The 57,671-nt window shown below is 43.5% G+C and carries 57 protein-coding genes and 3 tRNA genes (1 of these 60 running past the window's edge); 23 read left to right on the top strand and 37 right to left on the bottom strand.

Features of this window, described 5'->3' with window-relative positions; translation table 11 throughout:
• Nucleotides 1–593: 593 nt before the first annotated feature.
• Complete coding sequence (locus tag BB781_RS08535; RefSeq protein ID WP_094228080.1) at nucleotides 594–3,641, bottom strand: FAD-binding and (Fe-S)-binding domain-containing protein; 3,048 nt, start codon at nucleotides 3,639–3,641, stop codon at nucleotides 594–596.
• A gap of 196 nt (nucleotides 3,642–3,837) precedes the next feature.
• Here BB781_RS08535 and pyk point away from each other — a divergent pair, with 196 nt between their 5' ends.
• Complete coding sequence (pyk, locus tag BB781_RS08540; protein ID WP_094228081.1) at nucleotides 3,838–5,277, top strand: pyruvate kinase; 1,440 nt, start codon at nucleotides 3,838–3,840, stop codon at nucleotides 5,275–5,277.
• A 95-nt stretch (nucleotides 5,278–5,372) separates the two neighbouring features.
• On the top strand, nucleotides 5,373–7,097 hold the full coding sequence (locus BB781_RS08545; protein WP_129582670.1) for a sensor histidine kinase: 1,725 nt from the start codon (nucleotides 5,373–5,375) through the stop codon (nucleotides 7,095–7,097).
• 2 nt (nucleotides 7,098–7,099) lie between these two features.
• On the opposite strand, the gene BB781_RS08550 is transcribed toward BB781_RS08545, so the two are convergent.
• Genes BB781_RS08550 through BB781_RS08565 form a run of 4 tightly spaced genes read right to left on the bottom strand, consistent with a single transcriptional unit; the run spans nucleotide 7,100 to nucleotide 9,549 of the window.
• Nucleotides 7,100–8,080: a formylmethanofuran dehydrogenase gene (locus BB781_RS08550; protein ID WP_094228083.1), complete on the bottom strand. Its 981-nt coding sequence runs from the start codon at nucleotides 8,078–8,080 to the stop codon at nucleotides 7,100–7,102.
• 4 nt (nucleotides 8,081–8,084) lie between these two features.
• Nucleotides 8,085–8,453 carry an ATP-binding protein gene (locus tag BB781_RS08555; RefSeq protein WP_094228084.1) on the bottom strand — a complete coding sequence of 123 codons (369 nt, stop codon included), beginning with the start codon at nucleotides 8,451–8,453 and terminating at the stop codon, nucleotides 8,085–8,087.
• Between the two features lie 17 nt (nucleotides 8,454–8,470).
• A complete protein-coding gene (locus tag BB781_RS08560) occupies nucleotides 8,471–8,836 on the bottom strand; it encodes a CGGC domain-containing protein (protein WP_340637515.1) in 366 nt (121 codons plus the stop codon).
• A 53-nt stretch (nucleotides 8,837–8,889) separates the two neighbouring features.
• On the bottom strand, nucleotides 8,890–9,549 hold the full coding sequence (locus tag BB781_RS08565) for an NAD(P)/FAD-dependent oxidoreductase (RefSeq protein ID WP_094228142.1): 660 nt from the start codon (nucleotides 9,547–9,549) through the stop codon (nucleotides 8,890–8,892).
• A 91-nt stretch (nucleotides 9,550–9,640) separates the two neighbouring features.
• Here BB781_RS08565 and BB781_RS08570 point away from each other — a divergent pair, with 91 nt between their 5' ends.
• The 4 genes from BB781_RS08570 to BB781_RS08585 all read left to right on the top strand — a co-directional run bounded on the left by BB781_RS08570 (nucleotide 9,641) and on the right by BB781_RS08585 (nucleotide 12,375).
• A complete protein-coding gene (locus tag BB781_RS08570; protein ID WP_094228086.1) occupies nucleotides 9,641–9,997 on the top strand; it encodes a winged helix-turn-helix transcriptional regulator in 357 nt (118 codons plus the stop codon).
• Nucleotides 9,998–10,055: 58 nt separating this feature from the next.
• Nucleotides 10,056–10,238, top strand: a complete 183-nt coding sequence (locus tag BB781_RS08575) for a PspC domain-containing protein (RefSeq protein WP_094228087.1) — start codon at nucleotides 10,056–10,058, stop codon at nucleotides 10,236–10,238.
• A gap of 105 nt (nucleotides 10,239–10,343) precedes the next feature.
• A complete protein-coding gene (locus BB781_RS08580) occupies nucleotides 10,344–11,009 on the top strand; it encodes a YbhB/YbcL family Raf kinase inhibitor-like protein (RefSeq protein WP_242492590.1) in 666 nt (221 codons plus the stop codon).
• Nucleotides 11,010–11,049: 40 nt separating this feature from the next.
• Nucleotides 11,050–12,375, top strand: a complete 1,326-nt coding sequence (locus tag BB781_RS08585; protein WP_094228088.1) for a glycerate kinase type-2 family protein — start codon at nucleotides 11,050–11,052, stop codon at nucleotides 12,373–12,375.
• Here the strand turns inward: BB781_RS08585 and BB781_RS08590 are convergent.
• Nucleotides 12,372–13,214, bottom strand: a complete 843-nt coding sequence (locus BB781_RS08590; RefSeq protein ID WP_094228089.1) for a TatD family hydrolase — start codon at nucleotides 13,212–13,214, stop codon at nucleotides 12,372–12,374. The genes BB781_RS08585 and BB781_RS08590 overlap by 4 nt on opposite strands.
• A gap of 108 nt (nucleotides 13,215–13,322) precedes the next feature.
• Here BB781_RS08590 and BB781_RS08595 point away from each other — a divergent pair, with 108 nt between their 5' ends.
• Both BB781_RS08595 and BB781_RS08600 read left to right on the top strand, forming a co-directional pair.
• Nucleotides 13,323–13,553, top strand: coding sequence for a hypothetical protein (locus BB781_RS08595; protein ID WP_129582671.1), 231 nt, complete (start codon nucleotides 13,323–13,325; stop codon nucleotides 13,551–13,553).
• 117 nt (nucleotides 13,554–13,670) lie between these two features.
• Nucleotides 13,671–14,699, top strand: coding sequence for an isocitrate/isopropylmalate dehydrogenase family protein (locus BB781_RS08600; RefSeq protein ID WP_094228091.1), 1,029 nt, complete (start codon nucleotides 13,671–13,673; stop codon nucleotides 14,697–14,699).
• A gap of 336 nt (nucleotides 14,700–15,035) precedes the next feature.
• Here the strand turns inward: BB781_RS08600 and BB781_RS08605 are convergent, their stop codons facing one another.
• On the bottom strand, nucleotides 15,036–16,391 hold the full coding sequence (locus BB781_RS08605; protein WP_094228092.1) for a homocitrate synthase/isopropylmalate synthase family protein: 1,356 nt from the start codon (nucleotides 16,389–16,391) through the stop codon (nucleotides 15,036–15,038).
• 261 nt (nucleotides 16,392–16,652) lie between these two features.
• Between BB781_RS08605 and BB781_RS08610 the strand changes: the two genes are divergently transcribed.
• Nucleotides 16,653–17,156 carry an amino acid-binding protein gene (locus BB781_RS08610; RefSeq protein ID WP_094228093.1) on the top strand — a complete coding sequence of 168 codons (504 nt, stop codon included), beginning with the start codon at nucleotides 16,653–16,655 and terminating at the stop codon, nucleotides 17,154–17,156.
• Between the two features lie 30 nt (nucleotides 17,157–17,186).
• Here BB781_RS08610 and BB781_RS08615 read toward each other — a convergent pair whose 3' ends face one another.
• On the bottom strand, nucleotides 17,187–18,407 hold the full coding sequence (locus tag BB781_RS08615) for an NAD(P)/FAD-dependent oxidoreductase (protein ID WP_094228094.1): 1,221 nt from the start codon (nucleotides 18,405–18,407) through the stop codon (nucleotides 17,187–17,189).
• Nucleotides 18,394–19,083 carry an HAD family hydrolase gene (locus tag BB781_RS08620; RefSeq protein WP_094228095.1) on the bottom strand — a complete coding sequence of 230 codons (690 nt, stop codon included), beginning with the start codon at nucleotides 19,081–19,083 and terminating at the stop codon, nucleotides 18,394–18,396. The genes BB781_RS08615 and BB781_RS08620 overlap by 14 nt, the downstream gene beginning before the upstream one ends.
• A 179-nt stretch (nucleotides 19,084–19,262) precedes the next feature.
• Between BB781_RS08620 and BB781_RS15715 the strand changes: the two genes are divergently transcribed.
• On the top strand, nucleotides 19,263–19,415 hold the full coding sequence (locus BB781_RS15715) for a hypothetical protein (RefSeq protein WP_164997829.1): 153 nt from the start codon (nucleotides 19,263–19,265) through the stop codon (nucleotides 19,413–19,415).
• A gap of 91 nt (nucleotides 19,416–19,506) precedes the next feature.
• Here BB781_RS15715 and BB781_RS08625 read toward each other — a convergent pair.
• Nucleotides 19,507–19,581: transfer RNA gene (locus BB781_RS08625), tRNA-Arg, on the bottom strand.
• A gap of 236 nt (nucleotides 19,582–19,817) precedes the next feature.
• Between BB781_RS08625 and BB781_RS08630 the strand changes: the two genes are divergently transcribed.
• A tRNA-Cys gene (locus BB781_RS08630) sits at nucleotides 19,818–19,889 on the top strand.
• A 120-nt stretch (nucleotides 19,890–20,009) separates the two neighbouring features.
• Complete coding sequence (locus BB781_RS08635; RefSeq protein ID WP_094228096.1) at nucleotides 20,010–20,204, top strand: MoaD/ThiS family protein; 195 nt, start codon at nucleotides 20,010–20,012, stop codon at nucleotides 20,202–20,204.
• Between the two features lie 34 nt (nucleotides 20,205–20,238).
• On the opposite strand, the gene fdhD is transcribed toward BB781_RS08635, so the two are convergent.
• From fdhD to BB781_RS08650, 3 genes are read right to left on the bottom strand one after another with little or no spacing between them, the layout of a single operon-like run.
• Nucleotides 20,239–21,030, bottom strand: coding sequence for a formate dehydrogenase accessory sulfurtransferase FdhD (fdhD, locus tag BB781_RS08640; RefSeq protein WP_094228097.1), 792 nt, complete (start codon nucleotides 21,028–21,030; stop codon nucleotides 20,239–20,241).
• Nucleotides 21,031–22,215 carry an aminotransferase class V-fold PLP-dependent enzyme gene (locus BB781_RS08645; RefSeq protein WP_094228098.1) on the bottom strand — a complete coding sequence of 395 codons (1,185 nt, stop codon included), beginning with the start codon at nucleotides 22,213–22,215 and terminating at the stop codon, nucleotides 21,031–21,033.
• A gap of 45 nt (nucleotides 22,216–22,260) precedes the next feature.
• Complete coding sequence (locus tag BB781_RS08650) at nucleotides 22,261–22,584, bottom strand: transcriptional regulator (protein ID WP_094228099.1); 324 nt, start codon at nucleotides 22,582–22,584, stop codon at nucleotides 22,261–22,263.
• Between the two features lie 258 nt (nucleotides 22,585–22,842).
• Here BB781_RS08650 and pscS point away from each other — a divergent pair, with 258 nt between their 5' ends.
• The 3 genes from pscS to BB781_RS08665 are packed head-to-tail and all read left to right on the top strand — an operon-like array spanning nucleotide 22,843 to nucleotide 25,411.
• Nucleotides 22,843–24,216, top strand: coding sequence for an O-phospho-L-seryl-tRNA:Cys-tRNA synthase (gene pscS, locus BB781_RS08655; protein ID WP_094228100.1), 1,374 nt, complete (start codon nucleotides 22,843–22,845; stop codon nucleotides 24,214–24,216).
• A 42-nt stretch (nucleotides 24,217–24,258) separates the two neighbouring features.
• Nucleotides 24,259–25,023 (top strand): HesA/MoeB/ThiF family protein, encoded by a 765-nt coding sequence (locus BB781_RS08660; protein ID WP_094228101.1) that lies wholly within the window; start codon nucleotides 24,259–24,261, stop codon nucleotides 25,021–25,023.
• On the top strand, nucleotides 25,004–25,411 hold the full coding sequence (locus BB781_RS08665; RefSeq protein WP_094228102.1) for a molybdenum cofactor biosynthesis protein MoaE: 408 nt from the start codon (nucleotides 25,004–25,006) through the stop codon (nucleotides 25,409–25,411). The genes BB781_RS08660 and BB781_RS08665 overlap by 20 nt, the downstream gene beginning before the upstream one ends.
• 48 nt (nucleotides 25,412–25,459) lie before the next feature.
• Here BB781_RS08665 and nadA read toward each other — a convergent pair whose 3' ends face one another.
• Nucleotides 25,460–26,449: a quinolinate synthase NadA gene (nadA, locus tag BB781_RS08670; protein WP_277985492.1), complete on the bottom strand. Its 990-nt coding sequence runs from the start codon at nucleotides 26,447–26,449 to the stop codon at nucleotides 25,460–25,462.
• A 124-nt stretch (nucleotides 26,450–26,573) separates the two neighbouring features.
• On the opposite strand from nadA, the gene BB781_RS08675 reads away from it, so the two are divergent.
• The 5 genes from BB781_RS08675 (at nucleotide 26,574) to BB781_RS08690 (ending at nucleotide 31,732) form a co-directional block, all read left to right on the top strand.
• Entirely contained in the window at nucleotides 26,574–27,221 is a 648-nt protein-coding gene (locus BB781_RS08675; protein ID WP_094228104.1) for a cobalamin B12-binding domain-containing protein, read from the top strand.
• A complete protein-coding gene (locus BB781_RS08680) occupies nucleotides 27,211–28,248 on the top strand; it encodes a uroporphyrinogen decarboxylase family protein (RefSeq protein WP_094228105.1) in 1,038 nt (345 codons plus the stop codon). The genes BB781_RS08675 and BB781_RS08680 overlap by 11 nt, the downstream gene beginning before the upstream one ends.
• Before the next feature lie 5 nt (nucleotides 28,249–28,253).
• Nucleotides 28,254–29,927, top strand: a complete 1,674-nt coding sequence (locus tag BB781_RS08685; protein WP_164997830.1) for an ATP-binding protein — start codon at nucleotides 28,254–28,256, stop codon at nucleotides 29,925–29,927.
• Nucleotides 29,928–30,104: 177 nt separating this feature from the next.
• The gene (locus tag BB781_RS16455; RefSeq protein ID WP_394335335.1) at nucleotides 30,105–30,245 is read left to right on the top strand and encodes an MASE3 domain-containing protein; all 141 of its coding nucleotides are present in this window, start codon (nucleotides 30,105–30,107) and stop codon (nucleotides 30,243–30,245) included.
• A gap of 182 nt (nucleotides 30,246–30,427) precedes the next feature.
• Nucleotides 30,428–31,732: an MASE3 domain-containing protein gene (locus BB781_RS08690; RefSeq protein WP_277985493.1), complete on the top strand. Its 1,305-nt coding sequence runs from the start codon at nucleotides 30,428–30,430 to the stop codon at nucleotides 31,730–31,732.
• A 42-nt stretch (nucleotides 31,733–31,774) separates the two neighbouring features.
• On the opposite strand, the gene BB781_RS08695 is transcribed toward BB781_RS08690, so the two are convergent.
• From BB781_RS08695 to coaBC, 22 genes are all read right to left on the bottom strand, one after another.
• Nucleotides 31,775–32,140, bottom strand: coding sequence for a DUF1641 domain-containing protein (locus tag BB781_RS08695; RefSeq protein ID WP_242492591.1), 366 nt, complete (start codon nucleotides 32,138–32,140; stop codon nucleotides 31,775–31,777).
• Nucleotides 32,141–32,153: 13 nt separating this feature from the next.
• Nucleotides 32,154–33,344: an NAD(P)/FAD-dependent oxidoreductase gene (locus BB781_RS08700; protein ID WP_094228108.1), complete on the bottom strand. Its 1,191-nt coding sequence runs from the start codon at nucleotides 33,342–33,344 to the stop codon at nucleotides 32,154–32,156.
• Nucleotides 33,345–33,580: 236 nt separating this feature from the next.
• The gene (gene rpsJ, locus BB781_RS08705; protein WP_015052947.1) at nucleotides 33,581–33,892 is read right to left on the bottom strand and encodes a 30S ribosomal protein S10; all 312 of its coding nucleotides are present in this window, start codon (nucleotides 33,890–33,892) and stop codon (nucleotides 33,581–33,583) included.
• A gap of 34 nt (nucleotides 33,893–33,926) precedes the next feature.
• On the bottom strand, nucleotides 33,927–35,195 hold the full coding sequence (tuf, locus tag BB781_RS08710; RefSeq protein ID WP_094228109.1) for a translation elongation factor EF-1 subunit alpha: 1,269 nt from the start codon (nucleotides 35,193–35,195) through the stop codon (nucleotides 33,927–33,929).
• Nucleotides 35,196–35,312: 117 nt separating this feature from the next.
• Nucleotides 35,313–37,505: an elongation factor EF-2 gene (locus tag BB781_RS08715; protein WP_094228110.1), complete on the bottom strand. Its 2,193-nt coding sequence runs from the start codon at nucleotides 37,503–37,505 to the stop codon at nucleotides 35,313–35,315.
• A 42-nt stretch (nucleotides 37,506–37,547) separates the two neighbouring features.
• Entirely contained in the window at nucleotides 37,548–38,108 is a 561-nt protein-coding gene (locus tag BB781_RS08720) for a 30S ribosomal protein S7 (RefSeq protein WP_094228111.1), read from the bottom strand.
• 6 nt (nucleotides 38,109–38,114) lie between these two features.
• Nucleotides 38,115–38,543, bottom strand: a complete 429-nt coding sequence (locus BB781_RS08725; RefSeq protein ID WP_094228112.1) for a 30S ribosomal protein S12 — start codon at nucleotides 38,541–38,543, stop codon at nucleotides 38,115–38,117.
• Between the two features lie 50 nt (nucleotides 38,544–38,593).
• Nucleotides 38,594–39,019, bottom strand: coding sequence for a NusA-like transcription termination signal-binding factor (locus tag BB781_RS08730; protein ID WP_094228113.1), 426 nt, complete (start codon nucleotides 39,017–39,019; stop codon nucleotides 38,594–38,596).
• A gap of 14 nt (nucleotides 39,020–39,033) precedes the next feature.
• Entirely contained in the window at nucleotides 39,034–39,321 is a 288-nt protein-coding gene (locus BB781_RS08735; RefSeq protein ID WP_094228114.1) for a 50S ribosomal protein L30e, read from the bottom strand.
• 101 nt (nucleotides 39,322–39,422) lie between these two features.
• Nucleotides 39,423–40,565, bottom strand: a complete 1,143-nt coding sequence (rpoA2, locus tag BB781_RS08740; RefSeq protein ID WP_094228115.1) for a DNA-directed RNA polymerase subunit A'' — start codon at nucleotides 40,563–40,565, stop codon at nucleotides 39,423–39,425.
• A complete protein-coding gene (locus tag BB781_RS08745; protein WP_094228116.1) occupies nucleotides 40,566–43,208 on the bottom strand; it encodes a DNA-directed RNA polymerase subunit A' in 2,643 nt (880 codons plus the stop codon). It lies immediately after the preceding gene.
• Between the two features lie 14 nt (nucleotides 43,209–43,222).
• Entirely contained in the window at nucleotides 43,223–45,037 is a 1,815-nt protein-coding gene (rpoB, locus tag BB781_RS08750; RefSeq protein ID WP_094228117.1) for a DNA-directed RNA polymerase subunit B, read from the bottom strand.
• Nucleotides 45,030–46,652 (bottom strand): DNA-directed RNA polymerase subunit B'', encoded by a 1,623-nt coding sequence (locus tag BB781_RS08755; protein WP_094228118.1) that lies wholly within the window; start codon nucleotides 46,650–46,652, stop codon nucleotides 45,030–45,032. Before BB781_RS08755 ends, rpoB begins: the two co-directional genes overlap by 8 nt.
• A gap of 104 nt (nucleotides 46,653–46,756) precedes the next feature.
• Nucleotides 46,757–46,993: a DNA-directed RNA polymerase subunit H gene (locus BB781_RS08760; protein WP_094228119.1), complete on the bottom strand. Its 237-nt coding sequence runs from the start codon at nucleotides 46,991–46,993 to the stop codon at nucleotides 46,757–46,759.
• A gap of 52 nt (nucleotides 46,994–47,045) precedes the next feature.
• Nucleotides 47,046–47,122 (bottom strand) — tRNA-Lys (locus tag BB781_RS08765).
• A 322-nt stretch (nucleotides 47,123–47,444) separates the two neighbouring features.
• Nucleotides 47,445–48,680: an adenosylhomocysteinase gene (locus tag BB781_RS08770; RefSeq protein WP_094228120.1), complete on the bottom strand. Its 1,236-nt coding sequence runs from the start codon at nucleotides 48,678–48,680 to the stop codon at nucleotides 47,445–47,447.
• Nucleotides 48,681–48,727: 47 nt separating this feature from the next.
• Nucleotides 48,728–50,026, bottom strand: coding sequence for an amidohydrolase family protein (locus BB781_RS08775; protein ID WP_094228121.1), 1,299 nt, complete (start codon nucleotides 50,024–50,026; stop codon nucleotides 48,728–48,730).
• Entirely contained in the window at nucleotides 50,019–50,669 is a 651-nt protein-coding gene (locus BB781_RS08780) for an HD domain-containing protein (protein ID WP_094228122.1), read from the bottom strand. The genes BB781_RS08775 and BB781_RS08780 overlap by 8 nt, the downstream gene beginning before the upstream one ends.
• The gene (locus BB781_RS08785) at nucleotides 50,660–51,430 is read right to left on the bottom strand and encodes a 4-phosphopantoate--beta-alanine ligase (protein ID WP_094228123.1); all 771 of its coding nucleotides are present in this window, start codon (nucleotides 51,428–51,430) and stop codon (nucleotides 50,660–50,662) included. Before BB781_RS08785 ends, BB781_RS08780 begins: the two co-directional genes overlap by 10 nt.
• Before the next feature lie 22 nt (nucleotides 51,431–51,452).
• Nucleotides 51,453–52,397, bottom strand: coding sequence for a prohibitin family protein (locus tag BB781_RS08790; protein WP_094228124.1), 945 nt, complete (start codon nucleotides 52,395–52,397; stop codon nucleotides 51,453–51,455).
• Nucleotides 52,398–52,472: 75 nt separating this feature from the next.
• A complete protein-coding gene (locus tag BB781_RS08795; RefSeq protein WP_094228125.1) occupies nucleotides 52,473–53,366 on the bottom strand; it encodes a pantoate kinase in 894 nt (297 codons plus the stop codon).
• Nucleotides 53,367–54,611 (bottom strand): bifunctional phosphopantothenoylcysteine decarboxylase/phosphopantothenate--cysteine ligase CoaBC, encoded by a 1,245-nt coding sequence (gene coaBC, locus BB781_RS08800; RefSeq protein WP_094228126.1) that lies wholly within the window; start codon nucleotides 54,609–54,611, stop codon nucleotides 53,367–53,369.
• A gap of 256 nt (nucleotides 54,612–54,867) precedes the next feature.
• Here coaBC and BB781_RS08805 point away from each other — a divergent pair, with 256 nt between their 5' ends.
• Both BB781_RS08805 and BB781_RS08810 read left to right on the top strand, forming a co-directional pair.
• Nucleotides 54,868–55,407: a GNAT family N-acetyltransferase gene (locus BB781_RS08805; RefSeq protein WP_094228127.1), complete on the top strand. Its 540-nt coding sequence runs from the start codon at nucleotides 54,868–54,870 to the stop codon at nucleotides 55,405–55,407.
• A 32-nt stretch (nucleotides 55,408–55,439) separates the two neighbouring features.
• Nucleotides 55,440–56,498 carry an endo alpha-1,4 polygalactosaminidase gene (locus BB781_RS08810; RefSeq protein WP_164997832.1) on the top strand — a complete coding sequence of 353 codons (1,059 nt, stop codon included), beginning with the start codon at nucleotides 55,440–55,442 and terminating at the stop codon, nucleotides 56,496–56,498.
• 176 nt (nucleotides 56,499–56,674) lie between these two features.
• Here the strand turns inward: BB781_RS08810 and BB781_RS15720 are convergent, their stop codons facing one another.
• On the bottom strand, nucleotides 56,675–56,827 hold the full coding sequence (locus tag BB781_RS15720) for a hypothetical protein (protein WP_164997833.1): 153 nt from the start codon (nucleotides 56,825–56,827) through the stop codon (nucleotides 56,675–56,677).
• 158 nt (nucleotides 56,828–56,985) lie between these two features.
• Between BB781_RS15720 and BB781_RS08815 the strand changes: the two genes are divergently transcribed.
• Nucleotides 56,986–57,671: the 5' portion of a formylglycine-generating enzyme family protein gene (locus tag BB781_RS08815; protein ID WP_094228128.1), read on the top strand. 148 nt of this gene lie beyond the right edge of the window; the window shows 686 of its 834 coding nt (coding positions 1–686); it begins with the start codon at nucleotides 56,986–56,988; its stop codon lies off the right edge, out of view.

Here is a 57,671-nt window from a genome sequence, read left to right on the forward strand (position 1 = left end):
GTTTACCATTTACGTTCCTTCCAAGGTATTTGGAGCGGTGTCGGATCTGTTTCTTTTCTTTGTCATAGTATGGGATATCTTCATACCAGTATTCAATTCCATTTATTTTCTTGATACGTAGTGTGGATTTCATATGTGCTTATAATATAAGCGCACAATAATATTTAAAGATTATGAAACACAATTCCGTAGAAGATGTAATTCATGCGCAGGGCGCATGAATTGGTAAGTAGTAAAAAGGCAAAAAAGAATATGCGCTTAAATTTTGGGAACTAAGGTTATAATTGTAGTTAGGATGAATGGGATATTGCTAGTTCTAAACATTAAATATTCTACATATTTTTCTGCTCCAAGGGTTCTTGCTGCAAATATCGTAAGAAAGAAATTAGCAATATTTGGTAGACTTAAACCAACTATCAAAATAGTAAAACTGTATAGTTTTTCTTTTGTCGGCTTTAACAAACATTGTAAATTCATGCATCATATCAATGCAATCCATATTTAAAAATATTGTTATGGCCACGTAGAGTAACATATTGAGATTAAATAATAATTTGACATTGCTCTAAAGCAATATCAAACATTTCTTTTCTTCAGTTCGCCTTAATATATGCTATCATCTTCGGTGTCAACAAAGGTATGATCTGCGGAAGCATGTTAGGCAAAAGATTACCCATGGCAGCCGGCATAAGGTCGGGCATCTGCTCGATCATGTAATCCGGCATCGGGACTCTCTTCTCAACAGCTTTTAGCATCTTAGGCATGACCTTTGGCATCAAAGACGGCATGAGCATAGGCATCATTATTGGCATCATTGGCTTCATGAGTATATCCATGCCGGGTACGTACTTCACTGTCTTCATCATGGCTTGCATGTATGATGGCATGGCACCGATCATGTCAGGCAGGAGTTCTACCATCATCTCGGTCATGTTCTCCGGCTCCATCAGTTCTATCATCTTTTCAAAGGTGGCCCATGCAACAAGAGCATCGTTTGTCGTATCAGGCAGGTCATAACCAAGACTGCGTGCTGCAAGTGCTCCAAGATCCTGTATCTCCATGTTGACATTGTTCTGCTTTGCAGCGACCCTGAACTGCACAAGACAGCACGGACATAGTGCAGCCATGATATCAGCATCCTGGTCAACAGCTTCCTGCAAACGGACATTTCCTATTTTACTGGCCACTTTCGGCTCGTCGATAAGCGTTACAACGGAACCACAGCAGAGTGCCTTCTCACGGTTATGTTCCATCTCTTTGAACTTCACTCCCGGGATGGCTTTCAGCAATTCCCTTGGTGGCTCATACACACCAGCGCCTGCTCTTCCAAGATGACATGAATCATGCCAGGCAATGGTCTTGTTCAGGGGTATCTTGAATTTTGGTTTCAATACATCAAGCTTATCCACAAGCACTTCAGAATAGTGCTTTGCCTCTATATTGAATTCCATTCCAAGTTTCTCAGCCCACTGCGGATAGATAGTCCTCCACATAAGCAGGCAGGCAGGACATGATGTGACAACTGTCTTAGCACCATGCTTCTGCATGTTGGCGATGTTCATTTTCAGGATCCTCTCAAACACATCCCACTTTCCGGCAACGAGCATTGGTATTCCACAGCAGGATTCTTTGTCTCCAAGGTATGTGAATTCTATCCCTGCCTCATCCAGCAGCCTGACAGTTCCCACAGCAACGTCCTTCTCAACAAAGGATGCAGTACATCCGGCGAAGTAGGCAATATCTGCTTTTTCCTTGATCTTCGGCCGGATGTCATCAGGTATCCACTTGTCCCTGTCGACCCTGTAATTCGCCCATATGTTCCTTTCCTTGTCCAGACTTTGAGCCATGATCTCAAACGGAGGAATAGTCATCATGCCTCTCTTCTGGACAAAGTTCTCCCTGAGTGTCATCCAGGAACGTTCGATGGGCAGGTCAAGCTGGCAGTAATAATCACACATCTCACAGGTGGTACATGCAAGGAAAGTGTCAACCTGTTCCTGGTCAAGGGGCAGCTTTCCGGCAAGATATTCCTTAATAAAGAACCACTTGCCGCGAGGGGATTGTGATTCCCAGCCGCGTCCATAGTACTGGTCACATTCGTTGACACAATACCCGCACTGTGCGCATGTGAAAGCATGGGAAATAATATCCCCCGGCAATCCTTTCTCATCTTTGAATTCCTGATTGCCGACTCCGGACATATTTCCAACCATGCGTGCCATAGGCTCGAATACCTTTGCAAAGGAAAGCCCTGTATTGATCATGGACTTACCTTTCATTGTTTCAGGGTTCATTATGTCATCAGGATCAACCTGTTTTTTGAAATCCTGGATAACTTTAAAACGATCTTTGTATACTTTTGCAGCCTGGCTTGCAAAATAAAGACCGGATGCATAAATTCTTCCACCGTTCTGCTCAGCTATCTTAATAATACTCAGGGCAAGTGGGAAAGCGAGGTTATATTTGAAGGATCTTTCCGAGTGGGGCATGAAACAAAGCATAATGGCTTCTTCTCCCTTTGTCACCATTCCTTCTATAAGTACAGGGAGGCTGATTTTCTTATCGATCTCATTGAAGATCGCGTCGATCTTATCAACGGGTACAACCACTTCGGCAGGAATAAATGAAGGACCAAGTCTTTTAACCTTCATTGACCTGAACCATTCCTGTGTTTCATGTTCGGAGATCTCTTCCGGCAGGATATCTCCACCAGCTTGATTTATTATGCCTTTGAGGGCACTTACATCCCTTGACTGGGGATAGGCAAAGTTGCATATGTAGGAAAGCGGCAGTTCTGGTCTGTGCTCATCAACTGTTTCTCCGTAGTGTGTCTTATACGGAGCTTTGTTCTTCATATCAGCCCATTCTGGATTCAGGAATGAGATTGCCCACACCGGGACTTTTTTCTCTCCTACTTTTTTGATTGCTTCCTTCATGCTGGAAGCATCGGGGAATTTTGCAGAGATTGCTGCGGTCTTTTCATATTTCCTTATTTTCAGGGTTACGTGTGTGATTATTCCAGTAGTGCCCATGGTTCCGATAATCTTTCCAAGTTCATCGCCGGAGAAATCTTTTACCTCACCGTTTGGCAGGACAACTCTTGCGGAATCCATAGTGTCCTGCGACCAGCCGTACTCATAACTTCCGTAACCCACACCATTTTGTGCAAGCCATCCTCCTACGGTCGCCGAAAGTGCACTTGATGGTACTGCCTGTACTGCCAGTCCTTCTTCGTTAAGTTTCTCCTCAAGATCATACCAAATGGCACCTGCGCCCACGGTTACTCTGAGATTCTCTTTATCAATGTCAATAATTTCCTTCATAGGGGTTACATCGGCAATGATTCCTCCTTTTGTGGGAATAATACCTCCATATCCAGATGATGCTCCTGCTCTAGGTACGACGGGAATCTTATATTTACGTGCAAAATTGATAAGCTCGATGGCTTTTTCTTCATTCTTGACCTTAACAATTGCAGCAGGCTTTGTCTTACCAACCATCATTTTGACAAGAGATGGCAATGCTCCCACATCATGTGTGTAAAAGTGTCTCTCCTTGTCCTTGAAATTGACACCTCTTCCAAAGATTGCAGAGAGTTCTTTCTTTTGTTGCTCGGTAAGTTCAAACTTTGAATTTGTCATGATAAACCCCATATTATATTGGATTCTATTAGTTTAAATAATTTTGAATGATGTATTATGTATTATATAGTAACTTGAATACTTCTGAGTATCCTATATATAGTAACTTGAATACTTCTGAATAAGTCTTAATTTAATCAGTTCCATAAAGGGATACAAGATTAATTTCTGGTTATTTTAAAAGGTGGGATAAAGTATGGATTTACCCGATAATAAAACAAAAATCGTATGTACTATTGGCCCGGCCTCTTCTTCTGAAGAGGTACTCAGGGAACTTATTATGCAGGGCATGAATGTTGCCCGGCTGAATTTTTCTCATGGTGATCTGGATGACCACCGCATTATCATCAAAAGAATACGGGGAATATCTCGGGAACTAAACCGGGTGGTGGCTATAATGGCAGATCTTCCCGGGCCAAAGATAAGAGTAGGAACAATTCAGGATGAACCAATGATGCTGGAAAAAGGGGCGCAGGTAATCCTTACTTCCAGGAATGTTCCAGGAAAGGACTTAATAATCCCTGTTCAATATAGCCAGATAACAGAAAGCGTCGTTCCAGGAAGTCCTATTTACCTGAACGATGGTTTTATCCAGCTTGATTGTACACGCATCGAAGAAGAGGACATTCATTGTGAAGTTGTTGTCGGTGGCCCCCTTTTCTCCAAAAAAGGCATCAATCTGCCCGGTTCCAGGCTTTTCATCAATCCCATAACAGGAAGGGATCTGGAGATTGTTGATTTCGGACTTGAGGAGGGCTTAAGTATATTCTGCCTTTCCTTCATAGAATCAAAAGAAGATATTATCCAGGTCCGGAACTATGCTGCAAGCCAGGGTAAAGAGATATTCATCATTTCAAAGATCGAGAGAGAACAGGCTGTCAGGAACATAGATCAGATCCTCAAAGAGACGGATGGTGTTATGATCGCACGTGGTGATCTTGGTGTGGAGATCCCGATACAGGATGTTCCGATCGTGCAAAAGGAGATCATACACAAGGCTAACCTTCTGAGCAAACCAGTAATAACCGCAACGCAGATGCTTGAATCCATGACTGCCAACATTCGTCCTACCCGGGCTGAAGCTACAGATGTGGCAAATGCTATAATTGATGGTACGGACGCAGTTATGCTTTCTGCTGAGACTGCAGTAGGGATCTATCCGGTTGAAACTGTAAAGATGATGGTAAAGATCGCCAGGTCAACTGAAAAATGGAGAGACCAGAGTACAATAGGTCTTGAAATGATGAAAAAAGCTATCCATAAAATGCATCCCGGTGTAGAGGATATGATATCCATACAGGTGAATGATGCTCTTCGCAATCTGCCTGTACTCTATGTTATCACTCCGACGGTTTCAGGAAAGACTCCTCGCCATATTTCCAGGTTCAGGCCGGATGTCTGGATACTTGCCTTTAGTCGCTATCCTCTGACATGCGAGCAACTTGCAATGCAGTATGCAGTTTATCCCGTTCTTGTTCTTCAGAAGGTATATGATTGGGAGGAAACTTCCATGGAGGCACTTAAAAAAGCAAGTATCGTAGAAGCAGGAGATCTGATAATTCTTACCCAGGGTCAGGTGTCAGGACACGGAAAGCCAGGTGGAACGAATCTTCTAAAGTTCATCGAAGTAAAATAATTGTTGGTTGCTGCCACTAATATTACTATGTAACAGTGTTCCATAATCCATAAATATCTTTGGCATTATAGACGCATTTGCACATTTTAGGAGGAGTGTCAATAAATAAGGAAATGCTGGGTTTGTTTGCCAGAGCAATACTACTTATAAGCATCTTCAATTTAATTTTCCTCCCATTGGTGAGTTGTGAATCCAATGTTTACAGAATTGGTGTTCTCTCTGTTTATGGGGAACGTGAAAATTCTATGGAGTCATGGATACCAACTGCAGATTATCTTTCAGATAGTATCCAAAATTCCACTTTTGAAGTACTTCCTCTTGATTATGATGAATTCATTTCTGTTGTAAATAATGATAATATTGATTTCTTCTATACAAATCCCATGCTTTATGTGGAAATGGCGCACAAAAACGGAGCTAGCAGAATAGCAACCTTTCAACCATCGTGGAACAACTCTTCATATTCTGGATTTGGTGGTGTTATTCTCACAAGAGCTGATAGGGATGACATAAAATCTCTGAAAGATCTGAAAGGCAAATCCTTTATGGCTGTCAGTGAAAGATCACTTGGTGGATTTCTGGCTGCTGCAGGGGAGCTTCAGCTTAATGGTATAGATTACAGCGATTATTTTGACGAACTAACATTTGGCCATACGCATGATAATGTAGTTCTTGCGATTGTTTCCGGGGATGTGGATGCAGGCACGGTCAGGACCGGTACCCTGGAGAAAATGGTTCTTGAAGGCAAGATCAACATTGAAGACATTAAAGTTCTCAATCAGAAGGAATATGATGGCTATCCTCTTCTTGTGAGCACAGACCTTTATCCTGACTGGGCTTTTGCAAAGACTGGTTCAACACCGGGTGACATTTCAAAAGAGGTCTCTATCGCCCTTTTGAGCATGCCTCCAAATAGTAATGCTGCCATGGCGATTGGTTCAAGTGGCTGGGCTGTTCCGGCAGACTACATTTCTGTAGATAATCTGATGAGAGAACTCAGGATAGGCTTATACATACATTATGGGCAGGTTTCCCTCACGGACTTTTTCATACAGCACTGGTATGTTTTAACTCTCCTCTTTATGTTCTTCATTATTATGGAGGTAAATTCACGCTGGATGCTGGACAAAGCGAAGAAAGCAAAACTTGAGGACTCTAACAATCTTAAGGATCTCTTTACAGATATCATGAGACACGACCTGTTAAATCCGGCAGGTATTGTCAAAGGATTCAGTGAAATACTGTACATAAAAGAAACAGATGAAGAGAAAAAAGAAACACTTAAGATGATAAATGAACAGACCGATCATCTTATATCAATGATAGGTTCTGCTGCAAAGCTTGCAAAACTTGAATCATATGAAGAGATGGAATTTGAAACAAAGGATATTGGTTTCATATTGTGGAAAGTTGTTGACAGTTTTGCTCCTGTATTCGCAAAAAAGGACATTATACTTGATTTTAATCAAAAAGGTGAATATCCTTCCAGAATAAATGATGTAATTGAAGATGTTTTTTCCAATCTGATATCCAATGCTCTTAAATATAGTCCCTCAGGCACAACGATCAGGGTGGATATTGCCGATATGGATAAGAACTGGAATATAATGGTGGCAGATGAAGGAGATGGAATCCCCGATGAATACAAACCGTATGTTTTTGAAAGATTCAAAAGGATTGATAAAACAGGTGTAAAAGGGACCGGTCTTGGTCTTGCTATTGTCAAAAGGATAGTTGATATTCATAAAGGCACAGTTGGTGTAGAGGATAATCCAAGGGGCAAAGGATCAGTTTTCTGGGTAATGCTGAACAAGGCATAAGATCAGTCGATCTTACGCATAGCAATAGACCCGTCACGCATGTGGACTTCTACATACTTCTGTTTATCCTTATCCGGTTCGTACTTATTGTAGAGCATGGATTCAATCCTTCCGGCATCAGTTAGTTCCCTGATAAGTGCACTGTCTTCTCCTGTCATTCTAGACTTTGCAGCAGGGGGATTTGTCCTGGCTTTACTCTTTGAGTAGATAGCTCCACCTTCCATTCCTGCGCCAATGAAACCCCTTGCACTCTTGAACAGGAGTTTTCCATCTTTCATGTAGGCACCGGCAAATTCTCCCACATCCCCGTGGACTATAACAGTTCCTCCATTAAGGTGCGAACCTGTGTTCATGCCTGCGTTTCCGTGTACAACGACAGTGGCATTCTTAGATAGCATGCCAGTTCCGTTGTAGGCATCACCTTCTATGATGACAGTTGCAGCGCATGGGCATCTTGCAGCAACAGTACCCCTTGGTATATTGTCTTTAAGAATCAGTATCTTTTGTTCTTCGTTGTAGCTGTTATCAATGAGCTTATCTTCTCCGATGCCATTGCAGAGGAGATCTGTGATTGAGCGGAACTTCCGATAACCCTTGACATCGGATTCAAGTTCCACTATATTCCCAAGGGGATAATTTATGCCACCTTTGATATAAAGGATTCCGGCAACCATTCCAATTCCGGTTTCAGGTCCTACATTCCCCTGGACAAATATTCTTCCTGTTTCTTCAGCCTCGCCGCTTCCGCCGAAGTGCTTCAGATCTGCTCCCATATTATAGGCAAAGTTCTTTCCGGGATTGCCTTTTATATGGATCTCCCCGCATGATCTTAGTTCATTGACAAGGTCCCTGTAAGTTATTTTAGTACCATTCTGGGTTGGTATCAATGAGTCCGGTTCAAGACTCTTATTATGCCAGTAGAAATTGAAAGTATAGTCACAGAGGTAATCTGCCACTTTACTAAGTTCAATCTCAATTGTCATTATCTCATCCGTGGATAAGCTGTGGGAGGCATCTTGTACAAACCCAGAGGTTTTCCATATTATGCCTTACGGGCATCAGGTAATTATTTCCTTCACCACGGCCACAACTGAAACACTTAATCGAGACATCAGTCTTTTTTAGCTGTGATTCAGCTTTCTTCAGGTCAAAGGGAATAGCTTCTCTTTCCTCGATGGTAATTGCGCCTTCAGGGCAAACGCCTATGCAGAATCCCATGCCGTCACAAAGTTCTTCCGAAACGACCTTTGCCTTTCCGTCAATTATCTGTATAGCTCCCTCGGCACAGGGGGATACACATTTGCCGCATCCGGTACATTTGTCTTCATCTATTTTTACTATTAGTCTTTTGCCCATGTTGCACTCTCCAGATATTAATGATGTGTTCCTTCCACAAGTTTTATTCCTTCATTTTCAACAGTTCTCTTAATTTCGTCAATGTGTGGGCATTTAGGATAATTCTCCATTTGCATGCAGGAACTCAGATGGATAACATCCACTCCACGCTTCTTTAATGATTTCAGCAGACGGTATACTCTACGACCGGAACATCCTCCACATGTGAAAAAGGCAACCATCTCTGCGTTTTCATCGTAATCTTTGAAACGCATGCTTCTTTTATTGAAAGCCATAAAGCATCCGACGCCCGGGCAAGCTTGCGAGACTATATCACACCTTATAACTGCTATTCTTGTGACCGGTTTAACATCTTCGATATTACCAGCTCCGTTTTTAATGATTTTATAAAATAAAGAAAAGCAGGGGATTATCCCCTGATAAAAATATATCCCAGTTATAATCCGATCTCTGCCTTGAATTTGTCAAGTCCTATTTCATCGATCACTCTGCCAAGACGGTGCTTTGAACCGTTGGTTTTGCAGAAGCTGACAATCTTTTCAACAAGTGCAAGTACTTCATCTTCTGTTAATTCATCTGCTATGATATCAGCAAGTCTTGGTTTTATTGCTGCATTTCCTCCAACCATAACGGTGAATCCCTTTGGAGTACCCATGACACCGATATCTTTAATAGCAGGCTCTGAGCATGAGTTTGCACATCCGGAAACAGCCATTTTGAATTTAGAGGGTAGTGGCATTCCATGGTACTTCTCATCAAGCTTCAGGCCAAGACTTACAGCATCCTGTTGTCCTCGCTTACAGAATGTCGTACCCGGGCAGATTTTTATACTCCTTACACAAAGTCCAATGGCAGCACCTGGTTTTACTCCAAGGTCTTCCCATGCTTTGTCCAGATCATCTTCTTTTAATCCCACGATAGCAACTCTCTGGGATGAAGTTACTTTTAATGTTGCAGCTCCATACTTTTCCGCAACATCTGCAATTTTACGAAGTATATCTGCAGAAACAATTCCGCCTGGCAGATGTGGTGCGATAGCGTATGTTTCCTGGTCTCTCTGTAGGATTGCTCCCTTTTCAAGTAAATCTTTTGCCATATTGGTCACTCCTTCTTCCAAAATTCTCTTCTGGATTACTGATATATTATGGATACTCTCTTATATATTGGGTGGTTTCTTATTAGATACTATGAAGGATTGTACAATCTATAAAACGGTTGATATCGTCGGCAAAAAATGGTCTTTATGTATTATGCATGAGCTATACAAGGGTGAAAATAAGCAGAAGCGGTTCAACGAGCTCAAGAACAAATTACAGGATGTTACTCCTAAAACCCTTTCTACAAGATTAAAGGAACTGGAAGTACATGGTCTTGTGGATAAAAATGTTGATGACTCAGTATTCCCGATAAAATGCGAATACTCGCTTACCGAAAGTGGTGAGGAATTCCTGAACATATTGCAGAACATCAAGACATGGGGTCTTAAGTGGCAGTTTGAGAATCCGGAATGTGGTGGAACCAATTGTAAGACATGTGAACTGTGATTATGAATATGGTATCTGCTCTAAACCCTTTATTCAAAACCAGTTGCTGAGGTAAAATATGGAAAAGAAATTAAGACGCTCCAGGAGTGATAGGATTATTGCAGGCGTATGTGGTGGTCTTGGTAAGTACCTTGGGATTGATCCTGTGCTTATAAGGCTCTTATGGGCTGGTGCTATATTCATTTACGGAACAGGACTTTTTGCCTATATTCTCGCATGGATCATAATTCCAGAGGAATGAATCCTGAAAGTTTCCCTGTAACTGGTGTTTTGTGCATTTAACAATTTGTCTTTGCAACCCAAAAATAATAAATAGGCTGTAATTAGTGTATAACTGGTGGGAAATATGTCCGGGGTTAATAGTTCGGTTCAACATTCAAATGAAAATACTGTATGCTACCGGTTTGCTGCAGTACTTGCGATGATATTTCTATTGTTAGTTATTTTATCTCTTTCCGGATGTCTGGAATCGGCTGATGAAGGGCCGGATCTTCTTCCGGAACCTTATGAATTGAACGAGTCTCTGGAAAATTCAGGTATTGAGGAAGATGTTGTTTCTAATCATGCAGGCATAGGAAAATTAACTGTAACCAGCTCCTCTTTTGAAAATGATAGTATGATCCCTCAAAAGTATACTTGTGATGGGGAGAACATTAATCCATCACTGGATGTGGGAAATATTCCGGTGGATTGTGTATCGCTTTTACTGATAATGGAAGATCCGGATGCACCTTCCGGGACTTTCACACACTGGGTGGTCTGGAATATCGATCCCAATATTTCAATTGCTGAAGACAGTATTATGGGTATTGAGGGAGTAAATAGTGCAGGCAGGATATCTTACACTGGCCCTTGTCCTCCTTCGCTTAGTCACAGGTATTTCTTTAATTTTTATGCACTTGATACGAAGCTGGATATTGAAAGTGGTTCTGCCCGGAGTCTTGTTGAGAATGCTATGGATGGCCATGTCATCGCCTATGGGGAACTGGTTGGAAAGTATAGTCGCTCATGAACAATCAAATCCCTGTTATAATAAAATATAGTGATGTCATATGGATGAAAAAATGAGAAATGATGCTTATTCAATTATGTCAGGAGCTATTTCTGCAGTAGAGCCTTCTGCATGTATTTACAGGGCTGTTAAGAAGGAAGGCAGGAGTATTATCATCAATACCCGTTCCTATGATCTTTCACTTTACTGTAACATTTATGCCATTGCTTTTGGTAAAGCTGCAATACCGATGTCAAAAGCCATTGAAGATATCCTGGGCGATTCCCTTGCAGGTGGCATCGCCGTTACAAAGCATGGATTTGGCGGACCGCTTACAAAAATGAAGGTATATGAATCAGGTCATCCGATGCCTGATGAAAATAGTGTTGCCGCCGGAAAAACAGTTCATGATTTTCTAGAGAGGACTGACGAAAAAGACCTTATATTATTCCTTATATCCGGTGGTGGTTCAGCTTTGATCACGCTTCCGCGTAAAGGGGTATCCATCACAGACATCGTAAAACTGACTGATAGTCTGATGCGTGCAGGTGCTACAATTGATGAGCTTAATACTGTCAGAAAACATATTTGTTCCATAAAGGGTGGAGGGCTTGCCAAAATGGCTTATCCGTCAGAATCCGTAAGCTTTATACTTTCTGATGTTGTGGGAGATCCGCTGGATGTTATTGCATCCGGTCCTACGGTGCCCGACACGTCTACATTCAGTGAGTTCAATGAACTAGTTGAAAGGTATAATCTAAAATTATCTCCTGCTGTGAGTGGATTACTTGAGGATGGTCTTGAGGGCGTGATTGAGGAAACTCCCAAGTCAGGTGCCCTAGTTTTTGAAAAAACATCTAATTATCTGGTTGGCAATAATGCCCTTGCTCTCCATGAAGCCGAAAAAAGAGCATCTGAACTTGGATATAATACCATGGTACTTACTTCATCAATTGTTGGTGAGGCAAGGGAGGTTGCCAAGGTATTTGCCGCAATTGCAAGGGAGGAGAGGTTAAGGTCTACTCCTCTGCCGCTTCCTGTATGTATCCTTGCAGGAGGTGAGACCACAGTGACAATGAAAGGAAAAGGGACAGGTGGGAGATGTCAGGAATTGGCTCTTTCTTTTGGTATAGAGGTTCCGGATCTTAAAGGTGTTCTTTTGCTTGCCGCCGGTACTGATGGTAATGATGGTACGACTGATAGTGCAGGTGCATTTGCAGACGGTGGCACCGTCCAGCGGGGAAAAGATGTGCAATTGGATGCACGACGCTATCTGCAAGACAACGATTCATATGCTTATTTAAAGGAAACAGGCGACCTTATTGTCACAGGTCCAACAGGTACCAATGTAATGGATATCTACATAATCATTGTTGGCAGGCTCTAAAGCTCAATGTCGACGTCATAGACCTTTTCCGGGTTTTCCTTGTGGATCTTCCAGAAAGGTTCTTCCCCAAATTCACCTGCAAGTTTTAAAGTTCTTTTCGGTATGGTTTTTGGTCCAAGTACGGTTCCGGGTCTTTGTGGATCATCGATATAATCAGTTTCCATCATGAATCTAGTTCCTTGCTGGAGTGCTTCTTCGATAGCACCTTTACCTGCAAGCACTCCGGGAAATATGCCAAGTCTCTCACAAACATCGACAAGTGGCGGGGCATAGTGTTTGACAACCCTGTGGAGTTTGATACCTGTCTTTTTGGCACGTTCTGTTATGTCAACAAGTTCCGGCTCGCCTACACTTTCAGTATGAAGCTGGACAGCACAGTCAAGGTCAGCGGCCAGTGTGAATGCATATTCCATTACCTTATTAGAAGCATCCCATACTTCAGGACTTACGGGGTAGTGTGGCCTTCCACTTTTAAGTCCCACGGCAAGCCCTCTTTTAACATAATCTGCTGCAATGTCCAGGCCGCCTTTCATTGTTTCTACAGCTTTTGAGAGTTCCATGTATTCGGTGAGTTTTGTTATTTCTGCCGGATGAACTCCAAGCACTGGAAAAGAAGTGACTCCAGTCTCATTGATCTGGCGTGAGATGTCAACTGTTTCCTCAAAGACTGCTATCTGGTCTTCAGGTTTTGTCACCTTTATGCCAAGGGTCCAGCTTGGCTTCATTACAAGGAATATATGGGTGCCTCCTGCCTCCTGGAATTCTTTGACAGCTTTCAGTCCCTTTGCCCGGGGGTCGATGTGCATGTGTTCGTCTGTGATGGGGAAATTGTGTGTCATAATTACCTATATGAGCTTATTTTATCTATAACGGTATGGTATGCTTATGTATGCGTAAAGGTAAGCAAGGTAATTATCTATAAATGCTTATTATGTCAATATAATCATATGAATGCCCGGCTCTTTTTAAGACACAGGGAAGTCAGGTTGAGCCTGATGTCCATATTAGGTCAGTTGATATTGATTACTTTCACTTCCGTTAAACTGGTGGCCGGGGGTGTATCCACAGAACAAGATCTGGTTCTGGTACTTGTTCTTATTGGTTTCGCTTTTATCTTTGCTGTGACGATACTGAGACTGCGTAATTTAGCAAAGATCACTGATTATCCGGAGATTTGATCTTTTATTCCTGTATTTTTTAGCGCCTATTTCTTTTCTAGGTATGACATATATATGATGTAGTCGTCAATAAAGCAATTTGCGCATTATATTCATTAATCAGTGGAAGGTTGAAATATGACAAAATCAGCAGCAGTTATAAAAGGCGATGGAGTTGGCCCGGATCTTGTAGAAGCAATGCTTAAGGTCGCAGGCGCTGCAAACAGCAATGTCGAGTTCATTACATGTGATGCAGGAGCAACCTGGTGGGAAGAGAACGGTGGCAACTCACTCATTCCTGATGAGACATGGGACCTCCTAGACTCTTCAGATGCATGTTACAAGGGTCCTACAACAACTCCTGGAATAGTAGGTGCACCAAGAAGTGTGGCAGTATCTATCAGGCAGAAGTACAACCTGTATGCAAATGTAAGGCCAATAAAGACTTTCCCGAACACTCCAAGACCACTTGGTGATGTGGACTTTGTCTGTGTCAGGGAAGGAACAGAGGGCCTGTACATCGGTGAGGAAGTAAAACTGACAGAAGATGTATCAATCGCTATCAGGAAAATAACACGTACATCCAGTGCAAAGGTTTCAAAGTATGCTTTCGAGGAAGCAAAGAGAAGGAACTGCGATGCGGTTGTAGCAATTCACAAGAGCAATATACTGAGAAGGACCTGCGGTCTTTTCCTTGAAGAGGTTGAGAAAGCTGGTAAGAACTACGATGGTATCGAAGTATGGGAATACCACATTGACAACATTGCCCAGCAGCTTATCAAGAATCCTCAGCTGTTCAACAACAAGGTGCTCCTTTCAACAAACCTGTTCATGGATGTAATCAGTGAGGAATGTTCCGCACTTGTAGGAAGTATCGGACTTATCTACTCCGCAAACATCGGTGACGACTTCGCTATGTTCGAACCTGCCCACGGTTCAGCACCAAAGTACGCAGGCATGGACAAGGTCAACCCTGTTGCAACCATCCTTGCAGGCGCATGGATGCTTGATTACCTTGGTGAGAAAGAAGAGTCAAAAGCAATCTTCGCAGCTACCGAGAAGGTCATCACAGAAGGCAAATACCTCACCTATGACCTTGGCGGCAATGCAAAGATGAGCGAAATGACAGATGCTATTGTAAAGTATGTCGAAGCTGAGATGAAGTGATTTCATCTCATGTGTCATCGGTTAAGAAGATAATTACACATATCATCTTAATTTCTTTAACGGTTTGCAAGAATTCGAAACAATTGTATGCTGGAGAATGGCGTTGATTTCATGAAAATTGACCATAATCTACTCAATTGACCATAATCTACTCCAGACATTTGGTATAAAATCGATAGCAAACAGGCAAAAAAATCTCCTTAACCGATGACCAATGGATTTCATCTCGTCTTTTTTCTTTTAAAATCATCAGGTCAATAAAAAAGTAACAATGGTGAATATCTTCACCTTATATTATTTTTAGCTGCCATCCTCAGACAGCAGCCGAATAAAATATCAGTCTACTTCATCGTGCATGCGGGCTTTACGCACCTTGGTCTTATTCTCAGACTCAGGCTCGCATTCATTGTGTTCTTCATCCTCTTTGCGGTGCATATCCTTGCTTACTATAGAGTTAAACATGAAGTACTTCTTCACGTAGGCAGTGATCTCCTCGTCGGATATGCAGGAAACCCTCTTCTCGTCATTATAGAGTTTCTGGATGTCTGCCTGGATAGCCCGCAGACGCTTGTCATCTTTTCCAATCTCTATCTGTACATCCATCAGTTCGTTCATTGTTTCCTGGACCTTGTACCTGAGAACCTCGATACCGGATGAATCTCCTATGAGGAATATCCTCTTTCCGCCAACTATCTCGGGTGGATAGGGTTCGTATGTGAACGGGTTCTTGATGACACCGGCAGAGTGAATGCCGGATTCATGGGCGAATACATTGATCCCGACAACTGACTTGTTCCTTGGTACGCGAATACCGATTTCCCTTTCCATGAACTTTGCAAACTCGACCAGGGATTCAAGGTTGTACTTGTCAAATCCTTCAATGCGCCTTGCGAGGAACAGCAGGAGCTTTTCCATTTCTGCGTTTCCTGCTCTTTCTCCGATTCCCAGGAAAGTAACATTTGACCAGTTGGCACCGTGCCAGTATCCCGCAATAGAGTTAGCAACGGCAAGACCGAAGTCATCATGGCAGTGAGTTTCGATGTTCTTGACATTCAGTTCATCTTTCAGGTATCTGATGATAGTCGGCATTCCGTATGGTTCATCGACACCAACAAATGGTATGCCAAATCCTATAGTGTCACATATGCGTATGGTACACTCAGGATCGATGTCCATAATCTTCTTAACAAGAGGGAATGTGAAATTATAGTTGTCAGCACGGGTCATGTCCTCGATATGAGCCCTGGTACGAAGACCATGGTCCACTGCATACTGAAGTGCCTTGAGGTATTTTTCCTCGGCTGCCTCGCGGGTTGGCAGTCCCATCTTATCGAAGATATGCGGGTCAGAAACTGACATGAGGATGCCTGTCTCTTCTATGCCGTCAATATTCAGGACCATGTCGATGTCAGCAGGGTTTGCACGTGCCCATCCGGTAATTTCAGGGAATTCATAGCCCTGGTCCATCATGAGTTTGATAGCCTTTCGGTCCCTGTCATTATAGACAAAGGACTCGAGTTTCTCAATTCCTATTTCATGAAGGTAATTGTATATCTGGAATTTCTGCTGGCTCTTCATTACGATACCAGGCATTTGTGCCCCGTCCCTGATCGTGCTGTCGCTGATACAAACCTCCTGTCCGTGAGGCAACTTTATCTTTGGAAGGTCGTCATAATCCTTGTATATTTTCATTCCATACCTCCTTTGGTGTAAATCATCAAAATTCCGGAGTACATATTCCTGTTGTAGAAATGAGCGATGTTAAATTCCGATGTCCTATTGGAAAGTGTTTTAACTCCGGCTGATTATCTTTGTTGAAAGGTGAATTTCAATCTATTATAGATGAACTCATACTTAAAATGTCCTTTCTTTGTGGGTGACTGGGTATTTTATTTACTAGTGTCCTGTAAAATAACCTTAAATCTTTATAATTTAAACGATTATATGGCTCATATGTGGAGCGCATTACTCAGTAAGTTCGAAAAATATCCGGCCCAGCAAAAAGTATTAAAGCTTCTTTTTGAACGTGGTTTTCAGGTCAATAATGAGGGCAAGGTAACCTCTGGGACTATCGAGATAGCCCACACACAGCTTGCCAGGGAGGCAGGTGTGGACAGGCGTGTTGTAGATTCCACAACAGAGGTAATACTCTCCGATGATGTGCTCAGAAAAATCTTCCAGAATGTCCGATCAATACCTTTCCTTCGTGATGTAGCGCCCCTGATGGGGCAGGGTGTTATTATAATAACACCGGATGATGCATCTCACAAAGGTATCATCTCTGAGGTATCCACAGTTATAGCACAGCACAATATAAGTATCCGGCAAGCTGTATCTGATGATCCTTTCTTCACCAATGAACCGAAACTCACAATAATCACAGATACCAAGGTTCCAGGCAGTATCGTAGAAGAATTGCTTCGGCTGGACTCGGTCAAAGGAGTAAGCATCTATTAAAACAGATGTAAAGCACATATAATGCAGAATTCAAATAACAGCTTTTGCAAACGCGCGGAAGACTTTGAGCATGTGCATCGATCTGGAAGGGTGCAACATTTTCTTTATTAGTATTGAAGGATGGTCCATATCCCCATAACGTGTGATGGTGTCAAGGATAGTGAGATTGTTCATTGAACCTATCAGTTCGTTAAGTTCATTGTCCCCAAGCCCGCTGACAAACCGGTGTATCCTCATCCCCATTGCAAGCTCCTTTCCTATTTTTGCCCGCCATCTTCGGTCATATTCCGATAGGAAATTCGCAGAATTGTCTCCGTTGGCAACTGCCCTGGCAGCCACTTCCCCTGCTATTTTTGCACATACGGCACCTGTATATATCCCGCCTCCGGAAGTTGGTTTAACCTGACCGGCGGCATCACCTGCTATAAGTATTCCCTCAGAATATGTTTTTTCAAGTGGTCCTAAAGGTATTCCGCCCATTACAAGGTCAAGTTTCCCTCCACCGTATCTTGAAGCAATGTGGGAATTCTTTGTAAGCAGATTTTCGAGTACATGATATGCTGTAACATCTTTTTGTGATTTAGGCACGGATACAGGGTCAATTGCTATTCCTATTCGGGAAATATTTTCATTCACCGGGACTGCCCATGCAAAGAAGCCAGGTGCCTGAGAGCCTACGAACAATTCCACGAAATCAGCATTATCAGAACGATAAGGTACTTCTGCCTGTATTCCTGACAATACCTTACTAACCTTTCCAAGGCCTGCCATTTTTGCCACCTTGCTGCGAACGCCGTCTGCACCGATAACAACCTTTGCTTCCAAGGTTTCAGGCATTCCTTTTCTGATGACTGATACTCTTTGTTTCCCGTCTGCTCTTTCGATGCCATTTACCCTTGCGTTCAGCCACAGGTCAACATCTTCTTCAAGTGCCATAGCAGCAAGCCTACGGTCAAACAACTTCCTTGATACGACATAGGCTTTTGTCTTTCTCCCGTCGATCGGGAGGCATTCTCCGTTCATAGGATGCACAAAAGCGCCTCTAACAGAATTTAAAACAAAATCTTCAGAGGGTTCAACATCACACTCGCCGACTGCCCGGGTACTCAGCAGTCCGGTGCATCCCACCGGACTTCCTATGAATGCGTGGTCTTCAAGCATCAGCGTCCGTGCGCCGTGCATGGCGGCATATCTTGCAGCTGTAGAGCCTATAGGTCCTGCTCCTACAACAATAACGTCATATTCTGTCATTTTTAGTTAGTTCCAGAACCAGTTCCAGTACTTCATGGAAACTATTGATTATATGGTCAGGTCCTTCTATTCCTGTAATCCTGTCGGCTGCACCATTGCGGTCCCCGTAAGCCGCATATGCAGTCATCATTCCGAGTTGTTTTGAAGGCGCAATGTCCCTACGCAGGCTATCTCCTACAAAAAGAGTTTCATGTGCTGAAAGTCCCATGGTATTAAGGGCATGTTTGAATGGCTCATGGGCTGGCTTTTTTGTACCTGTCATGTCATAAGCTGTGAGCGAATGCAGAAGTTTCCCGATACCGACTTTTTCAAGCCTTATCATGGCGTTTCGGCTGTTCGCATCAGTGACTATCCCAATCAACAGCCCCATTTCGTTTAATTCCACAAGCGTTTCACTGACATGTGGATAAAGTCTGATATGCTTCACTTTTTCAGTCTCGTATATCATGACACATGTTTCATATTTTCCAAGGGGCTGTATCTCGTTGTCTATCATGTAGTCTTTTATATTCTCCGGGTTCTCAAAGCCGTGTTTTTCCCTGCGGAAGTACTCAAACAGTTCATCAGGATCCCCTGCACCTAAAAAAGTGATAATTTCGGTGCATGCTGTCATCTTTGCTTCGACAAAGTCAAAGAGTGTGTTGTCCATATCAAAGATAATGCCCTTTATGTTCATGTGTATCAGTTTATTTATTTTACAGATTTGGTACTACTTTCTAAATCTAAATGTCAGTTTTCTATTTATATATTCGGTGATGAGACTACTATATATTCTTATATTATATATTTAATTATATATATATATGTATAATTAAATATTAATGGAAATACGCGTTTCCATTGGAGGTATTTACTTTGCCGGAATCATTAAAAATAGGTATGCACGAAAGAACCATTTCACGAATGAGCCCGGAGCCTTCTTCTGAACTTAAGGATGAAAGGTCTGCCAGATCTGAAAAAGAAGGATTCTATTCTTCCCGCGGACAGGCATTCATACGTGTAAGATGAAACTAAATTTCCCATTTCCATTTTTAAGTAGATTGATTTCTTTTTCCTTTTGTGGAATGCTTCTGATTTATAAGGTTCACTAAAATATTTTTGGCGGACCTGCCGGGACTCGAACCCGGGTTCTAAGCTCCGGAGGCTTAAGTGATATCCGCTACACTACAGGTCCATCTTTGAATGTTTAACTCGTTCTGCATGTTTCTCATTGAAGATAAATATAATGTTGTTTCAACGTTGCTTCAATGTTGATTTGATGCCTGTCTAATATTGGTTGAAGTACTATTAAGAATGTCTGCCACAGTTTGAATGGAATTTCAGGGTATTTTCCATATATAAGTGCGAACAAAAATGTTATATATCACAGTTGTGTATTAGATGTGTTCACAATTGTGATGAAAAACGTTTGCCAAGGTGGCGGAGCGGCTACGCAATCGCCTGCAGAGCGATTCCATCCCGGTTCGAATCCGGGCCTTGGCTTGAGGTATTTAACCTCTGTCCTTAAGATGTGCGGGAGTTTTCTATGGCTCCTGCTAAAAAACGTATAACTCCAACCAAAACCCCTTATTTTATTTTTTATCATCGATTGCATGTAGGACTATGAAAGTAAAATTGCCATCGGGTAAAACAGAGGAAATGAACCTAGGATCGCTTACAGTTGAAGAACTGCTGCGCATTCTTGATATCATTCAGGGTGAGGTCCTTGTATCAAGGGATGGTAATATAATTCCTGAAGACACGGTACTCAACACTGATGACAATGTCCGCATAATGCAGGTAGTCTTCGGCGGCTGAGTCAAAAATAAGTTTATTGCATCTGATCCTGTTGTTATTCTTCATTGACTTGCAAAGCTTCAGATACAGAATCTGGTATGTCAGTGATCCTGTTTCCCCATGAGTAGACGTTCATCTTTTTGCTCCTGACAAAACCGACTATGGTCAGTCCGCGGGATTTTGCGATATCAGTCGCAAGCGTTGTTGTTGCCCCTCTTGAAACAACAACAGGGATATTTGCGGTCAGGCATTTCCTCACCATTTCTGATGAAATCCTGCCGGAACAGATCACATATGTGTCGGAAAGGTCTATATCTTTTTCAAGTGCATAGCCTATTAGCTTGTCCAGTGCATTGTGCCTGCCGATGTCCTCTACAACACATACCTTTCCTTTAGAATTGTACAGTGCGACCACATGGATGCCACCTGTCAGCACATGAAGCTGTGAATCAAGGGCTTCTTTCACAGAATTCCGTATAGTTTCAGAATTCACGGTAAAACCAGAATTAATTTCAGGGAGCTTAGCGATGTCAAGGTATGACATTGAACCGCCACAACCGCTAAGGACTGTTTTCTTTGAGACAAGTATCTTAAAAGGATTCTCTGTCAGCACACATGCATTGCTGCCTTCTATTTTTATGGACTCGAGCTCATCTATGTCTTTGATGATGCCTTCTGTATAAAGAAAACCAATGACGAATTCCCGGAGCATATCATTACTTATCATTGCAGTGAGGGCATGTCTGCCGTTCACGGTAACTGCAAGCGGCATTTCCTCAATGACCGGGTGCTTTTCCAGTTCAAAGGAATCGCCATCTACTTTTATGCAGTCTACTTCCCTGTACATTCATAATCTCCTTGCCAGTTCTTCCATTGTATCTATAAGGAGGTCAACTTCCTCTTCGGTGTTGTACAGATAAAGACTTGCCCGCACAGTGCCGTTATCCAATCCAAGGTGGCTCATTAGCGGCTGACAACAATGTTCTCCTGACCTGACCATAATACCTGCCCCTTCATCAAGGATATGTGCAATTTCATGCGGGTGCATGCCTTCAACGTTAAAGGATACTACTCCTATGCTCTCGGAGTTGTCTCCATGTCCGTAAACAGTTACACTTTTAATGTCCCGAAGTCCTTCAATCAGTCTTTTTGTGAGGTACTCTTCGTGTTGTTTTATAGCCTTCATGCCGGTGTCTTCAAGATACTCAACAGCCCTGCCAAGTCCTATCATTCCGGAAATATTCGGGGTTCCTGCCTCGTACTGCTGATAACCTTCGGCAAGAGTGTAATCATCAACAGATACTTTTCCTATCATGCCGCCGCCAAGCATCAAAGGTTTAATGTCAGCCTTTTTCATCCACAAAACCCCCGTTCCGGTGGGTCCGAGCATCTTATGTCCTGAAAAGCAAAGGTAGTCGCAGCCAAGTTCTTTTACATCAACCGGGAAATGAGGGACTGACTGCGCCCCGTCAATAAGCAGCTTCGCTCCATTCTCATGGCAGATGGCAGCTATCTCTTTAACAGGCAGCAGATTCCCGAGGACATTTGAAGCGTGGGTAACTGCAACTATCTTTGTATTCTCATTTATTGCAGTTTCAAGATCCTCCACGTCAAAAGAACCATGGGCATCTGCTCTTATTATTGATACATCCACGCCTCTTTGGCGCAGGCGTATCCATGGAAGAAGATCAGAATGATGCTCAAGTATGGTGGTGACTACATTGTCGCCTTTGTTCCATTTTGTCCCACAGGCAACCATGTTGATGGCTTCCGTGGTATTCTTTGTCAGGACAGTTGTGCCGTTTTCCCCTCCAATGAAGCGGGACACCTTCTGGTGTGCGTGCCAGTATCTCTGTGAAGCTATGTTCGTAAGGCGATGAATACCCCGTCCTACGTTGGCACGATAGTAATGCTCAAAATCGTTCATGGAGCTGACTACCTGCTCTGGGGAAAGGCTGGTTGCTGCATTATCCATATAAGATATATCTGCAAGGATTGGAAAATCATTTCTTATTCTCTTCACATTCAGCATGCTGGACCATCCTGATAAGCACTATAACGAACAGAATGCCTTGTATTATTTCTTATTTTCGTCATTAATACATTGGAGGCCATCTTCGCGCAATTGCCTGCAAATGCCACATATCCTTCCCGCAAGGTCATCGACCTGATTATCTTTCATATCTTCTGCAAGGATATGTATGGACTTTTTAACCTCTTCATCAAATACTATGCGATATCCTCTTTTCTTGGATAGGTATTGTGAAACAGCCGAAGGCGCCATATCAAGTTCCCTGGCGATTTCCTGCTGTGAAAGCCCACAGTTTACAAGTTCTTCTGCAATTGCTGCCCGTATGGCAGGCAATACGTCCCAGACAATCATCTGACAGGGTAATTTCATGATAATATATTCCTCTTAATTGTCGATATGCTGATTTCCAGCTTTTTTAAACTCACAATTGTGAATATAGTTTTAATCTTAAAAGTCTTTTCTCTCTATTTTGTCAGTTATTTCATATCTGCAATAGTTTTATATATTCACAATTGTTAATTTACAGTTCACAATCGTGAATCAGTGAAAAATACACGATATTAATGTCGCATTCAGTCCGTATATGTCATTTTTCACTACCGGCTAGATGTGACAAGAGGTATTCCTATGGATATCAGAGCACAGAAAACATTTGAAGCGCTATTTGCCCTTGAAGACATCCGTGAGATGCTGCGCCAGTCACTACCAGGTTCGACTGGTCCGGCAGATATGGATGGGTTTAACGGGCAGATACGGCATATCAGGTCGATAATAGACGACCTGGAAGCTGGGGCTGGTGTTCCTGAGGTCACTAAGATCGGCGGGACACTGGGTATTCGAAGCCATGAGGAAGAATACATCAACATCCAGCCAATGCAGGCAGCAGGAAGACTAACCCCCGAGGCCCGCAAGGCACTCATCGCATACGGGGACGGATACTCCACCTGTGACAGTTGCCGCAAGCCATTCAGACTTGATAAGATATCCAAACCACCAATTGCTGATTTCCACCAGGAGCTCGCTGCTTTCCTGAAAATGGAGACAGCACGCGTAGTTCCGGGGGCGAGAAGAGGATTCCAGGCCGTTACGTCAAGCCTTGTAAAACCTGGAGATTCAGTGATCGTTTCATCACTGGCACATTACACCGAATTCCTTGCTGTGGAAGGTGCAGGTGGTGTTGTGAAGGAAGTTCCTCTTAACGAGAACAAGATCATTACAGCTGATGCAGTTGCAGACCGGATCGAGGATGTTACTGCTGAAACCGGCAAAGCACCTGCACTTATTATGATCGATCATTTCGACTATCAGCTTGCTAATGAACATGATGTGAGCGGGATCGGGAAAGTTGCCCACCAGTATGATATCCCGTTCCTCTACAATGGAGCATATACCGTAGGTGTGATGCCTGTAGATGGAAAAAAGATTGGTGCAGACTTTATCGTCGGTTCCGGTCACAAAAGTATGGCTTCTCCCGCTCCGTCAGGTGTACTCGCAACAACCGATGAATGGGCTGATGTGGTATTCAGGACTACTCAGATGACAGGTGACCTTACAAAGCGCAAATTTGGGGTCAAAGAAGTTGAGATGCTTGGATGTACCCTCATGGGTTCTACCCTCATGGCAATGATAGCTTCTTTCCCAACGGTGAAACAGCGTACGATGAACTGGGACGTGGAAGTGAAGAAATCTAATTTCCTCGTCGATAAACTGCTTGCAATAGAGGGAAGTGAGGTATTGTCAGAGTATCCAAGGAAGCACGCACTTTCAAAGGTGGACACCACCGGAAGCTTTGATGTGGTTGCAGGAACCCATAAAAGAAAAGGTTTCTTCCTCTCTGATGAACTCACAAAGAGGGGGATTGTAGGAGAGTTTGCCGGAGCAACACGTTCATGGAAACTCAGTACCTATGGTCTTTCATGGGAAAAGATACATTATCTTGCAGATTCTCTTCAGGAAATTGCGGAAAAGTACGAAATAAAGGTTAACAGGGATAATCTCTAATATCCCTCTACTTTTTATTACTAATTGTTGAGGAATTGTGCAATGCTAAGTAAAGAAGAGCTTGAACGTTATAGCAGGCAGATTATGCTCTTTGGCGAGGAAGGGCAGGAGCGTTTAAAGGATGCCAGGGTTTTCATTGCAGGTGCCGGGGGGCTTGGATGTCCTATAGCACTTTATCTTGCAGCTGCCGGTGTAGGACACCTGAGGATAGCAGATCGCGACTGTGTGGAACTGACCAACCTCAACCGCCAGATACTGCACTGGGAAGCGGACATCGGCAGGGAAAAAGTACTGTCTGTTGAAGCTAAGATCCGGGCAGTCAACCCGCATATTGGTATCGAGACATTTCATGTAACAATCGATGAATCCAATGTCATGGAGCTAATAGGTGACGCAGACCTAATAGTCGATGCCATGGATAATTATCCTGTCCGCTATCTTCTCAATCAGGTTGCCCACGAAAAAAATATACCATTAATTCATGGAGCTATCCGTGGGTTTGATGGGCAGGCAATGACAATCATCCCAGGGAAAAGTGCATGTTTTAACTGTGTTTTTCCTTCTCCCCCTCCATCGGAAGTATTTCCGGTCGTAGGTGTGACTCCGGGCATCATCGCCATGATACAGGCTAATGAGGTTATCAAATACCTGCTTGGAATTGGCGAGCTTTTGATGAACAGGCTGCTTATATGGAATGGGCTTTGCTCTGAAATGGAATACATGAAGGTATCTGCAAGACATGATTGCAAAGTATGCGGCAAAAGTGTCACTTCGCAGGAGTGTTCTCATGATAAAAATCACACATGATGATTTTGATATAAATGCAATTATCTCACAGGCAAAGACAAATAAAATGGGCGCAATGGTCACTTTTCTTGGAACTGTAAGAGATGACGGTATAGACCTGCTTCATTTTGAAGCTTATGAAGATGTGGCTATCGGGGAACTTAAAACCATCTGTAACGAAGCATTCGGTAAGTTTGACATTGAAAGCATGGATGTCATTCACCGTATAGGGGAATTGCTCGTGGGCGAGAATATTTTGCTTATACTCGTGGGTGCAGGGCATCGTAAGGAAGCATTCGCTGCTTGCGAGTATGTACTTGAGCGCATAAAAGAAAGTGTCCCTATCTGGAAAAAGGAAATAAGTGAATCTGGGGATCGCTGGATTCCGGGAGAAGCTTATAACTCCTGATCCTTTGTTTTTTAAAAAGAAAATTTTAAAATAAAACCGATAAATAATCTAAATGTCAAGCATTCTCTGGATTGCCATCCGGGCCCTATCTGCGACATCTTCAGGTACTGTTACCCTGGGTGTGAGACTCACAAGTGAGTTATACACTTTCTGGAGGTCTGTTTTTTTCATATTGGTACATATGGCTTTCTGGGACAATGGATAGCACAATTTATCCGGGCAGTCTTTTTTCATCCGGTGGAGTATTCCGACTTCCGTACCGATAATGAACTCCTTTTTACTGCTTTTGCATACATGTTCTATCATGCCGGATGTTGAATACACGTAGTCTGCCAGGTCAATGACCTCTGCCCTGCATTCAGGGTGCACCAGAACTTCTGCATCAGGATGGAGTTCACGTGCTTTCTTCACATCTTCGGGTGTTATCCTGTCATGCACAAAACAGAATCCTTCCCAGGGAAGTATCTGTTTGTCGGTGAAACGGGCCACATAACTTCCAAGGTTCCTGTCAGGTACGAAGATCACCCGGTCAGCATCAAGGGATTGGACCACTCTGACAGCATTTGATGATGTACAGCATATGTCGCTCTCTGCCTTCACTTGCGCTGAGGTGTTTACATAGCATACTACTGCTGCATCAGGGAACCTTTCCTTAAGGACCCTGAGTTCTCCTGCTGTGATCATCTCAGCCATGGGGCAGTTTGCATCTGCAGCAGGCAAAATAACTGTCTTTTCAGGTGAAAGGATGGCTGCCGTCTCTGCCATAAAGTCAACTCCGCAAAAAACAATTACATCTGCACCCTGGTTCGCTGCTTTCCTGGCAAGTTCCAGGGAGTCTCCTGTGAAGTCAGCTATGTCCTGAACTTCATCTATCTGATAGTTGTGGGCAAGTATCACTGCATTATGTTCTTTTTTGAACTGAAGTATCTTATCTTTCAGTGCTTCCATGTCAAGTTTCGTTTTTTTGATATCGGTCATGAATGGTACCTTTAGTTGTTCTGTGTTTTTATCATGGAACTGCCATTTGCAGCCATAAATTCACAATTGTTACTTGTTTTTTTGCTATATCCTTTTTTCTCTTTTAAATAATCATATATTTTGTTAATGGTATCTTTATATAATTATAGATCATAATTAAATTGTCATCACAGGTGGTAAGTCTATGGGTAGGGATAAGTTTCAGGTACGGGAATTTAAAGAATTACTTCTCTCTCTTAATAGGGTTGCTGCGAAGAACCTGATAACCAGTAAATTCACAGGTGATAATGCTTTTGAACTTATCAACGAGATCATCGCTCCTGCTCTTGAGAGTATTGGTGATATGTGGTCCCTTGGGCAAATAGCACTGTCACAGGAATACATGGCGAGTAAAATATGCGAAGAGATTGTGGAAATGATTTTGCCTGCTGAGAGTCCTTACCGAAAGAATATGCCTGCTATAGGTATAACGACCCTTGGGGATGAGCATATGCTTGGTAAACGTATAGTCACATCTTACCTGAAAGCTAATGGGTTTAATGTCTATGATTATGGTGATATGGGACCTGATAAAATTGGTATGAAAGTTAAAGATGATGGCATTGAGGTTCTCATGGCTTCTACGCTCATGCTCAATCTTGCCTTTGAGGTCAAAAAACTCAGGTTGATTTTTGATCGCGAAGGTATCAAGACTAAGATAATAGTTGGTGGGGCACCATTTTTATTTGACCGTGATCTATGGAAAGAAGTTGGTGCTGATGCTATGGCAGTTGATGCCATGGAATCTGTTAATAAAATATATGATGTACTGAGGTATCCCAATGAGCAGTGACGAAATAACTCCTATGGAAAGAGTTCTGACCGCCCTAAGTCACAAGGAACCTGACAGGGTTCCTTTTTTCCTGTTGCTGACAACACAGGGGTCAAAAGAATTTAATATTTCTATAGAAGAATATTTCTCAAATCCTGAAATGGTTGCTAAGGCTCAGATAAGGATGCAGCAGAGATATGGTCATGATTGTTACTATCCTTTTTATTATGCTTCACTTGAACTTGAAGCGTGGGGTGGCAATTCAGTCTTCTACCCGGATGCAGCTCCTAATTCCGGCAGACCGATAATCCGTGATCCAGGGGATATAACTTCTCTGGAATCTCCGGATGTATTTGGATCACCACAACTGCAGAAGCTCCTGAAGACAACGTCACTCATAAAAGAATATACAGGTGAGGATATCCCTATAATAGGGGTAGTTATGTCTCCTTTTGCATTGCCGACCATGCAGATGGGTTTTGATCATTACTTTGATCTGATCTATGAAGAACCAGATAAATTTGAAGAATTGATGCGAGTTAATGAAAAGTTCTGTGTCCAGTGGGCTAATGCGCAGCTTGAGTCTGGTGCAACTGCAATTTGTTACTTTGATCCTGTGTCCTCATCAACCATTATTCCACCGGAACTTTACAGGAAAACAGGTTTTAAGGTTGCTAAAAGAACTATTTCCAAGATAAAAGGTCCAACTGCAACTCACATGGCATCAGGAAGATGCCTGCCCATAATTGAAGATATTGCAGAAACAGGGACTTCAATAATTTGCACAAGCGTGTTGGAAGACCTTGCAGAAGTGAAAGATGCATGTAAAGGAAAGCTATCTGTCATGGGCAATCTGAATGGTATAGAAATGAGGCATTGGTCGCCACAGGAAACTGGAGATAAAGTCAAGGAAGCAATTCAGAAGGCAGCCAGTGGCGGAGGCTATATCCTGTCCGATAATCATGGGGAGATACCCTATACTGTTCCTTCAGATGTGCTCCTGAACATCTCCGAGTCTTTAAGAAAATGGGGTCAATATCCTGGGTAGGCACTATGCTTTACGACCACTATCTCATTGCACCGGAATTCATTAAGCAGGAAATTGAACATGCAGTTTCCGTTGATACTCAGTATAAAGGAATAAAGCTGGCATATTTTACGCTATCTCCGGATATTAGTGCTCCAGAAATTATTCTCCGAACTATCAGGAAACTGAAATGCGATAATGATATATTGCTTCTGTGTGACAGATTTTGCCCGGAAGTTGCGGTCCCGGAAGAATATTACGGCTCTCTTAGGATCAATAAGATGGAACATATCTATGATCTCTTTGCACAGAGGGCTATATTGCAGAGACATGAGGAAGAAGGCACTTTTGTAATAGTTTCCGGCTGGCTTGAAATGTGGCAAAATAATCTGAAGTCCATGAATTTGTTCAATGAAGGCCCAGGCAAATTATTCCACGATTCATATTCATCCATTCTCATTCTGGACACAGGCATTCATCATGATGTGATTGCAAGGGCAGAAGAGTTTTTCAGGTATACAGGTGTTCCTTTTAAGATCCTGAATGTCGGATTTGAGCATTTCAAAATGGTTTTTGATAACATGATGCTTCGATGGGTTATCGAAAAGAAACAAGGTCAATTGAAGGTATGTAATAAGAAAGTAGCTTCATATGCAATGTCACTTGATTTTATAAAAACAATCGCTGATATTACTGATGAATCTACGGCTATTGACTCAGTTTGTAAGCTGTTCAGTACAATGTTCGCTCCGAAGAACGTTGTTTACTATTCTTTTCATGAAGATGATATGGAACTTATATATTGTAAGTGTGAAGAATCTAAAAAAGATACGGTCCTAAAATTGAAAGGATCTGATGCAGATTATGTTGTTTTTGATAAGGAAGATGGTTTTGCCATCAAAATCTCAACTACAGACGATATCCTTGGTATTATAGAGGTACATGGGATTGCTTTTCCTAAATATCTGGATGAGTATCTAAGTGTTGCCCATGATCTTGCAAAGGCTTCAGGACTTGCGATATCAAATATAAGGCGCTATCATGAAGTATCCAGGTCCAGGGAAGAGCATGTGAAACTTACTGAAATGCTTCGTACTACAAATCGTATTCTGAGGCATGATATCGCCAATGATCTCCAGATCGTTCTCGGAGCACTGGACTTGCTTGAAGAGAAAAATGATAAGCAATTCATTTTAATGATCCGAAAAGCAGCAAATAAGAGTGTTTCATTGATACGGAATGTCCAGGAGCTTGATCAGTTTTCAGTTGGTGTTGATAATTTAGAGCTTTTGAATCTAAGAAATCTGGTTGACAGTGTTATAAGTAAACATGTAGCTGAATTCAATGTGACAGGGAACTGCATTGCAATGGCAGATAAAGCTTTATCTTCTGTCCTTGATAATATCATAAGCAATGCTATTATTCACGGTAGCGCCAGCAAAATTGAAATTGGAATAGTAAATAAGAATGATACCTGTGAGGTATCTATTGCTGATAATGGTACAGGTATTCCTGATGATATTAAACCCCTGATCTTCGATGAGGGATACAAACACGGGAAAACCGGTAACACTGGTTTTGGACTTTATATCGCCAAAAAGACAATTGAGCGTTATAATGGCTTCATAAGTGTTGAGGATAATTTTCCAAAAGGTACGAAGTTCATTATAAGATTAGCTGCTGCACAAGTATTAAAATAGGTCCAAAGATGTTTATTTCTCTTTGATCTTCGTAAAGTATTACTATATATATAGGGTCATTATTATATATTGATGTGTATCATATAATTTACTAATGAAGGTTTCAATAGAATCCGGGGTTGAAATTTGGGTTTAAAATATTCATATAAGAAGTACTCCGAAATTTTATCTATATTTTTGGTTTTAGTATGCCTGTACTTTATTAGTCTAAAGAGTTTTCTTCTTTTCCACAGTGTTGTTGAAGTAGCAAGTGTTGTAGTTATCTCTTCAGTCTTTCTAATTGCCTGGAACTCCAGGCATTATCTGAAAAATTCGTAACTATTCAGCCTGCCATAATCGGCCTAATGATGCTGATTTCGTTGAAACAGAGATGTTTGTTCGCTCATAGTTCAAAAATAGAAAAAGCAATCGGTTACAACAATCAAAATTCGTGACTCAAAAGAAATTTACTCTTAGGAAATTTAGGAATATGGCGGATGAGCATGTTTTCACCGGGCTGAATAGTTACCAAAAATTCTTATCTTCTTTTTCTTGGAATCAACTTTCTTTTCGTGGCAGGAATTGATTTTTTACATATAATCAGCTATAAAGGAATGGGTGTTTTTTCTGGCAATGATGCTGATCTGCCTACTCAGCTATGGATAGCTGCACGGTACCTGCAAAGTATTTCGTTTTTGATAGCCCCTTTTATGCTGAGGAGAACACTGAATGTACATAAAGTATTTTCAATCTATTTTGCGGTGACCTCTTTCCTTCTTGCATTGATATTTGGGGGCTACTTTCCGACGTGCTTTATTAAAGGCAGTGGACTCACACAGTTCAAAATAATAAGCGAGTACATGATTTCTCTTATCCTGTTAGCTTCACTTTTTATGCTCAGAATACATAGAGCAGACTTCGATTACAATGTATACAGATTGCTTTCAGGTTCTATTATTCTGACCATATTCGCAGAATTATCTTTCACTTTTTACATAGACGTGTACGGTTTTTCCAACCTGCTGGGTCATTACTTCAAACTGCTTTCATTCTATTTTGTATATAAGGCTATAGTAGTTACAAGTCTTATGAAGCCGTATGATCTTCTCTACAGGGAACTGAAGATGAGGGAATATGATCTTGTGAAGAAAAAGGAATCGCATGAACATTTGCTGGAAACACTGGGTCTTGTCAATAAGATACTCAGGCATGATATCCTCAATGATCTGAACATTATTTCTCTGTCAGTCGATAATCTCAAGGAGAGGATGGATGAAAGAGAACTTGATATGTCGCAAAAGGCTGTCCAGCATAGTCTTAAATTAATTAGTGAAATGAAAGATTTCGAGTCACTTATGTATGTCAGAGAAGTGAAGACGATAGATCTTCGTTTGCTTGTGATGGAGGTATCGCAGGAGTTCCCAATACATTTGAATATACATGGTAAATGTTCTGTAAAAGCAGACAGTGGCCTTCATTCTGTCATTGGCAACATTATCCAGAATTCAATAGTTCATGGTAAGGCTGATATGATAGATATTTCCATGCAAGAAAAAGATGGTTTTTGTGAGTTGAGAATCTCAGATAATGGCAGTGGCATTCCTGACAGGGTAAAAGGACGTGTGTTTGAGGAAGGTTTCAAGTATGGTGAATCAGGACATACGGGCATTGGTCTTTACATTGCGAAAAGGATAGTTGAAAGATATGGTGAGATTTCCCTGGAAGATAATGTTCCATCCGGTACGACCTTTATATTGAAGTTCTATTTTGATGATAAGGCGGACAAGGAAACAGAAGAAAAAAATGATGATGAAAATGGAAAATGAAATAAAAAATGAAATGTCCACTTGTCAGTGGATCTTCTTATTCTAATCTTCTGTAGCTCTTCCTATAGCCTTTAGGAGCTCGATCATGATTCCCAGGCCTTTCTGAAAATCCTCATTCTGCATCTGTTTCATCATTCCACCAATACCTATCTTTGGGGGGTTGAGAAGAGCTTTATCAAGCTCAGGGTCCTGGACACCTCTTTCCATTATTTCTACAAGATCAGTACACATGATCGCATTTGTGAGCTTTAATACCGTTGCCCCCAGTTCTGCAATTCCATGGGCTGTCTGGTCATTTATGTAGTTCTGCAAAATTCTCATTGTTCGCACAAGGTCCAGAACAGCTTCAATATCAGCTGGTGTGATCTCAATTCCTGATATCTGATCTGCAATATTCTCATTTGTCATATTCACTTCCTCCTCAGAACAATCCTTTTACGCTGATATCCCAGTGTATGTGATAATACATGCGATAAAGGAACCAGCCCATTTTTGTGGTTGTGAAGGGGGCCGGAGGTACTCCGTATTTCCAAGTGGCAATGTAACCTCTTCCTTGTGTGGATGGGGTTTCCAGTTCAGTAACGATCGGACATCCCGTTTCGCCTTCGTATGGAGTTTTAATATTGTTTCCATAAATATCATTTATAAGGTTCTGGCTAACTGCGATAGCCTGGTAGTGGGCACCAATTCCTGTCTTCAGAATATCGACAGGTCCAAGGTCCCCAATGGCATATACATTATCATAGTTGCCAGCAGGTCCACGGTATTGAAGTGTGGCTTTATCCGCAGATATCCAGCCTTTCTCGTCTGTAAGGCCAGATTTTATCAACACTTCCGGAGCTTTATGGGGCGGGACAGTGATCAGCAGATCATAATTTACTTTTTCCCCATTCTTTGATATCACTTCTTTTTTGTCTGCATCGACGCTGGCCAGCTGGAAATTCCTTATGATCTCAATGTTCTTTTCTTTGAGCTCTCCTGTCACAAGCTTGTTAAACTCAGATGGTCCTATGGGTTCCTGAGGCCATAAAAGGGTCAATTGTACATCGTCCATGACCTTCTTAACGTTTCGCAGGTAGCTTTCTAGCATAAATGTGAACTTTACAGGTGCACCCGGACATGGGATAGGCATTGATGCAACTGAAACGACTACTTTTCCACCTTTGATGTTCTTTATCAGGTCCCTTACTTTGAATGCATCTTCTATCGATGTGTAGAAAGTGTTGAGGTCATTTGCAAGTCCCGGGATAGAACTTATATCTGCTTTGCACCCAAGTGCAATAACAAGGTAGTCATAACCGTATTTTTTATTGCTTTTTACAGTTATCTCCTTATTCCTCAGGTCTAATGCAGTTACTTCCCCGTCATCCCCGTAAAAGGCTTTTACTCTGGGGCTCATAAGTTTATTTCGAGGTCTTGTGATATCTTCGGGCGTATAGAGTTCAAAGGGAATAAAAGTAAAACCACCCTGGTTAATATTAATGTCATTTTTGTCAAGAACGGTGACCTCTAATTCATCTCTGGCAATTTTGTTCCTGAACGTTCTGGCTAGTATATTAGCTACAACCGATCCGGCATAGCCTGCTCCTAATATCAGTATCCTTTCTTTCATATTATACCCTATATTTTTTATGAGTTACTGGTTTAGATATATTTTGCGGTACTGACTGTAATCCTCAGTAATACTTAAGGAAATGGGAGAACTTATAAAAAAAGAGGCTTCACAGCAGTTCTATCCTAAAATCTTTCATAGCAGACACTCGATGGTGCTGCTGAAAGATAAGAAGTAGATGTTACAGATATGATCTGTAACTTAAAAGTTATAGTTATTGTTGTCAATAACTATAGTTAATTCTGAAGTACGATCTCAATGTTAATGTCTTTTGGAACCTGGATGCGCATAAGTTGCCTGAGTGCACGTTCATCTGCTGCGATGTCGATGAGTCTCTTGTGTACACGCATTTCCCAGTGATCCCACGTGGCTGTTCCATCGCCACTAGGACTCTTGCGGACAGGCACTACCATTTTTTTGGTAGGTAGTGGAACTGGTCCTGAGATACTTACTCCTGTTCGGTCTGCAATGGCTTTGACCTGATCGCAAACACCATCAAGGTTTACAGGACTAATTCCTGATAATCTTATTCTTGCTTTCTGTGACATGTTCTTCTCCTAAAAAAAGGAAAGTAAGAGTGTCTTACTTCTGTTTGACACTAATGCACATGCCGGCAGCAATGGTCATACCCATATCACGGATAGCGAACCTACCGAGCTGTGGGATTTCCTTTACTGGTTCGATTACCATTGGCCTTGTTGGTCTTATGGTTACGATTGCTGCATCTCCAGCCTTTATGAAGGTTGGGTTCTCTTCTTTTGTCTGGCCTGTCTTTGGATCAAGCTTCTTGTCAATGGACATGAGGGTACATGCAGTCTGGGTTGTGTGGCAGTGGAATACAGGTGTGTATCCGACTGTGATGGCGGATGGGTGCTGCAGTACTACAATCTGTCCAGTGAACTCTTCTGCTACCGATGGTGGTTTGTCAGATGGGCCACAGACATCTCCTCTGCGGACATCGTTCTTTCCTACACCACGTACGTTCCATCCAATGTTGTCACCAGGGACTGCCTGAAGGATTTCTTCATGGTGCATTTCGATTGACTTTACTTCGCCGCTAACGCCGCTTGGGTTAAAGGTTACACTCTGACCCTTCTTCATGACGCCTGTCTCAACCCTGCCTACTGGTACAGTTCCGATACCTGAGATGGTATATGCATCCTGTACAGGGATCCTGAGTGGAAGTGTATCTGGTTTATCTGGCTGGACAAGGAGGTTGAGTGCTTCAAGAATAGATGGGCCTGTGTACCATGGTGTGTTCTTGCTTGGTCCCTTCATGTTGTCGCCCTCAAATGCTGAGGTTGGGATGAATGGGATTTCTGCTGCCTTGAATCCTACCATGCCAAGGAGCTGGCTTACATCTTTCTTAACCTGATTGTATCTCTCTTCGCTGTAATTTGTTGCATCCATCTTGTTTACAGCAATGATGAGCTGGTTGATACCAAGAGTTCTTGAAAGGAATACGTGTTCCTTTGTCTGGTCCATTACCCCATCAGGTGCAGCGACGACAAGGATAGCTGCGTCAGCCTGGGATGCACCTGTGATCATGTTCTTAACGAAGTCACGGTGACCGGGACAGTCCACAACTGTAAAGTAGAACTTGTCGGTGTCGAATCTTCTGTGGGCGATATCGATGGTGATACCCCTTTCACGCTCTTCCTTGAGTGAGTCCATGACCCATGCGAATGCGAAAGATTCCTTACCTTTCTCTTTTGCCTCTGCTTTGTATTTTTCGATCATGTGAGCAGGTACTGCTCCTGTGTCGAACATCAATCTTCCGACAAGGGTTGACTTGCCGTGGTCAATGTGACCGATAACTGCCAAGTTCATGTGTGGTTTGTCAGCTGCCATTTTAATTACTCCTTATATAATGCTAATCTCAATATGATTTGACCTAATAGTTGTTTTTACGTTTAAACCTTTCTGACGAAAATAGGTATTTTGTAGCTTTAAGCTACAAAACACTATTTACATGCTGAGGAAATCGGATGCCTGTGGAAGTTCCTTCTTCAGTCCCTTCCTTTCTCTGATAGAGCATACAACTTCGCTTGTCATATTGGTTGGAAGTGTATCAAAGCCTGCAAATTCAGTGCTCCACATTGCGCGGCCTTCTGTAGCAGACCTGATATCTCCTGCAAATCCGAACAATTCGGATACCGGTGCCTTGGATTCGATGATGGTCATGTCACCTTCAGCCGTCATGTTGATGATGATTCCCCGGCGACCCTGAATCTCTTTTGTCGCGCCTCCCATCTGATCCTGTGGAACCTGGATGAATACTTTCTGGTATGGTTCCAGAAGTGTGTCATCTGCCATGAGCATTGCTGCCTGGATACCCTGCCTTGATGCAGGTATTACCTGTGCTGGTCCTCTGTGGACAGCATCCTCATGTAATTTTGCATCCATGAGCTTTACCTTGACACCCATGCATGGTTCTCTTGAAAGAGGTCCTGCCTTCATTACCTCTTCGAATCCCTCAAGGATAAGTTCCATGGTTTCGTTAAGGTGCTGGATACCTTTTGTCATATCGATGTATATATTGCTCTCGAAAATGTCAACAATACCTTTTGCTTCATCTTTGTCCAGTCCGGCTTCCATGAGCTTTTCCCTGCGTTCAATTTCAGGCATTCTCATTGAGATTTCGCCGTTTCTGATCAGGTCTCTGACACTTTGCTCAAGAGGCTGGACTTCAACATAGAACCTGTTGTGTCTGTTTGGGGACTTACCTTCAACAGGTCCTGCCTTGCCGCGGATGGTCTCACGGTAAACTACAAGAGGTGGTGTGGTTGTGATCTCTACACCCTTGTCACGTTGGATCCTGTGAGCAATGACCTCAAGGTGAAGTTCGCCCATACCTGCCATAAGGTGTTCACCAGTCTCTTCATCGAGTGTAATACACAGTGTGGGGTCTTCCTTTGCTACCTGTCTGAGAACCTCTACAAGTTTTGGAAGGTCTTTCATGTGTTTTGCCTCGACAGCTACTGTTACAACAGGCTCACTGCCGTGTTTTATGCTCTCAAATGGTGCCATTCCGTCAAGTGTAGTTACAGTTGAACCTACCATAGCATCTTTAATACCAGTGACTGCTGCGATGTTACCTGCAGGGATTCTCTCCACTTCGATCCTCTCAGGACCCATGAAGATACCTACCTGCTGGATCCTGTTCTTCTTTGAAGCACCACTTACATATACTTCCATACCACGGGTAAGCGCTCCGCTGAATAACCTTCCGGTTGCAACTTCTCCTGCATGTGGGTCCATTGAAATATCAGTTACCATGAATGCAAGATGTCCCTCATCGTCTGCCTCTGCCATTGACTTTGCGATCTCTGACGTCTTGTCACCGTGCCAGATGACAGATACCCTGTCACTCTGAGCTTCAATGGGGCTTGGGAGGTACTTGATTACCATGTCGTTCACAGCTTCATGAAGAGGGCACTTTTCTGCAAGTGACTTCATATCGCCTTCACGGCAGTAATTATATACCTCGCCAAAGGTTACTCCGGTCTTCTTCATCATTGGTACACTGATGGCCCAGTTGTACAAAGCTGAACCGAATGCGACCGTACCGTTTGCGGCATCGACTCTCCATCCTGCTTTATAGCGTTCCTCATTCATACCTTTGATGAGCTTGTTTACGTGATCGATGAGCTTTCCAAGCCTTATCTGCATCTCTTGTGCATCGACTTGCAGCTCATTGATAAGACGGTCTACCTTGTTGATGAACAGAACCGGTTTGACATGTTCCTTCAGTGCCTGCCTGAGAACGGTCTCAGTCTGTGGCATGGTGCCTTCTACTGCGTCAATAACTACTACTGCTCCGTCAACTGCGCGCATTGCACGTGTAACGTCGCCACCAAAGTCTACGTGGCCAGGTGTGTCAATGAGGTTTATGAGGTAGCTTAAGCCTTCATATTCGTGCACCATTGAAACGTTTGATGCATCGATAGTAATACCTCTTGCCTGTTCTTCCTCGTCAGAGTCCATAAAAAGCTGGCGACCTGCAAGTTCCTTTGAGATCATGCCTGCGCCAGCAAGAAGGTTGTCTGACAATGTAGTTTTTCCGTGATCGATGTGTGCCACAATGCCTATGTTACGGATCATCTTTGGATCATTCATGAGCTCTGTGACCTGCTCGACCATCTTCTTCCTTCTACCCATATTAATTACCTTATCCTGATTAACTAAATAATAGGCACAGTGTTAACGTGCTGCCTTTGCGACTCTTTCCTTTGCATCCTTCCTGTTGATGGAGAAGCATTTTGCATCGCGGTTTGAAGCTGCAATAATTTCTGCAGCAAGGCAATCTGCTGCACTTCTCTTGGATTTGAACGCAGCCTTGTTTGCACCCATTGTGATGAATCTGAGTGCGCTGTCGACACGTCTTTGTGGAGCAGTATCTACTGCTTTTGGTACGGATATTCCGCCGTACTTTAGTCTGACCACTTCTTCCCTTGGGCCTGCGTAAGAGATAGCTTCTACAAGTACCTGCACAGGGTTCTTCTTGGTCTTTGTGTTGATGATATCTAAAGCTTCAGAAACAACTCTCATAGCGTTCTGTTTCTTGCCTGTGTTATTTTTTGTACGCATCAGGTTGTTGACAAGACGCTCAACTATACAGACATCTGATTTGTTGAACTGTTGTTTTGCATGCTTTCCGTTTGTGTGTGGGATGATTACCGGGTCAAGGTTAACATACCTTTTAAGTCCCTGATCTGTGACCTCTACTTCTGTGAGATCCCATTTACCATATAGCTTGTACATCTGAATTTATCTCCTAGGTTTCTCTTTTCGGCCAATGACCATCTCTCTTAAAGATACATTGTTTACAGCGATGACCTTGAAACGTACTCCGGGAATGTCACCCATTGCACCACCCATGCGGCCACCTATTCTTTCGACTGTAACTTCGTCGTGCTCGTCAATAAAGTTGATAGCACCGTCACCAGGGCAGAATGCTGACACCTGACGTCCGTTCTTGATCAACTGTATTCTGACACATTTCCGGATCGCTGAGTTTGGCTGCTTAGCCTCTACTCCTACTTTCTCAAGCACAATACCTCTTCCCTGAGGTGCACCACCAAGTGGATCTGCCTTTACGTCAAGTCCAAGTGTGCGCCTGTTATAGCGGGAGTCTTTCCACCTAGCATCCTTTCGCATGCTTTTAAGTGTGTGAGCTGCATATTTCCCATTTGGCATATTATATCCTCCAATTTATGTCTTTGATGAGTATGATATTATTAGAATAATCACTGCAGTATGACATCATCAATATCATGATGTCTCTTTGCGACAAGCTTGACTTTTTCAATATTTTTTCCATTACGTCCAATGGCAAGACCTTTGTCCTTATTAGATACTTCTACATAAGCCAATCGCTTATCATTTCTGCTTGTGATGTTCACTGATTTGACAGGTACCGGACTGAATGCGTTCTTTATAAAAACAACTGGTTCGTCCGAGTATTCAACAAGATCAATCTGTTTATCCACTGTTTTCTTCATACGATTGATGTGGTCTCCTTTCTTTCCTATAGCAGCGCCCATGTCGCCTGCCTTTATCACATATATTATTCTGCCGTCATCGACTATACAATCTTTGACCGTGGCACCTGTAAGTTTTTCAAATAATGCGATATATCGGATACCTTCAGTGGATAATTTGATCTCGCCCAAATATCGCAACTCCTTTAAGCGGCAGCCAGGATGTCAGATTCTCCGCTGTCAATGATGGCCATTGCAGCAATAATGAATGGTTTTCCACAGGCTGGTCCAAGTTCTACTCCTGTGCCAGGGTAGTTGAGTATCGGTACGTTTGTGCTTTCGATCTTGGCTCTTACATCCGCAGGGCAATTTGCAGCGAGTACGACCATTTTTGCTTCATTGTTCATGGCAGCATCAATAGTCCTGTTAGATCCAATGATCACCTTTCCGGTTCTGATCACTTTGATCAGTGCTTTGTCAATGTTAATATCCATTTATATCAACTCATTTATAACGTCAGTTTGAGAATTGTATTAATAAGTGATTCCGTATATCTACTTTCTGGTTGTTCTTTATATATCTTATAACGAAACGTTCATCTGGTAATTAGATGTACGTCTCCTGTTCCCAGTTTAATAGGTTGTCCTACAATGATGTTCTCGGTAACACCGTTGAGTTCGTCACGATCTCCGCGCATACCGGCATCAAGCAGGTGATTCACAGTAACTTCGAATGCTGCACGGGCAAATACACTGGCTTTCTCACCAGATATACCATGCCTGCCGATCTGTTTTACTTCTCCGTCACAGCACATGATGTCAGATACAAGCATAATGTGCCTGATATCTACAGTAAGGCCCTGTTCTGAAAGTGTGCTGGTAGCTTCTGTAATGATAGCATTCCTTGCAGCTTCAACCCCAAACACATCGTATATTTCTCCAATGTTGTTGGTATAGGTCCTTGTGATATCAACTCCTTCTATCTGAAGTACTTCCTTAAGCTGTGAACCTTCTGTATAAAGGGTATATTCGTCCCCGTCCTTTCTGATAACGACTCTCTTGATTCCTTCAATACCTTTCAGGGTTATGAAGTGAATGTTTTTTGCAAGCTGGAGAAGTTCACGATAAGAGGGTGAGTTTGGGGTCACAATTACCTGATTTGCAATACTGCCTGATACATTGACCATGACATCAAGTTCTTCACGAAGCTTGTCTGCAATATCATCGACTTTAAGCCCTCTCTGCATCAGTGTTTTCTCGTGGAGGTCAATGATCAGATGCATGTTTGCAAGGTCAGTGGTGATGTCTGCAAGGTGTTCGATGTGAGTTGCTTCTATTTCCCATGCAAGCCTGCGTGCCTTGTCTCTGTCGTTTGCATATTCCTCTTCCAGTGCGATAGTCATCATTGGTGTACTTGGCTGTTTCCTTGCATCCACTATCTCGATGAGACGTGGTAGACCCAACGTAACGTTAATTTCAGCGACACCAGCGTAGTGGAAGGTACGCATGGTCATCTGGGTGCCAGGTTCACCAATGGATTGTGCTGAAACAACACCTACTGCTTCACAGGGCTCTACGCATGCATATGCATAGCTGTTCCTGACACGATCGATAATATCTTCCAGCTCTTTCTTTGTAACGCCTACCTTCATAACATCGTCTTTCAGTGTTTTCATGATGTTCTTAGGCAGATCAAGCTGAGAGATCATTGAATCAATAGTAGCTTCACTGATCGTCATTTAGTTCACCTCCTTACCAGTGACCATTCGGACAATCCTGTGTATTGCCTCAGGTTTGCTGTAGTCGCTCTTTGTTGAGTCAATACCATCCTCTCCGTACTTGAACTGGACGACAACACCACGAGTTTCACGTACAGATCCGTCATATTGGACCTCAAGATCCTGCAAAGCGTTTACAAGTCTTCTCTGCAGGTAACCTGATTGTGAAGTACGGACTGCAGTGTCCACAAGACCTTCACGACCACCAATTGCGTGGAAGAAATATTCCGTCGGATTCAATCCGCTCTTATAGCTTGCTTTTACGAATCCGTGGGCATCTGCACCAAGGTCACCCTTGTCAAAGTGTGGGAGTGTCCTTCCTGCATATCCTCTCCTTATCCTTTCACCACGAACAGCCTGTTGTCCGACACAAGCAGCCATCTGGGTAAGGTTAAGCATTGAACCTCTGGCACCAGACTTCGCCATTATAACCGCAGAGTTCTCAAGACCAAGCTGTTTACCTGCAATGTTACCGGTCTGGTCCCTGGCCTTACCGAGTTCCTGCATAATCTTCATTTCGATGGTTTCTTCAAGAGTACGTCCTGGCAATGCTTCCAGTTCTTTTGCCTCATAAGCTTCAATAAGGGTCTTGACTTTCTCTTCTGCATCATTAAGGAGATTATTGATCTGCATTTTTGCAGTTTTGGGTATGTCTTCATCACTGATACCGAAACTAAGTCCGGTCTTCATCACACCACGGATGGCAAGCCTTGTAAAGTCGTCCACGAACTTTGCACCGGCCTCAGAACCAAATTCCTTCACGATCTTATCAAGGATCTTGCCCTTGAAAGCACCAATGGCCTGTTCGTCAATGGTACCCTGTAACATCTCTCCGTCTTCAATGACGACGTATGCATTATATTCGCAGTCCTTTTTCTTACAGGTATCACATTTGAAGCATACCTGTGCAGGGAACTCAAGGTAAAGTCCTTTTGGAAGGATCTGACTGAAGATCTGCTTTCCGTTCCAGAGTGGCTCTCCATCTTCGGAGTAGCTGGAAGGTTCAGGAAGGACCCTTATATCTGATTTCCTGAGCAGTTCAAGAGCTGCATTCTTGGTGATTGCGTTCTCGTTCCTTGTTAGCAAGAACAATCCTGAGATGTGGTCATGTATACCACCAATGATAGGTCCTCCGAAACGAGGCGACAGGATGTTTTCCTGCACTTGCATGAGGATACTGGCTTCGGCCCTGGATTCTTCGGTCTGCAGAACGTGCATGTTCATTTCATCACCGTCAAAGTCAGCGTTATATGGCGGACATACTGCGGGATTCAGCCTGAATGTCTTGTCAGGCAGGACCTTGACCAAGTGAGCCATTATACTCATCTTGTGCAGAGACGGCTGCCTGTTGAACAGAACCACGTCTCCGTCCATAAGCTGCCTTTCAACTGTCCAGCCAAGCTCTATCTTTTCAGCGAGTTCTTCCTTGTTTATCTCAGATACTCTAATACGCCTTCCATCCTCACGTATGACATAGTTAGCACCGGGGTGTACTCCACTGCCGCGAAGCACATACATGCGGAGAAGCCCGATGTTTCTGGATGTTACTCTTTCGGGTATTGTCATCTGTGTGGCAATTGCGTAAGGTACTCCTACCTCGTTGATGCTGAGGTTAGGGTCTGGAGATACAACCGTACGGGCTGAGAAGTTCACACGCTTACCGGACAGACTTCCTCTGAACCTTCCTTCCTTTCCCTTAAGACGTTGAGTGAGGGTCTTCAGTGGCCTCCCCGATCTGTGTCTTGCAGGTGGTACGCCTGAAACTTCATTATCAAAGAAAGTTGTGACATGGTACTGGAGCAGTTCCCACAGGTCTTCTATAATGAGTTGTGGAGCACCAGCATCCCTGTTCTCCTGGAATCTCTGGTTGATCCTGATGATATCTACAAGTTTGTGCGTCAGGTCATCTTCACTGCGCTGGCCGGATTCAAGGGTTATTGAAGGTCTTACAGTTACTGGTGGGACCGGGAGGACTGTAAGGATCATCCATTCAGGTCTTGCGCTAGAAGGGTCCATTCCAATGACTTTCACATCCTCATCAGGTATGTTCTCAAAGCGGTCTCGTATTTCAGTTGGTGTGAGCTTGTGTCCGTCCTCTACGTAATCGCTGGGCTTTTCGAACTTGATCTCAAGCTGCTCAGTTGAACAGTAAGGGCAGGTTTTTGACTTACGCGCTTCTTTAAAAACCTCATTGATAATATCGTCTGGAAGATGTCCCATTTCCTTTGAAGTTTCCAATTGTGCAAGGAAATTCTTCTTCTTCTCGGAATCAAGGAGCAGTCTGCTGCAATTGCGGCAGATTGAACGTAAAGCTTTACGTATGGTCTTGTTAAAGCCTACATGTATGACGGGGGCAACAAGGTCTATATGTCCGAAGTGTCCCGGACACTCTCCTGCACGGCTTCCGCAGGTCTTACATTTCAGCCCGGGATCAATTACTCCCAGACGCAGGTCCATAAGACCCATATCAATAGGATAACCGTCGTCATCATAAGTATCGGCGGTTATAATGGCGGTCACACTCATCTTCCTTACTTCGCGAGGAGAGAGCAGACCGAATTTAATGGCGCCGACCCTTTTTGGAATAGATGGAATATCGTTCATTTAAATATCACCCCTTATACAGCATCCTCAAGTTGTAGTCTTGGAGCCACACCAAGGGATTTGATTTCATCAAGCAGCAGTTTGAATGCGTAACTCATGTCCACAGGGTGGATGTCAGTCTCAGCACCACAGTTCGCGCAGTACCTTATGTTTCTCTTCCTATCAAAAGTTGCAATCATTCCGCAGTGTCCGCAGACCAGTTCCGTTACCTTGTCTGATTCATCAAGCAATCTTTCTTTCAGGGTCATTGCAGCACCGTGTCCGATAAGCACATCACGCTCCATTTCTCCGAAACGCAGACCTCCTTCACGGGCACGACCTTCTGTTGGCTGTCTTGTAAGCACCTGTACCGGCCCGCGTGACCTGGCGTGTATCTTGGATGCTACCATGTGATGCAGTTTCTGGTAAAGGATAACTCCGACAAACACGTCTGCCTGGATCTTCTTGCCGGTTACGCCGTCAGAGAACACTTCCTTGCCGGTATGTGCAAATCCCTGAGCTTTCAATCCTGCACGCAGGTCATCTTCGTTCTCTCCGGAGAATGCAGTTGCATTGATCCTTCTTCCTTCCATCGATCCTACTTTGCCACCAATCATCTCAAGCACGTGACCTACTGTCATACGTGAAGGGATGGCGTGTGGGTTGATCACAAGGTCAGGTACAAGTCCCATCTCTGTAAATGGCATGTCTGCAAAAGGTACTATAAGGCCGATAACTCCTTTCTGTCCGTGCCTTGATGCGAACTTATCACCAATTTCGGGGATTCTCTGGTCCCTTATCTTCACTTTTGCAAGACGTGTTCCGTTAATTGATTCGGTAAGAATTACAGTATCTACTACTCCTTTCTCATTGGAACGCATGGTAATTGCACTTTCCCTGCGCTGCTCAACAGTGATTCCAAAATCGGACTGTTCTTCAAGGAAACGTGGCGGACTGGTCTTTCCGATAAGTACATCATTCGGACCGACGATCGTCTCAGGATTCACAAGACCATCAATATCAAGATTCGCATAGGATTCAGGACTGCGAGCGCCTCTGAACTCGGAGTCAGGTATTTCAAACTTGTCTTCCTGTCCGCCGGGGTAACGTCTCTCTTCCCCTTCGAATGTCCTGAGGAAATGACTTCTTCCAAGACCTCTTTCGATGGAACCTTTGTTAAAGACCAGAGCATCTTCAATATTGTGTCCTTCGTAGGACATGACAGCTACTACAAAGTTCTGTCCTGCCGGCCTGTCGTCAAAGTGGATCGACTCGCAGGTTTGTGTCCTGACCATTGCCTTTTGCGGGTAGTGTAAAACATGTGCACGGGTATCTGGCCTGAGCTTGATGTTAGATGTTGAAACACCTATACACTGCTTAACCATCGCTGCACCCATTGTGTTACGCGGGGAAGCATTGTGTTCAGGGTATGGTACCATTCCCGTACAGATACCTAACATAAGTCCCGGGTTGATTTCCATATGTGTGTGCTTGCCAGTGATGTGATCCCTGTAAAGCGCTATGAATGCATTCTCCTCTTCTTCGGAATCGAGGTACTCTATTTTTCCTGCCTTTGTCATTTCAGAGTAAGACATCTTGCCTTCTGCAAGCAGTCCCTCCTCTTCTACTGATACACGTGCTTCACCATTCGTCACAATTATTAGCGGTCTTCTTGCACGACCCATATCTGTGTTGATTAGTATTTCATGTATATCTTCGTAATAAGTGACATTGACCTGATTTGAAATAATTCCTGACCTGCGTTGTTCCCTGACATTTTCAATCAGTTCTACCGGGTCTGTATGGGTTCCTACGAGTTCTCCGTTAAGGAAAACTTTAGCTTCATTCATCGAGAAGTCCTCCCATGTCATCTAATGAATCTGAATAGTTCGTGTATCCGATTGGTTCTGGTTTATCCTCGTCTGCTATGTGTCTCACTTCCAGATCTTCCATGAAATCATCAAGCTCTTCATCATACTCAGGAAGCGCTTTCAGGGATGAGTTAAGGACCACCTTTACAACACCAAGGTCATAGAGGTTGCTCTTTATCTTTTTATCTTCTTCAGTGCCTGTTGAAAGCTCTACCATTTGCGCAAAGTTCTTCACAAGGCCACAATTTGGACCTTCGGGGGTTTCCGAAGGACAAAGCCTGCCCCACTGTGTTGGGTGCAGGTCACGGGCCTCAAAGTGAGGTTGTGCCCTTGATAGAGGAGATATTACACGTCTGAGGTGTGAGAGTGTTGAGATGTAGTCTGTCCTGTCCAGCAGTTGTGATACACCAGTCCTGCCTCCTACCCAGTTACCGGTTGCAAGGGGATGCTGTAGTCTGTCTGTCAGTACGTCTGCTCTTACAAGTGTGATGACATTGAGCTCGCGGTTTCTCATATTTGCTCTTTCAAGCTGATACTTTATGTCCCTTGAGAGTCTGTTAAATGCGACTCTGAACAGGTCTTCCATAAGGTCCCCAGTGAGTTTGAGTCTTTTGTTAGAGTAGTGGTCTTTATCATCCTGGTTACGTCTTCCAAGTGCAAGCTCGAAACAGGATTCTGCCATTCTTCCAAGGAAATTTGCCTTTGCAGCCCTGTCAGTAGGCTCGTTCCCAAGGTGTGGTAAAAGATATCTGTCAATAACGTAGTTGGCACGTTTTATCTGGTAGTCTCTTGCCTGTCCCGATGCAACCCTTGAACCTATCTTTTCCATAGCATCTTCGATGTTGTCAACCTCTGCCTCTTCGAGGTTTTCGAACATAAACTTCATAATCTCCGGATCAGTGGATACTGCCTTTACAAGCTCTTCATCAGTCTCAACACCAAGTGATCTCATGAGTGTTGTGAAATTGATACGTCCTGAAATGGAAGGGAAAGATACTTCCAGAAGGGATTTCCTGCCTCTTTCTACAACAACAAGGGCTCTGTATCCTCTTCTCTGTGAGAATACTTTGGACACTTCTATGGTGTCTCCATATCTTTCACCTAATTCCGTGAGTATCTTATTCGGTGCGAGGTCTTCCAGGGTCATGACCACACGCTCGGTTCCGTTTACAATGAAATATCCTCCCGGGTCAAGTGGATCTTCACCGAATTTGACCATCTCGTCCTCCGTAAGATCAATGAGGTTGCATATATTGGATTTGATCATCACCGGAAGCTGGCCTATCTTCGCTTCCTGTGGCTCCTTTTCCTCATCGTTTTCCACAACACTCATCTGCAGGTATAGGGGTGCTGAATAGGAGAGGTTCCTGAGTCTTGCTTCGTTAGGATACAGGTTCTCAATAGCTCCGTCTGCTTCTTTTACAACCGGGTTCTCTACGCGGATAGTACCTAGTTTTATGTATGTGTCTTCGAGGTCGGTTTCTATGATCTTCTGCTCATCGATGATCTTTTGCAGCCCTGTCTCCAAAAACTTATTATATGAATCGATGTGATGCTGTACGATCTTATCTTTCGTGAAAAACGAACGTGGGATCTGTCCTTTGGTTAACGCTATGATAGCACCTTCTTTGTGTGATTGTGATTTATATTATTGTAAAAAAGCCATGCAATATGGATTATAATATGAAATTCGCTTCTTCAAGCGATAACAAGTCGATAGTAAAATGCTTCGCCTGCGGTCTGGCTGTTACGAGTGATCCTAACAACGTCTCCCACCTGCGCCCCGATTTCCTGTATGACCGGATCAACAACCTTTATCTTGGGTAGTTGTTCCTTCTCAATTACATATTGCTTTAAAACAGATTTAAGTTCATCTTCCAACATAATCTCATGTTTCGGGATTAACTGATGGTCAAGCAGGCTAAATTTTCTCAATTGATTACTCCTCCCTCAAAAATGTGAACGTGAACACTCTTGTGCAAAGTGATGGCGGGCTCGTAGGGATTTGAACCCTAGGCCGTCTGGTTAAAAGCCAGACGCTCTGCCTGACTGAGCTACGAGCCCAATTTGTTGGGTGGATTTGCTGAGGCTGCTTCACGTTCATCGACTTCGGTGTAGCGGGGGATAAAAGCAGTTATGGTATATATAGTTTATGTGTCCCCCTTTATGTCGGGACTGCTATAATTAACAATAACCTACTAATACTTATATGTTTTTTATTAATGTGCCTTTAATTTAATCAAAAGCAGAAAGTTTATATGTGATAATTTCTACTTTTTACAAAGTATGTGCAGTTATCTCCACTCGCAAATCTGTATCCTTCTATTTAAAGCGATATTTTCGGTGTAGCAACCATAAAATCCGTTCATTTAATAAAAAAAGGGACTTAAGTCCCTGATTCCCAGTCATTCATATATGCTGTCTGTTCATCTGACAGTTTGTCAATGGTTATGCCCATGGACATGAGTTTCATCTCTGCAATTCCCATGTCCAGTTCATGAGGTACTGCATGTACTCCGTTGCTTAGCTTGTTCTCCGCGATGTACCTTACGCAAAGTGCCTGGTTTGCAAAGCTCATATCCATGACCTCTGCAGGATGGCCGTCACCTGCTGCAAGGTTCACAAGCCTTCCGTCTGCAAGCACATAGACACGCCTGTCCTTGAGTTTGTATTCCTTGATGTTATTCCTTACAGTCTTTACAGAACTTGCCATGGACTTAAGATCCTCAAGGTTGATCTCTACGTTAAAGTGTCCTGCGTTTGCAAGTATGGCACCATCCTTGATAACCTCAAAGTCTTCTCTGTTCAGAATATCCCTGTTACCTGTGGTTGTGAGGAAAATGTCTCCTATCTTTGCAGCTTCTTTCATTGGCATGACCTGGTTTCCGTCCATACGTGCTTCAAGCGCCCTTATAGGGTCTATCTCGGTAACAATTACGTTTGCACCAAGTCCTTTTGCACGCATCGCAGTGCCTTTGCCACACCAGCCGTATCCGCCAATGACAACATTCTTACCTGCCACAAGGAGGTTAGTTGTTCTCATTATGCCATCCCATGCCGACTGGCCGGTACCATAGCGGTTATCAAAAAGGAATTTTGTCATTGCATCATTGACTGCAATTACCGGCATCTTCAGTGCACCATCACGTTCCATGGCTTTGAGCCTGTGAATGCCTGTTGTTGTTTCCTCACAGCCACCAAGGATAAGCGGTAAAAGGTCAGTGCGTTCTGTGTGAAGCTTAAAAATAAGGTCTGCACCGTCATCTATGGTGATGTCAGGCTTAAAGTCAAGGACCTTGTCAATGGCTTCATAATACTCTTCGTTGCAGCAGTCATACTTTGCGAAGCACTGGATGTTCTTTTTTCCGTGAAGGGCAAGAGCAACGTCGTCCTGTGTGCTTAACGGATTACATCCTGTGATAACTACCTCTGCTCCACCGATAGCCAGTGTTTCCACCAGGGCGGCAGTCTTTGCCTCTACGTGTAAAGCCATGCCTATCTTGTGGCCTGCAAGAGGTTTTTCTTTCTCGAACTGTTCCCTGATGATATTGAGAACAGGCATATGGTTGCGAACCCAGCCGATCTTCATGTTGCCGGATTCTATCATTTCAGTATCACTCATCTAAATTCTCCAGTATTATTCCAGATAAATGTCAATTAACAAACTAATCAACTGTTAATCTTCGATATAAGGTCTTTTGACCTTTTAATTGCAGCGTCTATTACTTCCTGCTCATCCATTGACAGGACCTTTCCATCTTCCATGAGGACCTTACCGTTCACGATGGTGGTCTTCACATCCTTGCCGCTGGCAGCATACACAAGGTGTGATGCAACATCATAGACTGGTGTCAGGTGAGCTTTGTTCATATCAACTATGATCATATCGGCGTTATATCCTTCCTTCAGCATACCGCTTTTAATGCCAAGCGCCTTCGCACCATTGACAGTTGCCATCGCCAGTACCGTGCGTGCAGGAAGTACAGTTGGATCCATTGTGCTGACCTTTTGTAAAAGTGCTGCGGTTCTCATTTCCTCGAACATGTCAAGGTTGTTGTTGGAAGCGCATCCGTCAGTTCCAATACATACATTAGCTCCAGCGTCCAGGAGTTTGGATACCGGGCAGATTCCCGATGCAAGTTTCATATTGCTGACCGGATTATGGGAGATATTGACACCATATTCTGCAAGTATCTTTATGTCGCCGTCGGAAAGCCATACGCAATGCGCTGCAAGTACGTCAGGTCCCCAGAAATCGATACCCTTGAGGAAGTGTATGGAACACATGCCGAAGTTCTCCTTCATATAGTTGAGTTCTGCTTCGGTCTCAAGGACATGAATGTGTATCTTGACATTATCCCTGACCGCATGCTCTTTAACTCTTATCAGGAAATCTCTGGAACATGTGTTAGGTGCATGTGGCCCGTACATTGTATCAATCCTGCCATCGGCTTTCCCGTTCCATTCTTTGACAAAAGCACTACCTTCTTTCAGCTCCTTATCTGCTTTTTCCTTATCGCCAAAATCAATCATGCCGTAGGAAAGTGCTGCACGGATACCTGCTTTGTCTACAGCCTGAGCAACCCTGTTCTCATGGATGTACATATCCGCAAAAGCGATGGTACCGGAACGTATCATCTCAAGGCATGCAAGCCTTGTGCCCGCATAAATATCCTCGTCCGTAAGTTTTGCTTCGGCTGGCCAGATGTGGTTCTCAAGCCAGTCCTGCAATTGCATGTCATCAGCATAGCCTCTGAAGATGGTCATACCTGCATGACAGTGAGTGTTTACCAGCCCTGGCATAAGGACTGATCCTTTAGCATCGATTACTTTCTCGGCACTGCATTTTGTGGATGTGCCTATCTCCTTTATCTTTCCGTTCTCAATGACCACCGCCCCATTCTCTATGTCTCCGACAGAGGGGTCCATTGTGAGGATATAAGCATTTTTGATTATCATATCAGCCATTATCTCTCTCCTGTGTTGTTTCTTCCTTTAGTTGCTCCAGATACGTCTGCATTATCGTAAGTCTCTGGTCTGCAATCTCCTTTGCTGTCTCTGTATTGAGCCTGTCCTTTATTTTGAAAGGTTTCTTCTCCATATACTCATAAAAGCCATCGAACGGGTCTTCCGTGTAAGCGTTCATGGAAGTCTCCTTCACAGTCCCGATGGTCTGTTTCAGTGTCCTTAACGCACCCATCGATACCAGGGAGCGGAAAATTCCAACAGCTCCAAGTGCATCTATCCTGTCGGCATCCTGCAGGATCTTAGCCTCGATGGTCTGTGCCTGCATCCCCCGGCTGAAACGGTGGCTGAGGATACATGATGCCACATGGTCGATGAGTTCTGCCTCTGCTCCGTTGTCATTAAGGAACTCACGTGCAATCTCTGCGCTGTACTGCGCATGATTCCCACCTTCTTCATGTTCCTTTACAATTCCCACATCATGCAAAAGGGCTGCAAGACGAAGGACCTGAAGGTCACCACCTTCTTTTTCATGTATCCTTATGCAGGTGTTCTCCACACGCTCGATATGTGACATGTCATGGGTACTTGGTTCACCTGCCAGTACTTTTGCAACGAACTGTCGCGTGGTTTCTATCAGATCCATGTGATACCCCTTTCTTCAGCTTTGTTCTTCAGATTCTCTCTCATAGTGTAGAGGGCATCCGATATGACCCTGTCATTATCATAGGCATCAATAACAGCCTGAAGGGAGTCTTTGCTTCCGCCTTTCATGTCCTTTGTGAACTGCACCATGTTGCTAAGTGCCCTTGTAACGTTATCTACAATGGTTATGGTGGCAGTCAGTGATGTCCTGGAAAGGGGATTCAGGTCAATTGCAATAACGGTCTTTCCCATTTCCACAAGCTTCTTGCAGCGGTCTCCGTCTTCAAGGGGCACCAGCACAACGTCTGCAGTGAAAATACCTTCTTCATCAACGATTGCCCTGTCGTGTGAAAGGTCAAGCCTCTTGTCGCCCTTGCCGCCAAGGACCACACCAGCACCGTGTGCCTTCAGATGTTCTGCAATCTTATGCACCCTTGCATCGCTCCTGTGGAAAAGGTTCACTTCCAGTCTTGCGCCCAGAACATCGGCAAGGGATACCATCAGGTCAGGCACAAGAGCTGCAGTGTTCCCATTCACGGATATTATGGGATTATCTGCAAGAAGCATGTGTGCAACAGCTGCTCTTTCGGCAATGGCTGCTGATTCAGTTGTCTTTTCTCCTATTATATAGTCAAAGGCTTCGCCACGTCCCTGGGCAACCAGTCCCTGCTTACTGGTGACTCCTATATTTACTCCTTCTACAATCTTCTCCCTTGTGATAAGGGATTCATATCGGGGGTGGTCCTTTGGAATTTCTGTCATTCAGTCCGTTTTCTCCTGATGTTTATTTGCTGGCATCCAGTATTATCCCCTGGTCTGTGGGGACGATCATCGTCTGTATTTCCTGTCCTTGCAACATCTGTATGTACTTGTAGTTTATGAGGTTGGGATTCTTTGCCAGCTGTTCGTTGATGATCCTGAGTGCTTCAGCTTCACCAAGTGCCTCGGCAATGGTTGCGTTTGCAACACCGTTGGCCTCAATGATCTTCCTTTCAGCCTCAAGCTGTTCCTTTTGCTTGACAAATATCATCCTCTGTGCTTCCTGATCAGCCTGAAGCTTAGCTTCAATTGCTTCAGCAACTCTGGTTGGCAGCACAACGTTCCTTACCAGTACTTCCTCCACAACTATACCATCTTTTTGCAAAGCTGTTGCTATGTTGGTAAGCATCTCCCCGGCCACTGCCTCCCTTTGCTCTCCATATACTTCCAGAGCAGTCTTGGTGGACACGACTTCACGTATGGATGATCTTATTGTTGGGCGTATGATCTTCTCTGCATAGTTAGTTCCCAGGGTCTGGTGAACGGTGCTGACCTCATCAGGTATCAGCCTGTACCTTACAGTAATATCCAGTCCTACAGTAAGTCCTTCTGCAGTGAGGGCTTTTATTTGATCCTCCCCCGCTGTCATTCTTTCATCCTCTACCCCGCTCATGGTGTATGTTTCACTTCTGACCGAGTATTTGGTTACACTGACCCAGGGTGGTACTATATGCAGTCCTTCTCCGAGTTCCCCTTCTTCCACACCACCGAACTGGTTGAATTTCACACCAACCTCGCCGGCTCCCACAGAAACAAAAATAGAACCGAACATTACTGAAAAAATAATCAATATAATGAAACCCACACCAATTAAGCGTGATATCTTTCCCACAATGGGTGGTATTTCTTTAATTGGGAAATCAGGTGTCCTTTTAGATGGCACTGGGTCCCATTCTCCTTCAACAACCATGTTTTTAGCCTCTCCTTTACTACTTATAACCGTTTTTATACTATCTATAAATGGAAATCTTAAATATGTTTTCACTCAGGTAATTTTTATGCTGCCAGTCCTTATCCTGAATCTGAGCACAGTCCCAAAATCCGAAAAGACATTTTCAAGCTCTTTTCTTAGTGATGGCGAAGGCATTGAAAATACTGTATTTCCAAGCATTGCCTGGGATGCTGTAACTCCGATAGATCCTGCTGCTTCAATAGCATCATTGACTTCATCACTGGCAAGCCTGCTCTGTATGGTAAACTCTCTTGAGCAGAGCATGAAATTATCAACTGAAGGCCGTCGAATTAGTTTTTTCATGGCTTCCCTTCCGGCAGCATTGATGTCCTTGACCGTCCCTGGGTTGCTCAGGACTGATTTTGTAGACAGTTCCCCGAGAACCACACAGTAGACATCTTCTTCTTTTGAAGGTATCCAGTCAACAGATGCTATGGATGGTGCTCCGGGTGTTTTTCGGATAAGAATCCCGCCGTGTGCCTGTCCTGTAACATCTCCCAGACCGCTGCGATTACTTACTTCTGCCACGTGTGCAATATCATTGAGCTGGCTTGCGGTAAGGTCAAGTGTTAGGGCGTGGTTCAGTGCATAGGCGGTTCCAAGTGCTCCTGCCCCTGATGCTCCGAACCCGCATCCTATGGGTATGTCAGACATGCTTTCAATTTTCACAGGAAATTCAGTGATGGTTTCCACAACAGCCCGGCTGGTATCTCCGGTGACCTTTGTTCCGTTGAGGAATATCTCTGTATCATCTATTTCTTCGCCAATTGTTACGGTGGTGTGAATGCCACCGTCAAGCACCACTCCGCATCCTGTTGAACCCTTTTTAATAGGGTCATCGTGGTCGTGTATCTGAAAAAAACCTGTAATATGGGCCGGTGCAAAAGCCTTGGCAGTCACATTATCTTTGTATGATTTGCATGGCATCTATTCTTCGTCCTTTGATGTTAGCAGTCCAGTTATCTCATCCATAAGGACATTTGCAATAAGACTTTTGGAACCTTCAGTATTGAGATTATCCTTTCCGCCGGAGTATATTATAGTAACATTATTAGTGTCAGCCCCAATGCCACCTTTGCTGACCTCATTGGCAACTATCATATCAAGCCCGGAACTTTCAAGGGTCTGCTTCGCCCTTTTAAGCAGCTCTTCCGTGTTCACTCCGGCTTCAGCCTTGAACCCGACTATCTTCACCTGCGGATACGCCTTTCTTGCTTCTTTTATTAGCTTGCGTGTGGATTTGAATGATAATTCAAGTCCTTCTCCAGATTTTATTTTCTGCCTGCTTGCATCAATGGTATAGTCTGCAATTGCAGCAGAACTTATGAGTACATCATATCCCTTTGCGAGTTCATCAAGTACTGCATCGGTCATCTGAGCCGCTGTTTCGATATATATCTCGTTGATACCTGAAACTCCGAGCTTGTTCCTGTGCACTATGGTGACATCAGCACCCCTGCGGTAGGCTTCAAGGGCCAGCTCATTCCCAGTCTTCCCGGATGCCCTGTTAGTAAGTATCCGTATAGGATCAATAGATTCCGCCGTAGACCCGCTTGTAATGAGTACCTTCTTCCCGCAGAGTGTTCTTTTTCCGATAGCCCTCTCAACCCCAAGTACGATCTCATCATTTCCGGCTATCTTTGCTATACCTTCTTCTATTTTCGGTCCGATGAAGTTGATCCCCCAGCCTTTCATTTTCTCTATGTTCTCCATGACAGCCGGATGATCGTACATGTCCTCATGCATTGCAGGCACTATCATTACCGGTTTGCCTGCACCGATGGCTGTGGTTGCGAAGGTGGTTACAGGTGTGTCATCTATCCCCGCCGCTATCTTGCCGATGGTATTGGCTGTTGCAGGAGCCACAAGCAACAGGTCTGCCCTGCCGAGGTTGCCAAAGAACTCCACATGCTCAACCTTTCCCGTGATCGCGGTGATGACCTCATTCCCGGTTGCATAATGCAGGGCCATGGGGTTGATTATCCACCCGGAAGCCTCGCTCATAACTGCATAGACATCTGCGCCCCTGCGGATAAATTCCCGGGCAAGTTCCACAGTCCTTACAGCGGCAATGCTCCCTGTGACTGCAAGTACGATGGTCTTGCCTTTCAGCGATTCTGATCTAGTGGATCTAATCCAGAGTGTCGGGTGTTCATTTGGAATCTGAGGCATATTCCGTCCTTATTTGATGAATAAGTGGATTTTAGTATTTAAAATGGGAAGGTTGTTTTAACATAATTCTTTATATTTATTTTCATTTACATTTGTGTAAATGAATTATCATCCCGCCGAAGGCGGCACTTTCCCATAATTCCAATTAATATTAACTTACGTAGGTACGTAATCAACTTTATAGAGCCCATATATTAGATTCATTCCCATCCACTTACGATAAATTCCAATATTATTGTTCCATATCATCCCCATTATGACCTCTCCCTTTGTCCCGCGTCCTGCAACCATCGCAGACAAATCCAAACTCTTGACTCTCTATCGTGAGGTAGCCTCAATTTCAGGTGGCATTATCCGTGAACCTCATGAGGTCACAGAGGAGTACATACACAAGTTCCTCACCAACAGTCTTAAAGATGGCATCATCCTCGTGGTTGATGATACTGAGAATGACCGCATAATCGCTGATCTACACACCTACCGTTCATCTCTCAGTGTGTTCTCACATGTGTTCGAGCACCTGACCATCGCCGTGCACCCGTCCTTCCAGAGACAGAGAATCGGCAGGATGCTTTTCACAACCATGCTTGAAACGGTAAGGAAGGAACACCCCGAGGTTCTCAGGGTCGAGCTGATCGCAAAGGAAAGTAACCACGCGGCCAGAAGCCTTTACAAGTCTCTTGGTTTTGTGGAGGAAGGCAGGATGGAGAAAAAGATCAGGAGAAAGGACGGGGGATTTGAGGCTGATATTCCCATGGTGTGGATGAATCCTGATTTTGAAGCAGGTAAATACTAACGTTTATCTTGTTCTTCCTATACTACTTATATATGGATTTGAAATTACTGGCAATTATTTTTCTCATTACGCTCATAGTCCTTACATCTGGGTGTTCAGGTAATGGAACGAATATTCCTGAGTCTCCCAAGACGAATGACCTTTCAGAAATCACTGAATCTGATGCTTCTGGAACTACCGAACCTTTCACATCAGTTTCAGACTATCGCCAGCAAATGCGTGATTTTGTCATCGGCATCAGCACTTACTCAAAACAGAAGAACCCGGATTTCATGATCATCCCGCAGAACGGTCAGGAACTTCTGACATCCGGCGGAGAGGCGGATGATCCGATTGTACAGGATTACATTGCAGCCATTGGCGGAGTTGGCAGGGAAGATCTCTTCTTTGGTTACGATGATGACAACGTGGCAACAGAAGAAGAAGATTCGGAATACATGGCATCGTTGCTGGATGTTGCCAGGGACAACGGTGTAGTTGTACTGGTAACCGATTACTGCTGGACTAAATCTTTTGTCAATGCTTCATATCGTGAGAATGCAAACCGGGGTTACATCTCCTTTGCTGCTGACAGCAGGGACCTTGATACGATCCCGGATTATCCAGCAGAGCCATACAATGTCAACAGTAACGACATTCAATCTCTTGATGATGCTGAGAACTTCCTGTACATCATCAATCCGGAGGAATCTGGCAGCAAGGAAGAGTTTCTGGAAAGCTTACAGGAAACTGACTACGATGTAATTCTTATCGATCTATTCTTTTATGATTTGCCTCTGACATCAGATGATATCTCTTCCCTGAAAACCAAATCAAATGGTGGCTCAAGACGGGTGATTGCCTACATGAGCATCGGTGAAGCTGAGGACTACCGGTACTACTGGGATGGATCATGGAGTACTGGCTCTTCTGAATGGCTTGAAGCTGAAAATCCCGATTGGGGGGGCAATTACAAGGTACGCTACTGGAATGAGGAGTGGCAGTCTGTCATCTATGGAAATGAGGATGCGTACCTGGATATGATACTCGATGCGGGATTTGATGGAGTTTATCTGGACATAATCGATGCGTTTGAGTATTTTGAGGAATGAGCAAGAGGCAGATTTAAGTCATGTGATAGGGGATTATAATCTATTGGAGGGAATACTCTGGCAAACTCAGATAAGGTCAAAAAAGGTGTTTTACTTGGAATCGGTGCAGGTGTTATTGACGTAATCCCAATGGTAATTCAAAATCTAACATGGGATGCCAACATGTCAGCTTTCTTTCACTGGGTGGTTGCAGGATTTATCATATCCACATCAAGCCTGAAACTATCTCCTGCTTTGAAGGGGCTTGTCATTTCCTTATTACTGCTTATTCCTGTAGGGATATTGATAGGGTGGAATAATCCTGTAAGTCTTATTCCTATGTTTATCATGACTGTTATACTTGGAAGCCTGCTAGGTTATTTTATTGAAAAGTATGACTGACATCTGAGCGCATGCCCGGACACCAGATATGATGCTGTTCTATGGGGTGCAAATAGATATCTATTAATATCATTATGCCTGAGGAAAGAGTCAGAGAGGCCTTATTATGCGGATAGGTACAAAACAAGTAATAATAATTCTGGCAGTTCTCCTGTTTGCTATTTCTGCAACCGGATGTACTTCAGATGATAATGGCAGTGACAATAAAGCAAGCAGTTCAACGGCAAGCAGTGGTGATCTGGGTGACGAGTTCACAAACTCCATAGGGATTGAATTCCAGCGTATCGAAGCCGGAAGTTTCAGCATGGGTACATCAAAGTATGCTTATTCCCAGCCGGTCCATGAGGTAAGGCTGCGAAATTCATTCTACATCGGTACATATGAAGTGACACAGGCTCAATGGAAGGCAGTCATGGGCAGCAATCCTTCAAGTTCCAAAGGTGACAACCAGCCGGTTGAAAGTGTTTCATGGATCGATGTCCAGGATTTCATTGACAAGCTTAATGAGCTAGAAGGCACCACAAAATACAGGCTTCCAACAGAAGCCGAATGGGAATATGCCGCAAGGGCCGGAACAAACACATTATACTCTTTTGGGGAAATTAATGAAAAAGAAGGACCTTTCCTGAAAGATTATGCCTGGTATCAGGTAAACTCCTATGACAAAACCCATAACGTAGGTGAAAAACTGCCAAATCCGTGGGGACTTTATGACATACATGGAAACGTCTGGGAATTTGTGCAGGATAGCTGGGTGGATAGTTATTCTGGCGCAAAAGAGGACGGCAGTGC

Origin of the sequence: Methanolobus psychrotolerans (genome assembly GCF_002243045.1) — an archaeon.
Classification (GTDB): Archaea; Halobacteriota; Methanosarcinia; order Methanosarcinales; family Methanosarcinaceae; genus Methanolobus; species Methanolobus psychrotolerans.

Coding starts and splice junctions, on each gene's coding strand:
- BB781_RS08535 (WP_094228080.1), bottom strand. CDS start 3,641: ATGACAAATTCAAAGTTTGAACTTACCGAGCAACAAAAGAAAGAACTC.
- pyk (WP_094228081.1), top strand. CDS start 3,838: ATGGATTTACCCGATAATAAAACAAAAATCGTATGTACTATTGGCCCG.
- BB781_RS08550 (WP_094228083.1), bottom strand. CDS start 8,080: ATGACAATTGAGATTGAACTTAGTAAAGTGGCAGATTACCTCTGTGAC.
- BB781_RS08555 (WP_094228084.1), bottom strand. CDS start 8,453: ATGGGCAAAAGACTAATAGTAAAAATAGATGAAGACAAATGTACCGGA.
- BB781_RS08565 (WP_094228142.1), bottom strand. CDS start 9,549: ATGGCAAAAGATTTACTTGAAAAGGGAGCAATCCTACAGAGAGACCAG.
- BB781_RS08570 (WP_094228086.1), top strand. CDS start 9,641: ATGAAGGATTGTACAATCTATAAAACGGTTGATATCGTCGGCAAAAAA.
- BB781_RS08575 (WP_094228087.1), top strand. CDS start 10,056: ATGGAAAAGAAATTAAGACGCTCCAGGAGTGATAGGATTATTGCAGGC.
- BB781_RS08580 (WP_242492590.1), top strand. CDS start 10,344: ATGTCCGGGGTTAATAGTTCGGTTCAACATTCAAATGAAAATACTGTA.
- BB781_RS08585 (WP_094228088.1), top strand. CDS start 11,050: ATGGATGAAAAAATGAGAAATGATGCTTATTCAATTATGTCAGGAGCT.
- BB781_RS08590 (WP_094228089.1), bottom strand. CDS start 13,214: ATGACACACAATTTCCCCATCACAGACGAACACATGCACATCGACCCC.
- BB781_RS08595 (WP_129582671.1), top strand. CDS start 13,323: ATGAATGCCCGGCTCTTTTTAAGACACAGGGAAGTCAGGTTGAGCCTG.
- BB781_RS08600 (WP_094228091.1), top strand. CDS start 13,671: ATGACAAAATCAGCAGCAGTTATAAAAGGCGATGGAGTTGGCCCGGAT.
- BB781_RS08605 (WP_094228092.1), bottom strand. CDS start 16,391: ATGAAAATATACAAGGATTATGACGACCTTCCAAAGATAAAGTTGCCT.
- BB781_RS08610 (WP_094228093.1), top strand. CDS start 16,653: ATGTGGAGCGCATTACTCAGTAAGTTCGAAAAATATCCGGCCCAGCAA.
- BB781_RS08615 (WP_094228094.1), bottom strand. CDS start 18,407: ATGACAGAATATGACGTTATTGTTGTAGGAGCAGGACCTATAGGCTCT.
- BB781_RS08620 (WP_094228095.1), bottom strand. CDS start 19,083: ATGAACATAAAGGGCATTATCTTTGATATGGACAACACACTCTTTGAC.
- BB781_RS08635 (WP_094228096.1), top strand. CDS start 20,010: ATGAAAGTAAAATTGCCATCGGGTAAAACAGAGGAAATGAACCTAGGA.
- fdhD (WP_094228097.1), bottom strand. CDS start 21,030: ATGTACAGGGAAGTAGACTGCATAAAAGTAGATGGCGATTCCTTTGAA.
- BB781_RS08645 (WP_094228098.1), bottom strand. CDS start 22,215: ATGCTGAATGTGAAGAGAATAAGAAATGATTTTCCAATCCTTGCAGAT.
- BB781_RS08650 (WP_094228099.1), bottom strand. CDS start 22,584: ATGAAATTACCCTGTCAGATGATTGTCTGGGACGTATTGCCTGCCATA.
- pscS (WP_094228100.1), top strand. CDS start 22,843: ATGGATATCAGAGCACAGAAAACATTTGAAGCGCTATTTGCCCTTGAA.
- BB781_RS08660 (WP_094228101.1), top strand. CDS start 24,259: ATGCTAAGTAAAGAAGAGCTTGAACGTTATAGCAGGCAGATTATGCTC.
- BB781_RS08665 (WP_094228102.1), top strand. CDS start 25,004: ATGATAAAAATCACACATGATGATTTTGATATAAATGCAATTATCTCA.
- BB781_RS08675 (WP_094228104.1), top strand. CDS start 26,574: ATGGGTAGGGATAAGTTTCAGGTACGGGAATTTAAAGAATTACTTCTC.
- BB781_RS08680 (WP_094228105.1), top strand. CDS start 27,211: ATGAGCAGTGACGAAATAACTCCTATGGAAAGAGTTCTGACCGCCCTA.
- BB781_RS08685 (WP_164997830.1), top strand. CDS start 28,254: ATGCTTTACGACCACTATCTCATTGCACCGGAATTCATTAAGCAGGAA.
- BB781_RS08695 (WP_242492591.1), bottom strand. CDS start 32,140: ATGACAAATGAGAATATTGCAGATCAGATATCAGGAATTGAGATCACA.
- BB781_RS08700 (WP_094228108.1), bottom strand. CDS start 33,344: ATGAAAGAAAGGATACTGATATTAGGAGCAGGCTATGCCGGATCGGTT.
- rpsJ (WP_015052947.1), bottom strand. CDS start 33,892: ATGTCACAGAAAGCAAGAATAAGATTATCAGGAATTAGTCCTGTAAAC.
- tuf (WP_094228109.1), bottom strand. CDS start 35,195: ATGGCAGCTGACAAACCACACATGAACTTGGCAGTTATCGGTCACATT.
- BB781_RS08715 (WP_094228110.1), bottom strand. CDS start 37,505: ATGGGTAGAAGGAAGAAGATGGTCGAGCAGGTCACAGAGCTCATGAAT.
- BB781_RS08720 (WP_094228111.1), bottom strand. CDS start 38,108: ATGTACAAGCTATATGGTAAATGGGATCTCACAGAAGTAGAGGTCACA.
- BB781_RS08725 (WP_094228112.1), bottom strand. CDS start 38,543: ATGCCAAATGGGAAATATGCAGCTCACACACTTAAAAGCATGCGAAAG.
- BB781_RS08735 (WP_094228114.1), bottom strand. CDS start 39,321: ATGGATATTAACATTGACAAAGCACTGATCAAAGTGATCAGAACCGGA.
- rpoA2 (WP_094228115.1), bottom strand. CDS start 40,565: ATGACGATCAGTGAAGCTACTATTGATTCAATGATCTCTCAGCTTGAT.
- BB781_RS08745 (WP_094228116.1), bottom strand. CDS start 43,208: ATGAACGATATTCCATCTATTCCAAAAAGGGTCGGCGCCATTAAATTC.
- rpoB (WP_094228117.1), bottom strand. CDS start 45,037: ATGAATGAAGCTAAAGTTTTCCTTAACGGAGAACTCGTAGGAACCCAT.
- BB781_RS08770 (WP_094228120.1), bottom strand. CDS start 48,680: ATGAGTGATACTGAAATGATAGAATCCGGCAACATGAAGATCGGCTGG.
- BB781_RS08775 (WP_094228121.1), bottom strand. CDS start 50,026: ATGGCTGATATGATAATCAAAAATGCTTATATCCTCACAATGGACCCC.
- BB781_RS08780 (WP_094228122.1), bottom strand. CDS start 50,669: ATGGATCTGATAGAAACCACGCGACAGTTCGTTGCAAAAGTACTGGCA.
- BB781_RS08785 (WP_094228123.1), bottom strand. CDS start 51,430: ATGACAGAAATTCCAAAGGACCACCCCCGATATGAATCCCTTATCACA.
- BB781_RS08790 (WP_094228124.1), bottom strand. CDS start 52,397: ATGGTTGTTGAAGGAGAATGGGACCCAGTGCCATCTAAAAGGACACCT.
- BB781_RS08795 (WP_094228125.1), bottom strand. CDS start 53,366: ATGCCATGCAAATCATACAAAGATAATGTGACTGCCAAGGCTTTTGCA.
- coaBC (WP_094228126.1), bottom strand. CDS start 54,611: ATGCCTCAGATTCCAAATGAACACCCGACACTCTGGATTAGATCCACT.
- BB781_RS08805 (WP_094228127.1), top strand. CDS start 54,868: ATGACCTCTCCCTTTGTCCCGCGTCCTGCAACCATCGCAGACAAATCC.
- BB781_RS08810 (WP_164997832.1), top strand. CDS start 55,440: ATGGATTTGAAATTACTGGCAATTATTTTTCTCATTACGCTCATAGTC.
- BB781_RS15720 (WP_164997833.1), bottom strand. CDS start 56,827: ATGATAAACATAGGAATAAGACTTACAGGATTATTCCACCCTATCAAT.